General features: G+C 55.0%; 50 protein-coding genes, 5 tRNA genes and 1 riboswitch (1 of these 56 cut by a window edge). Of the genes, 40 read left to right on the top strand and 15 right to left on the bottom strand.

Annotated elements, in window-relative coordinates; translation table 11 throughout:
- Window positions 1-86: 86 nt before the first annotated feature.
- A tRNA-Arg gene (locus tag OYT1_RS08580) sits at window positions 87-161 on the bottom strand.
- 240 nt (window positions 162-401) lie between these two features.
- On the opposite strand from OYT1_RS08580, the gene OYT1_RS08575 reads away from it, so the two are divergent.
- The gene (locus OYT1_RS08575; protein WP_232013152.1) at window positions 402-929 is read left to right on the top strand and encodes a hypothetical protein; all 528 of its coding nucleotides are present in this window, start codon (window positions 402-404) and stop codon (window positions 927-929) included.
- 54 nt (window positions 930-983) lie between these two features.
- On the opposite strand, the gene OYT1_RS08570 is transcribed toward OYT1_RS08575, so the two are convergent.
- Window positions 984-3,476 carry a sensor domain-containing protein gene (locus tag OYT1_RS08570; RefSeq protein WP_172588528.1) on the bottom strand — a complete coding sequence of 831 codons (2,493 nt, stop codon included), beginning with the start codon at window positions 3,474-3,476 and terminating at the stop codon, window positions 984-986.
- A 336-nt stretch (window positions 3,477-3,812) separates the two neighbouring features.
- Here OYT1_RS08570 and OYT1_RS08565 point away from each other — a divergent pair, with 336 nt between their 5' ends.
- Window positions 3,813-5,723, top strand: a complete 1,911-nt coding sequence (locus OYT1_RS08565; protein WP_062626384.1) for an ATP-binding cassette domain-containing protein — start codon at window positions 3,813-3,815, stop codon at window positions 5,721-5,723.
- 73 nt (window positions 5,724-5,796) lie between these two features.
- On the opposite strand, the gene OYT1_RS08560 is transcribed toward OYT1_RS08565, so the two are convergent.
- The 3 genes from OYT1_RS08560 to OYT1_RS08550 all read right to left on the bottom strand — a co-directional run bounded on the left by OYT1_RS08560 (window position 5,797) and on the right by OYT1_RS08550 (window position 6,086).
- Window positions 5,797-5,872: transfer RNA gene (locus tag OYT1_RS08560), tRNA-His, on the bottom strand.
- A 25-nt stretch (window positions 5,873-5,897) separates the two neighbouring features.
- Window positions 5,898-5,974, bottom strand: a tRNA-Arg gene (locus OYT1_RS08555).
- Window positions 5,975-6,009: 35 nt separating this feature from the next.
- A tRNA-Pro gene (locus OYT1_RS08550) sits at window positions 6,010-6,086 on the bottom strand.
- A 186-nt stretch (window positions 6,087-6,272) separates the two neighbouring features.
- Between OYT1_RS08550 and leuC the strand changes: the two genes are divergently transcribed.
- The 8 genes from leuC (at window position 6,273) to truA (ending at window position 14,749) form a co-directional block, all read left to right on the top strand.
- Window positions 6,273-7,676: a 3-isopropylmalate dehydratase large subunit gene (gene leuC / locus OYT1_RS08545; protein ID WP_062625962.1), complete on the top strand. Its 1,404-nt coding sequence runs from the start codon at window positions 6,273-6,275 to the stop codon at window positions 7,674-7,676.
- An 11-nt stretch (window positions 7,677-7,687) separates the two neighbouring features.
- Window positions 7,688-7,807 (top strand): entericidin A/B family lipoprotein, encoded by a 120-nt coding sequence (locus OYT1_RS08540; protein ID WP_062625961.1) that lies wholly within the window; start codon window positions 7,688-7,690, stop codon window positions 7,805-7,807.
- A gap of 3 nt (window positions 7,808-7,810) precedes the next feature.
- The gene (gene leuD / locus OYT1_RS08535) at window positions 7,811-8,449 is read left to right on the top strand and encodes a 3-isopropylmalate dehydratase small subunit (RefSeq protein WP_062625960.1); all 639 of its coding nucleotides are present in this window, start codon (window positions 7,811-7,813) and stop codon (window positions 8,447-8,449) included.
- A gap of 21 nt (window positions 8,450-8,470) precedes the next feature.
- A complete protein-coding gene (leuB, locus tag OYT1_RS08530; RefSeq protein WP_062625959.1) occupies window positions 8,471-9,526 on the top strand; it encodes a 3-isopropylmalate dehydrogenase in 1,056 nt (351 codons plus the stop codon).
- A gap of 121 nt (window positions 9,527-9,647) precedes the next feature.
- Window positions 9,648-10,754, top strand: a complete 1,107-nt coding sequence (gene asd / locus OYT1_RS08525; protein WP_062625958.1) for an aspartate-semialdehyde dehydrogenase — start codon at window positions 9,648-9,650, stop codon at window positions 10,752-10,754.
- Window positions 10,755-10,844: 90 nt separating this feature from the next.
- Window positions 10,845-13,313, top strand: coding sequence for a FimV/HubP family polar landmark protein (locus OYT1_RS08520; RefSeq protein WP_062625957.1), 2,469 nt, complete (start codon window positions 10,845-10,847; stop codon window positions 13,311-13,313).
- A gap of 66 nt (window positions 13,314-13,379) precedes the next feature.
- Window positions 13,380-13,991 carry a CbiQ family ECF transporter T component gene (locus OYT1_RS08515; RefSeq protein ID WP_062625956.1) on the top strand — a complete coding sequence of 204 codons (612 nt, stop codon included), beginning with the start codon at window positions 13,380-13,382 and terminating at the stop codon, window positions 13,989-13,991.
- Complete coding sequence (truA, locus tag OYT1_RS08510; protein ID WP_062625955.1) at window positions 13,988-14,749, top strand: tRNA pseudouridine(38-40) synthase TruA; 762 nt, start codon at window positions 13,988-13,990, stop codon at window positions 14,747-14,749. The genes OYT1_RS08515 and truA overlap by 4 nt, the downstream gene beginning before the upstream one ends.
- 6 nt (window positions 14,750-14,755) lie before the next feature.
- On the opposite strand, the gene OYT1_RS08505 is transcribed toward truA, so the two are convergent.
- Window positions 14,756-15,169, bottom strand: a complete 414-nt coding sequence (locus tag OYT1_RS08505; RefSeq protein ID WP_062625954.1) for a hypothetical protein — start codon at window positions 15,167-15,169, stop codon at window positions 14,756-14,758.
- A 367-nt stretch (window positions 15,170-15,536) separates the two neighbouring features.
- Between OYT1_RS08505 and rplU the strand changes: the two genes are divergently transcribed.
- The 5 genes from rplU (at window position 15,537) to OYT1_RS08480 (ending at window position 18,639) form a co-directional block, all read left to right on the top strand.
- A complete protein-coding gene (rplU, locus tag OYT1_RS08500) occupies window positions 15,537-15,848 on the top strand; it encodes a 50S ribosomal protein L21 (RefSeq protein WP_062625953.1) in 312 nt (103 codons plus the stop codon).
- A gap of 19 nt (window positions 15,849-15,867) precedes the next feature.
- Window positions 15,868-16,125 carry a 50S ribosomal protein L27 gene (gene rpmA, locus OYT1_RS08495; protein ID WP_062625952.1) on the top strand — a complete coding sequence of 86 codons (258 nt, stop codon included), beginning with the start codon at window positions 15,868-15,870 and terminating at the stop codon, window positions 16,123-16,125.
- A gap of 117 nt (window positions 16,126-16,242) precedes the next feature.
- Window positions 16,243-17,307, top strand: coding sequence for a GTPase ObgE (gene obgE / locus OYT1_RS08490; protein ID WP_062625951.1), 1,065 nt, complete (start codon window positions 16,243-16,245; stop codon window positions 17,305-17,307).
- Entirely contained in the window at window positions 17,304-18,422 is a 1,119-nt protein-coding gene (proB, locus tag OYT1_RS08485; RefSeq protein WP_062625950.1) for a glutamate 5-kinase, read from the top strand. The genes obgE and proB overlap by 4 nt, the downstream gene beginning before the upstream one ends.
- Window positions 18,423-18,562: 140 nt before the next feature.
- Window positions 18,563-18,639 (top strand) — tRNA-Arg (locus OYT1_RS08480).
- A 34-nt stretch (window positions 18,640-18,673) separates the two neighbouring features.
- On the opposite strand, the gene OYT1_RS08475 is transcribed toward OYT1_RS08480, so the two are convergent.
- The 7 genes from OYT1_RS08475 to OYT1_RS08445 form a co-directional block, all read right to left on the bottom strand.
- Window positions 18,674-19,675, bottom strand: a complete 1,002-nt coding sequence (locus OYT1_RS08475; protein ID WP_408608787.1) for a tyrosine-type recombinase/integrase — start codon at window positions 19,673-19,675, stop codon at window positions 18,674-18,676.
- Window positions 19,594-19,923 (bottom strand): helix-turn-helix domain-containing protein, encoded by a 330-nt coding sequence (locus OYT1_RS14095; protein ID WP_408608767.1) that lies wholly within the window; start codon window positions 19,921-19,923, stop codon window positions 19,594-19,596. The genes OYT1_RS08475 and OYT1_RS14095 overlap by 82 nt, the downstream gene beginning before the upstream one ends.
- A 4-nt stretch (window positions 19,924-19,927) precedes the next feature.
- Window positions 19,928-20,842 (bottom strand): rolling circle replication-associated protein, encoded by a 915-nt coding sequence (locus tag OYT1_RS08465; protein WP_062625948.1) that lies wholly within the window; start codon window positions 20,840-20,842, stop codon window positions 19,928-19,930.
- Window positions 20,843-20,983: 141 nt separating this feature from the next.
- On the bottom strand, window positions 20,984-21,676 hold the full coding sequence (locus OYT1_RS08460) for a hypothetical protein (protein WP_119283525.1): 693 nt from the start codon (window positions 21,674-21,676) through the stop codon (window positions 20,984-20,986).
- Window positions 21,677-21,738: 62 nt separating this feature from the next.
- Entirely contained in the window at window positions 21,739-22,794 is a 1,056-nt protein-coding gene (locus tag OYT1_RS08455) for a hypothetical protein (protein ID WP_197714076.1), read from the bottom strand.
- A 345-nt stretch (window positions 22,795-23,139) separates the two neighbouring features.
- Window positions 23,140-23,883: a hypothetical protein gene (locus OYT1_RS08450; RefSeq protein WP_062625945.1), complete on the bottom strand. Its 744-nt coding sequence runs from the start codon at window positions 23,881-23,883 to the stop codon at window positions 23,140-23,142.
- A gap of 452 nt (window positions 23,884-24,335) precedes the next feature.
- Window positions 24,336-25,946, bottom strand: coding sequence for a recombinase family protein (locus OYT1_RS08445; RefSeq protein WP_062625944.1), 1,611 nt, complete (start codon window positions 25,944-25,946; stop codon window positions 24,336-24,338).
- Window positions 25,947-26,864: 918 nt separating this feature from the next.
- Here OYT1_RS08445 and OYT1_RS08440 point away from each other — a divergent pair.
- From OYT1_RS08440 to OYT1_RS08375, 15 genes are all read left to right on the top strand, one after another.
- Window positions 26,865-27,509 carry a hypothetical protein gene (locus OYT1_RS08440; protein WP_145983694.1) on the top strand — a complete coding sequence of 215 codons (645 nt, stop codon included), beginning with the start codon at window positions 26,865-26,867 and terminating at the stop codon, window positions 27,507-27,509.
- A 4-nt stretch (window positions 27,510-27,513) separates the two neighbouring features.
- Window positions 27,514-27,918 (top strand): hypothetical protein, encoded by a 405-nt coding sequence (locus OYT1_RS08435; protein ID WP_062625941.1) that lies wholly within the window; start codon window positions 27,514-27,516, stop codon window positions 27,916-27,918.
- A gap of 525 nt (window positions 27,919-28,443) precedes the next feature.
- A complete protein-coding gene (locus OYT1_RS13675) occupies window positions 28,444-28,656 on the top strand; it encodes a hypothetical protein (RefSeq protein ID WP_084611927.1) in 213 nt (70 codons plus the stop codon).
- 74 nt (window positions 28,657-28,730) lie between these two features.
- Window positions 28,731-29,081, top strand: a complete 351-nt coding sequence (locus OYT1_RS13670) for a hypothetical protein (protein WP_408608786.1) — start codon at window positions 28,731-28,733, stop codon at window positions 29,079-29,081.
- Window positions 29,026-34,038 (top strand): beta strand repeat-containing protein, encoded by a 5,013-nt coding sequence (locus tag OYT1_RS08425; protein WP_119283523.1) that lies wholly within the window; start codon window positions 29,026-29,028, stop codon window positions 34,036-34,038. Before OYT1_RS13670 ends, OYT1_RS08425 begins: the two co-directional genes overlap by 56 nt.
- A 29-nt stretch (window positions 34,039-34,067) precedes the next feature.
- Window positions 34,068-34,856: a peptidylprolyl isomerase gene (locus OYT1_RS08420; protein WP_062625937.1), complete on the top strand. Its 789-nt coding sequence runs from the start codon at window positions 34,068-34,070 to the stop codon at window positions 34,854-34,856.
- A gap of 75 nt (window positions 34,857-34,931) precedes the next feature.
- The gene (locus OYT1_RS08415) at window positions 34,932-35,681 is read left to right on the top strand and encodes a SapC family protein (RefSeq protein WP_062625936.1); all 750 of its coding nucleotides are present in this window, start codon (window positions 34,932-34,934) and stop codon (window positions 35,679-35,681) included.
- Window positions 35,682-35,704: 23 nt separating this feature from the next.
- On the top strand, window positions 35,705-37,357 hold the full coding sequence (locus tag OYT1_RS08410; protein WP_062625935.1) for a ShlB/FhaC/HecB family hemolysin secretion/activation protein: 1,653 nt from the start codon (window positions 35,705-35,707) through the stop codon (window positions 37,355-37,357).
- A 143-nt stretch (window positions 37,358-37,500) separates the two neighbouring features.
- The gene (locus OYT1_RS08405; protein ID WP_062625934.1) at window positions 37,501-37,758 is read left to right on the top strand and encodes a prevent-host-death protein; all 258 of its coding nucleotides are present in this window, start codon (window positions 37,501-37,503) and stop codon (window positions 37,756-37,758) included.
- Window positions 37,755-38,030 carry a type II toxin-antitoxin system RelE/ParE family toxin gene (locus tag OYT1_RS08400; protein WP_062625933.1) on the top strand — a complete coding sequence of 92 codons (276 nt, stop codon included), beginning with the start codon at window positions 37,755-37,757 and terminating at the stop codon, window positions 38,028-38,030. The genes OYT1_RS08405 and OYT1_RS08400 overlap by 4 nt, the downstream gene beginning before the upstream one ends.
- A 518-nt stretch (window positions 38,031-38,548) precedes the next feature.
- Window positions 38,549-38,968: a hypothetical protein gene (locus OYT1_RS08395; protein ID WP_062625932.1), complete on the top strand. Its 420-nt coding sequence runs from the start codon at window positions 38,549-38,551 to the stop codon at window positions 38,966-38,968.
- Between the two features lie 363 nt (window positions 38,969-39,331).
- Entirely contained in the window at window positions 39,332-39,631 is a 300-nt protein-coding gene (locus OYT1_RS08390; RefSeq protein ID WP_062625931.1) for a DnaJ domain-containing protein, read from the top strand.
- A gap of 17 nt (window positions 39,632-39,648) precedes the next feature.
- A complete protein-coding gene (locus tag OYT1_RS08385) occupies window positions 39,649-40,170 on the top strand; it encodes a hypothetical protein (RefSeq protein WP_062625930.1) in 522 nt (173 codons plus the stop codon).
- The gene (locus OYT1_RS08380; protein ID WP_062625929.1) at window positions 40,163-40,972 is read left to right on the top strand and encodes a hypothetical protein; all 810 of its coding nucleotides are present in this window, start codon (window positions 40,163-40,165) and stop codon (window positions 40,970-40,972) included. The genes OYT1_RS08385 and OYT1_RS08380 overlap by 8 nt, the downstream gene beginning before the upstream one ends.
- 19 nt (window positions 40,973-40,991) lie before the next feature.
- Entirely contained in the window at window positions 40,992-41,864 is an 873-nt protein-coding gene (locus OYT1_RS08375; RefSeq protein WP_062625928.1) for a hypothetical protein, read from the top strand.
- Window positions 41,865-41,915: 51 nt separating this feature from the next.
- On the opposite strand, the gene OYT1_RS08370 is transcribed toward OYT1_RS08375, so the two are convergent.
- Both OYT1_RS08370 and OYT1_RS08365 read right to left on the bottom strand, forming a co-directional pair.
- A complete protein-coding gene (locus tag OYT1_RS08370) occupies window positions 41,916-42,518 on the bottom strand; it encodes a lipocalin family protein (RefSeq protein WP_197714075.1) in 603 nt (200 codons plus the stop codon).
- A 277-nt stretch (window positions 42,519-42,795) separates the two neighbouring features.
- Window positions 42,796-45,399, bottom strand: coding sequence for an Rne/Rng family ribonuclease (locus OYT1_RS08365; RefSeq protein WP_062625927.1), 2,604 nt, complete (start codon window positions 45,397-45,399; stop codon window positions 42,796-42,798).
- Window positions 45,400-45,826: 427 nt separating this feature from the next.
- On the opposite strand from OYT1_RS08365, the gene OYT1_RS08360 reads away from it, so the two are divergent.
- The 10 genes from OYT1_RS08360 to OYT1_RS08320 all read left to right on the top strand — a co-directional run.
- Window positions 45,827-46,765 (top strand): RluA family pseudouridine synthase, encoded by a 939-nt coding sequence (locus OYT1_RS08360; RefSeq protein WP_062625926.1) that lies wholly within the window; start codon window positions 45,827-45,829, stop codon window positions 46,763-46,765.
- Between the two features lie 190 nt (window positions 46,766-46,955).
- Window positions 46,956-47,067: riboswitch (guanidine-I (ykkC/yxkD leader) on the top strand.
- 54 nt (window positions 47,068-47,121) lie between these two features.
- Window positions 47,122-47,343 (top strand): hypothetical protein, encoded by a 222-nt coding sequence (locus tag OYT1_RS13885; RefSeq protein WP_232013150.1) that lies wholly within the window; start codon window positions 47,122-47,124, stop codon window positions 47,341-47,343.
- A complete protein-coding gene (locus OYT1_RS08355; RefSeq protein WP_232013149.1) occupies window positions 47,343-47,936 on the top strand; it encodes an ABC transporter permease in 594 nt (197 codons plus the stop codon). Before OYT1_RS13885 ends, OYT1_RS08355 begins: the two co-directional genes overlap by 1 nt.
- A gap of 11 nt (window positions 47,937-47,947) precedes the next feature.
- Entirely contained in the window at window positions 47,948-48,790 is an 843-nt protein-coding gene (locus OYT1_RS08350; RefSeq protein ID WP_084611923.1) for an ABC transporter ATP-binding protein, read from the top strand.
- 11 nt (window positions 48,791-48,801) lie between these two features.
- On the top strand, window positions 48,802-49,530 hold the full coding sequence (locus OYT1_RS08345) for an urea amidolyase associated protein UAAP1 (RefSeq protein WP_062625924.1): 729 nt from the start codon (window positions 48,802-48,804) through the stop codon (window positions 49,528-49,530).
- A 14-nt stretch (window positions 49,531-49,544) separates the two neighbouring features.
- Complete coding sequence (locus tag OYT1_RS08340) at window positions 49,545-50,195, top strand: urea amidolyase associated protein UAAP2 (protein WP_062625923.1); 651 nt, start codon at window positions 49,545-49,547, stop codon at window positions 50,193-50,195.
- A gap of 68 nt (window positions 50,196-50,263) precedes the next feature.
- On the top strand, window positions 50,264-53,884 hold the full coding sequence (gene uca, locus OYT1_RS08335; RefSeq protein ID WP_062625922.1) for an urea carboxylase: 3,621 nt from the start codon (window positions 50,264-50,266) through the stop codon (window positions 53,882-53,884).
- A 4-nt stretch (window positions 53,885-53,888) separates the two neighbouring features.
- Entirely contained in the window at window positions 53,889-55,652 is a 1,764-nt protein-coding gene (gene atzF, locus OYT1_RS08330; RefSeq protein WP_062625921.1) for an allophanate hydrolase, read from the top strand.
- A gap of 2 nt (window positions 55,653-55,654) precedes the next feature.
- Window positions 55,655-56,515, top strand: a complete 861-nt coding sequence (locus OYT1_RS08325) for a sugar phosphate isomerase/epimerase family protein (RefSeq protein WP_062625920.1) — start codon at window positions 55,655-55,657, stop codon at window positions 56,513-56,515.
- 190 nt (window positions 56,516-56,705) lie between these two features.
- Window positions 56,706-57,671: the 5' portion of an ABC transporter substrate-binding protein gene (locus OYT1_RS08320; protein WP_062625919.1), read on the top strand. The gene runs 12 nt beyond the window's last position; only the first 966 of its 978 coding nucleotides appear in the window; the start codon lies at window positions 56,706-56,708; its stop codon lies off the right edge, out of view.

The raw sequence follows: 57,671 nt of genomic DNA, 5'->3' as shown, positions 1-57,671 counted from the left end.
GCTCTGATAATATCCAACTCTCGCGTCGTTTTGACGAGCTGCATGACAAAACGAGTTCCGGTCTAATTCACTTACTTTTCTATTGCTGGCGTCCTCGAGTGGAATCGAACCACTAATTGACCCTTAGGAGGGGCCGGTTATATCCATTTAACTACGAGGACGGCGGGGCGCATTTTAGCGGAAAACGTCTTGCCATATGGCTAAAGCCACGCAGAATATGGAAAATAGATAATTAGCGGATACCCCCGAGCCACGGCAGACCGCGTTCCTTTGCATCAGTCTTGAGGAGGCGCGCTGCCTTTGAGCTCTATGTGGGCGCACGCGCATGAGCGTGGCACGGCGTTCCACTGGTATCATCGCTCAGACGCCTGAGTGCTATTTTCGCGGTTGTTTGCGTGCGTATGGATGCGTTCCTTAGGCGAAGCGAACAAAAGATCGCATCGGTTGATGCGATTAAATTGAACAAATTAAGGGGTGGTATGCGTTTTTCCAATATAAATGTGTTTGTGGCGTGGTTCCTGATCCCTGAAACTTTGATTATGGGATGGCTAGCTGCGATTGGGCGCGTGGTATTGGAGTTGTGCGGTTTGGCGACGACGGAGGAGGGCGTTCCTGGTCGTCTTGTGGGGGCGATCCTCTTGTTTGCAGCGATCTTTTTCGTAAATAAAGTGCGTGGCTCTTTGCCGCCTGAAGGCAATCCTCAAGTCAGCAGTTACAAGTTTGGTCATAAGCTGGTCTTGCTAGGTAATCTGTTAGCCATCGGTTTGTTTTTGTTCCCATTTACCTATCAACTGGTCGAAAGCAAATTACAGTTGATGCTCATCTCCAAGTTCACCATCGCATTTGGCTATTTGGCCGTCGGATGTTGGGCAATCGGATTCTCAATCCTGTACCAGTCGTCGCAACCGGCGCGCACCACAGCTGACTAGCTATGAGTGATAGTCGGAGTCAGTGGTTGAGAGAGACGCTGACTCGACGCAACTTCAGCTAACTAGATTGAGTCCGCGCAGCTTCCAGTCATCCAGCCAAGTCTGCATGGGAACAGGCAGGCCGTATAGATAACCTTGATGGATCACGTCGCCTCGTGCATTCAGAAAGTCTGCTTGTTCGTGTGTCTCGCCCCCTTCGGCGACTACCTTAAGGTGCAGATGGCTGGCCACAGCCAGTATGGTTTCCACCAGAGCGGCATCGTTCGGGTCGGACGGTGCATCTTGCACAAAAGTCTTGTCTATCTTCAACTCGTGCAGCGGCAGGCGCTTCAGATACGCTAAAGACGAATAGCCCGTACCAAAGTCGTCCATTGAAAAATGGATGCCGAGTGCGGTCAGCTCGGTCATTTTGGTGACGACCTCGCTTAGATTGTCGATCACCATACCTTCGGTGATTTCCAGTGTGAGGCGCGCGGGATCTACGCCTATGTTGCATAACACCTGTTTGATCCATTCAACAAAGTTGGGCTGGCGGAAATGGCGCGGGCTGATGTTGACCGAGATGCGTATCGGGCAACAGGCGATTTCCGAGCGAGCCAGCATCTGGCAGATTTTAGTGAGCACCCATTCGCCGATCTCTACGATCAGATCTGACTCTTCCGCGATGGGGATGAAGGTTCCCGGCGGCAGCAGTCCGCGCGAAGGATGTTGCCAGCGTATCAGCGCTTCGGCTCCGACCGTGAGGCCATTGGCATGCACCTGTGGTTGCAGGTAGATACGTAGTTCGTCTGCCTTGATGGCGCGACGCAACTCCTGCTCGATATCGAAGCGCTGCCGAGCGATCGCTTCCAGACTTTCGTCGAAGAATGTGATTTGAGCCGTCCCTTTGGTCTTGGCGGAATGCAGGGCGGTATCGCAGCGGCGTAAGATGTCCGGTGCAGTATCCCCAGCATTTGCCGGGAACAGTGCGACACCAAGGCAGGCGGTGAGTACGAAAGCTTGCTCGTTCAACTGGAAAGGCTCACGTAACTTTGCCTGTATCTTCTCCGATATGAGCAGCGCCTGATGAGCCGCATCGCTCGCTTGCGGCGATAAGTTAGCCAGCAGAATGGCAAACTCGTCGCCAGAAAGGCGGGCCACCATATCTCCCTTACGCAAGATGCGGGAGAGGCGATCACCCGTTGCTTCGAGTATTTCATCGCCTAAGACTGGCCCGCTAGCATCGTTCAGATTCTTGAATCGGTCGAGGTTGAAAAGCAACAGTCCGCTCAAATGATGTTCGCGCTGGCTGGATGTCAGTGTTTGGGTCAAGCGTTCCATCAGCAACGTCCGATTAGGCAGATGGGTGAGCGAGTCGTAGAAAGCGAGCCGATAGATTTCTGCTTCGGCGCGTTTCTTCTCGGTGATGTCCTGTTGCACTGAAACGTAGTGAGTGATGCGTCCGTCGGCTTGGCGGATCGGGCTGATGATGGCGTGGTCGATGTACTCGTTGCCATTCCGCCGCTGATTAAATAGCTCACCTTCCCAAGTATGGCCGGCGGTGAGCGCACGCCAGAGTGCGATGAAGGTGTCTGGTGGGGTCCTGCCAGAATGCAGCAGTCGTGGATTTTTGCCGATGACGTCTTCTAGGCGGTAGCCGGTATTGTTGGTGAATGCTTGATTAACGTATTCAATATTGGCATCGAGATCGGTGATGATGATGCTTTCTGGGCTTTGCTCGACCGCTAGTGAGAGTTTGACTAATTGGTCTTCGGCTTTCTTTCGCTCGGTGATGTTCTCGGTCACGATGACCACTTCGCCGCGTGCAGGCGAATAGATCATGAAGGAGAACCAGCGGTCGAGCTCGGCCAGATAATGCTCCCAGCGCTCGGGGATGCCCGTGCTAGCCACGCGCCCGAAGGTTTCGAGCGACTCTGGGTTTTGTTCGCAGTAGCCGGGGATGACCTCGCTGATACGACGTCCGACTACCGGCTCGGTGATGCCGGTGACGGCGACAAACGCCGGATTGGTCGAGAGGTATTCTATGTCGATGGGGCGTTCGCCGACGAAGATGATGCGGGCGTGGACGATGCTGTTGAGCATGTTGTCGAACAACGAGCGGTAGGCCGCTTCGCTCTCGCGTAGGGCATTTTCGATTTGCTTACGCTCGGTAATGTCACGGGCGATGCCGAATACGCCGCAGGTTTTTCCGTCGGCATCCTGCAACGGGCCTTGGGTGGTGAGAAAAACGCGCGTTCCATGCGCCGTGCTCAACGTGTGTTCGTAGGTATAGGCCTTGTTTTCAATCATGATGCGCCGATCATCGGCCATCACCAGTGCGGCATTCTCCGGCGGGAAGATCGCGGAGTCAGTCTTATCTAATACTTCTAGTGCCGGTTTTCCTACAACGAGTTCTGCGGCTTTGTTGAACAGTACATATCGCCCGTGAATATCTTTGGCGAAAATGGCATCGGTCGAGCTATTTGCGATGGTGTCGAGCAGATGCAGTGCGCGTAGTTTTTCTTGTTGCAGATTCTGCTCCCGTTCGGCGGCCTGTTTGAACTGCATGCTTGCGCGATGCAATAGTGCATACAGTAACATCGAGGTGATCAAGACAAAGAGTAAGCCTTTGAGGATACTGAACTGGCTTAGCTGTTCCGAGGGGATGTCCAGCCAAGCAAGCAAAACATCGGACGTGATTATTCACAGCGAGGAAAATCCGGCATAGATCCAAACTAGGTGCTGGAACTGGGGCGTTACCGGCAGTTTGTCATGGGCATCGTTCATCGCGCTATCGTGTATCCATTCAGACAGGAATCAGCAGGAAAATGGCTGCGGCTGGTATTATGCGCGCCTTCCAAATTTCGTGGTGAGCGCTATGCGCCGCTCACCGGTACACTCGATATGCCATTCATTACTCTAGACAAAGCCTCACTCGCCTTCGGTCACGTCGATCTGCTGGCCAAGACTGATTTTCAGCTCGACGAGGGCGAGCGCGTCGGCCTGATCGGGCGTAACGGCGGCGGTAAATCTAGCCTGCTCAAGGTGCTGGCGGGCGAGGCGCATCTGGATGACGGCACGCTGTGGCGCGCGCCGACGGCGCGCATCTGTTATGTCAGTCAGGAGCCGCCGCTCAATGCCGATGCCAGTGTGTACGACGAAGTGGCGCGGGGCTTGGGGCAGTTGCAGCAGTTGCTGATCGACTACCATCATATCTCGCACCAGCTGGCCGAGCCGGATGCCGACTACGACACTTTGCTCGAAGCCATGCAGCCCTTGCAGACCGCGCTCGAAGCGCAGAACGGCTGGGCGGTGCAGGCGCGCATCGAGACTGCCATCCAGCGGCTGGAGCTGAACCCGGACGCGCGCGTCGGCGACCTGTCCGGCGGCGTGCGCAAGCGCGTGGCGCTGGCGCAGGCGCTCGTGGCCGAACCGGACGTGCTGATCCTAGACGAGCCGACCAACCATCTGGATTTCGCTTCCATCGAGTGGCTGGAAGGTCTACTGAAGAGCTTTCAGGGCGCGGTGCTGTTGGTGACCCATGATCGGCGCTTCCTCGACAACGTCGCCACCCGCATTGTCGAACTGGATCGCGGCAAGCTGTCCTCGTTCCCCGGCAATTTCGATGCCTATCAGAAGATCAAGGAGCGGATGTTGGCCGATGAAGCGGTGGTCAACGCAAAGTTCGATAAAGTCCTGGCGCAGGAAGAGATATGGATCCGTCAGGGCGTGAAGGCGCGCCGCACCCGCAACGAAGGCCGCGTGCTGCGGCTGGAGCAATTGCGCCGCGACCGCGCCGAGCGCCGCGAGAAGGTCGGCAAGGTGGAGATGAATCTGGAGGCAGGCGAACGCTCCGGTAAGCTGGTGGCCGAATTGGAAGGGGTCAGCAAGACCTTCGCCGGACGCAAGGTTATCGCCGATTTCTCCTGCCGCATCCAGCGCGGCGACAAGATCGGCCTGCTCGGCCCCAACGGCGCGGGCAAGAGCACGCTGCTCAAGATCATTTTGGGCGAGATGGCGCCAGACAGCGGTACGGTCAAGCTCGGCACCAAGATCAGTGTGGCCTATTTCGACCAGTTGCGCGCCCAGCTCAACGACGAAGCCAGCCTGATCGACACCATCAGCCAAGGCTCTGATTTCATCGAGATCGGCGGGGTGCGCAAGCACGTCATCAGCTATCTGGGTGATTTCCTGTTTGCGCCTGAGCGCGCACGTTCGCCGGTGAAATCTTTGAGCGGCGGCGAGCGCAACCGGCTGCTGCTGGCGCGTTTGTTCACCCGTCCCGCCAACGTGCTGGTGCTGGATGAGCCCACCAATGACTTGGACATCGAGACGCTGGAACTGCTGGAAGAGCTGCTGGCGCAATACGATGGCACACTGTTCCTAGTCAGCCACGACCGCGCCTTCCTCGACAACGTGGTGACGCAGGTGATCGCCCTCGAGGGCGACGGCAAGCTGAAGGAGTATGTGGGGGGATTTGAGGACTGGGTTCGAGTGAAGAAGTATGAGGCAGCACAGCTCATGCCAGCTAAGGCAGTACCTGCTGCCAAGCCTGTCACACCACCATCTGTAAAGGCTGCACCCTCTGGTAAGCTTGGATTCAAAGAACAGCGTGAACTTGAAGAGCTGCCAGCGAAAATCGAGGCTATGGAAAAGGAGCAAGAGGAGCTGGCGGTGACTCTGGGTAACGGCGCTTTGTTTCGTGATAACCCAGCACATGCCCGCCAGTTGCAAGAGCGCGTCACAAAGATCGAAGAGGAGCTGTTGGTCTTGATGGGGCGATGGGAGCAGCTGGAGGCTAAGACCTCTGCCTGATGAGTGGGGGCGATTGAAAATCTAATGATGGAAGCAAAAAGCCCGCAACCTAATCGGTTGCGGGCTTATTTACTGGGGTGGCTGATCGGGCTCGAACCGACGACAACTGGAATCACAATCCAGGGCTCTACCAACTGAGCTACAGCCACCATGGGACTTTATTTGTTGTGTGTCTGGCGTGCCCGACAGGAATCGAACCTGTAACCCCCAGCTTAGAAGGCTGGTGCTCTATCCGGTTGAGCTACGGGCACAATTTCTACGGGTTCCAACACATCAACGGGTTACCTGGTCGGGGTGGAGAGATTCGAACTCCCGACATCCTGCTCCCAAAGCAGGCGCGCTACCAGGCTACGCTACACCCCGAAGGACGCGCACTATACATAGACTCGCCGAATAAATCAAACATTTCTGAAAATGGGCTGATTGGGTACGCATGCAATGCGCGCACGCGTAACTCTGATGCAGCGTTTGTGGGTTGTCGTTGTCGCGCTGCGGCTATTCGTAGTCGTGCTATGGCATAATTGCGCGCTCGAAAGGTGGCAATAGTTCATGAGCGCAAAAACTTTATACGACAAACTCTGGGATTCTCACGTGGTGCGGCAGGATGCTGATGGTACCGCGCTGATTTATATCGACCGTCAACTGGTGCATGAAGTGACCAGCCCGCAGGCATTTGAAGGCCTCAAGCTGGCGCAGCGTAAGCCGTGGCGTATCGCTTCTATGCTGGCCGTGCCTGATCACAACGTGCCGACCACCAACCGCAGCGGCGGCATCGCTGACCCTATCGCACGCCTGCAAGTCGAGACGCTTGATGAGAACTGTGCGGAATTTGGCATCACAGAATTCAAGATGAACGATATCCGTCAGGGTGTGGTTCATGTGATGGGGCCGGAGCAGGGCGCGACCCTGCCGGGCATGACGGTGGTGTGTGGTGATTCGCACACCAGTACGCACGGTGCGTTTGCGGCTTTGGCACATGGCATCGGCACATCCGAAGTCGAGCATGTGATGGCGACACAGTGTCTGGTGGCGAAGAAATCGAAAGCCATGCAGGTCAAGGTGGAAGGTGCGCTGGGCAAGTGCGTCACCGCTAAGGATATCGCGCTTGCGGTGATCGGCAAGATCGGCACGGCGGGCGGTACTGGCTACGCCATCGAATTCGCTGGTTCGGCCATTCGCGGTTTGAGTATGGAAGGTCGCATGACCCTGTGCAATATGGCTATCGAAGCAGGCGCGCGCGCTGGCATGGTGGCGGCGGACGATACTACTATCGACTACGTGAAAGGTCGCCCCTACTCGCCGAAGGCGGAGCAATGGGATGCGGCCGTGGCTTATTGGCGCACCTTGCATTCGGACGAAGGGGCGAAATTCGACGCCGTGGTCGAACTGGATGCTGCCGCTATCCGTCCTCAAGTGACTTGGGGAACGTCGCCCGAAATGGTGACCGATATCAATGGTTGCGTCCCCGACCCAGCTTCCGCACCAGATGCAGTGAAGCGTGGCGATTGGGAGCGCGCGCTGACTTACATGGGCTTGACTGCGAATACGCCGATCACCGAGATCAAGATCGACAAGGTGTTCATCGGTTCTTGCACCAATGCCCGCATCGAAGACATGCGTGCAGCGGCGGCGGTGGCCAAGGGCAAAAAGGTCGCGGCCAACGTGAAGCTGGCGATGGTGGTGCCGGGTTCTGGCTTGGTCAAGGCGCAAGCCGAAGCCGAGGGGCTGGACAAAATCCTGATCGACGCGGGCTTCGAGTGGCGCGAGCCGGGCTGTTCGATGTGTCTGGCGATGAACGAGGACCGGCTGGAGTCGGGCGAGCGTTGTGCTTCCACCTCAAATCGCAACTTTGAGGGCAGGCAAGGTCAAGGCGGGCGTACCCATTTGGTGAGTCCCGAGATGGCGGCTGCGGCAGCTATTGCCGGGCATTTCGTTGATGTGAGTCAGTGGTGAAAGGAGCTGTTATGAGCAAGTTTTTTGCTGTTTTTGTGGCGCTGGGCATGTTGGCTGGTTGCAATACCGTGGAAGGTATCGGCAAGGACCTGAAGCGCGGCGGTGAGCACATCGAGAAGGCGGCTCACTAAACGATGCGTAAATTTACCTTATTGGATGGTTTGGTTGTGCCCTTGGATCGTGCCAACGTGGACACGGATGCCATCATTCCCAAGCAGTTTCTGAAGTCGATCAAGCGCTCCGGCTTTGGCCCGAACGCATTCGACGAATGGCGTTACCTCGATCATGGCGAGCCGGGCATGGACAACAGTCAGCGTCCGCTCAACCCTGATTTCGTGCTGAACCAGCCGCGCTTTCAGGGTGCGTCGGTGCTGTTGGCGCGGGAGAACTTCGGCTGCGGCAGCTCGCGCGAACACGCCCCTTGGGCGCTGGAAGATTACGGCTTTCGCGTCATCATCGCGCCCAGCTATGCCGACATCTTCTTCAACAACAGCTTCAAGAATGGTCTGCTGCCGATCAAGCTAGATGCGGCCATCGTCGATGAACTGTTTAAGGAGGTCGCAAAGAACGAAGGTTACACGCTGCGTGTCGATTTGGAGCGCCAAGTGATCGTTACACCTGATGCTAAGGAGATCGCCTTCGAGGTGGATGCTTTCCGCAAGCATTGTCTGTTGAATGGTCTGGACGATATCGGCCTGACCTTGCAACAAGTGGACGACATCAAGGCGTTCGAAGTGAAGCATCGCGCGGCGCAGCCGTGGTTGTACGCATAAAATTATTGATTGGAAATGAGTATGAAGATCGCAGTATTGCCGGGTGACGGCATTGGCCCCGAGATCGTAGCGCAAGCCGTAAAGGTGTTGAACGCGCTGAACATCGGTTTGGAAATGGAACACGCGCCCATCGGCGGCGCGGGTTACGAGGCGGCAGGCGATCCATTGCCGGACGCAACGCTGGCGTTGGCCAAAGCATCCGATGCGGTGCTGCTGGGCGCGGTGGGCGACTGGAAGTACGACAAGCTGGAGCGTCATCTGCGTCCTGAGCGCGGCCTGCTGCGCATCCGCAAAGAATTGAATCTGTTCGCCAATCTGCGTCCGGCGCTGCTGTATCCCGAGCTGGCTTCCGCTTCCACGTTGAAGCCAGAAGTGGTGTCTGGTCTGGATATCATGATCGTGCGTGAACTCACCGGCGACATCTATTTCGGCCAGCCGCGCGGTATCTCCATGCTGGAAAACGGAGAGCGCGAGGGCATCAACACTATGCGCTATTCCGAATCGGAAATCCGCCGTATTGGCCGCGTCGCTTTTGACATCGCCATGAAGCGCAACAAGAAAGTGTGCTCCGTGGACAAGGCAAACGTGCTGGAGACCACCGAGTTGTGGCGTCAAGTGATGATCGAACTGGCAAAGGAATATCCAGAGGTCGAACTCTCCCACATGTACGTGGACAATGCCGCGATGCAGCTCATCCGCGCGCCCAAGCAGTTCGACGTGATGGTCACCGGCAACATCTTCGGCGACATCTTGTCCGACGAGGCTTCGATGCTGACCGGCTCCATCGGTATGTTGCCGTCCGCCTCGCTGGACGCCAACAACAAGGGCATGTATGAACCCAGCCACGGCTCTGCTCCAGACATCGCGGGCAAGGACGTGGCCAATCCGCTGGCGACGATTTTGTCCGCCGCGATGATGCTGCGTTACACCTTTAACGACGAAGCGCACGCAGTGCGTATCGAAGACGCGGTGAAAAAGGCGCTGGCACAAGGCTTCCGCACCGCCGACATCTGGACGGAAGGCACGAACAAAGTCGGTTGTGCGGCAATGGGCGACGCGGTGGTGGCGGCGCTGTAAAATATTGGGAAGGGAGACGAGGGAAGGGCGAAGGGTGGCGCAATGTTGCGCACAGTGCGGTTTCACACGTCCCCCTTGAGCGCCAAAGGCGCGTTCCCTTCCCTAATTTGAAGAGGAAGCAATGATGAAAGTAGGCTTGATCGGTTGGCGCGGCATGGTCGGTTCCGTGCTGATGCAGCGGATGCGCGAAGAGCGCGATTTTGATTTGATCGAGGCGGTGTTCTTCACCACCTCCAACGTCGGCGGCGCAGCGCCCTCCGAGGGTCGCGGCGTGCCGTTGAAGGACGCTTTTGATCTGAGCGCGTTGATGGCGATGGAGACCATCATCTCTTGTCAGGGCGGCGACTATACCACCGAGATATTTCCTAAGCTGCGCGCGGCGGGTTGGAGCGGTTACTGGATCGACGCCGCTTCCACCCTGCGCATGGAAGACGATGCAGTGATCGTGCTCGATCCGGTCAACCTCGACCTCATTAAGGCCAACATCGCCAACGGTGGCAAGAACTTCATCGGAGGTAACTGCACCAACTCCATACTCTTGATGGGCTTGGGCGGGCTATTCCGCGCTGGAGTGGTGGAGTGGGTATCTTCGATGACCTATCAAGCCGCTTCCGGTGCTGGTGCACAGAACATGCGCGAACTGCTGAATCAGATGGGCGCAGCACACGCTTCGGTGGCTGATCTGCTGGCTGATAGCAAGTCCGCCATTCTGGAGATCGACCGCAAACTGGCCGAGACTATGCGCTCGGCTGAGTTTCCTACCGAGCATTTCGGCGCGCCGCTGGCGGGCAGCCTGATCCCGTGGATCGACAAGGCGCTGGACAACGGTCAGTCCAAGGAAGAGTGGAAGGGGCAGGCCGAGGTGAACAAGATTCTCGGCACCTCGGCGACCATTCCGGTGGACGGGCTGTGCGTGCGCATCGGCGCGATGCGCTGTCATAGCCTAGCGCTGACGCTCAAGCTCAAGCGCGACCTGCCGCTATCTGAGATCGAGGCGCTCATCAAGAGCGGCAACCCTTGGGTCAAGTTCGTTGCCAATGATCGAGCACTTTCGGTCAAGGAATTGACCCCGACTGCCGTGACCGGCAAGTTGGATATTGCTGTTGGTCGAGTGCGTAAGCTGAATATGGGGCCGGAATACATGAGCGCCTTTGTCTGCGGCGACCAATTGCTGTGGGGTGCGGCCGAGCCGTTGCGTCGTACCTTGCGGATTTTGCTGGGTAAATAGTATGGTAGTGCGGCGTGCAGGCTGGTAGAGTTTGCGCCTGCCGTTTTCAAGTGCTGTGAGTGCTGGCTCGACCAGACTAGGGAGTGAGATATGGGCAATGAAAGTAAGCTGAACACCCGCCTGAAATTGCTGGCTGTCGCCGTTGGTTTGGCTTGCAGCAGCATGGCAGGAGCTGCTGCGCTAGGCAATATTTCCGTACAGTCTGGGCGCGGTCAGCCGCTGCAAGCAGAGATTGAGCTGGCCTTGGCGAATCCTGCCGAGGTGGATGGACTGGTGGTCAAGGTCTATTCCCCCGAAGAGTATTGGAATCCCAGTAGTACGCCTCCTGAAACCAGCTTGCGTAATATTTCTGCGCGTACCGAGCGACGCCCTAATGGTAGCTATGTGGTCAAGGTCGCGTCGCCTTCCTTGGTCGATGTTCAGCAAGTTGCGCTGTTAGCTGAAGTGAGCTCATCTGAAGGCCGAAGTGTGCGCGAATATATCGTGCCATTGCCTAAGATTCATTCCCTAGTGGCCACTGACGTTAAAGATCAGGAGCCTAAATCGGCTGATGTGTCAGTGCAGGTAAAGTCCGGTGATACCCTGAACAAGATCGCACGCGACAACAAGCCTGCCGAAGTAAGCATGGAACGTATGCTGGTTGCGCTGTATCGCGCAAATCCTCAGGCATTCAGCGGCAAGAATATGAATCGTCTCAAGGCGGGTAAGGTGCTGCGGATGCCGACGGAGGAGGAGCTGGCAATGGTCACTCAGCCCTCCGCACGAAAGACGATCCACGTTCAAGTCGCTGATTGGAATGCGTATCGTCAGAGACTATCAGCCGGTGTGGCTGCTCCAGCCAACGAAGAGTCTGCTCAAGAGTCATCTGGCAAGGTCGGTAGTGCAGTGTCCGCTCAGGATGCTGCTGATAAAGCCCCTCATCAGGAAGTGTTGAAGCTTTCTAAGGGCGATGCGCCCGGTGGGGAGAAAGCAGCGGCTGAGGTCAAGTCGCTTAAAGAAAAACTCCACGCGATGGAGGAAGACCTGACTGCTCGCGAACAGGCCTTGCAGGAGAGCAAGGATCGCATCGCGATGCTGGAAAAGAACAATCGCGAGATGCAGCGCCTGCTAGAGTTGAAGTCTGCGGCAGTTGCTCCCGCCGAGCCCGCTAAGCTCGAAGAGCTGGCTCAGTCTGCGCCAGAGGCGGTTTCGGCGGTCGAGCCTTCCGCTCCAGCGGCTGTTGAGCCTGTTTCAGCAGCTCCGGCTGTCCCCGAGTCCAGTGTGGTAGAAGCGGAACCTGCGGCGGCAAAAGCGGGCTCCAATGTTCCCAAGATTTTGTGGGGCGGTGCTGCGGCGCTGCTTATTGGGTTAGGTGCGTTCCTGTTCATGCGTCGCAACCGCAAGGACAAGTCTGCGGCCAAGAAGCCTGTGCAACCTGCCGCTATGACATCAGCACCGACGCTCCCAGATTCGTCTGAATTGTTGGTTAGTTCCGCCGTTGCGGAAGAGGGGGCGGAGGCGTTGGTCGATCTGACTGGCGAGCCGTTGGCTGAAGCTGAGGCAGAGCCAGTCGAGTCGGTGGAACCATTGGTTTCGCCGGAGCCACAGGTCGAGGCAGCACTGAAGGAAGAGGTTTCGGAACAGTTTTCGGCGGCGGTATTCGCAGTGTCAGAAGCTGATGAACAAGCGGCAAAGGCGGCTGCTGATTTGGAATCTGGCTTCTCTGCGCTGGATGATTTCCCCGGATTTGTAGAGCCAGCACCTGCGTCTGTAGCTCAGCCGGTTGATGTGCCTGTATTTGAAGCGCCAGCGGATGTGGAGGCTGAAGTTGCCGTCGAACAGCCAGCTCCCGCGGTCAGTATGGACTTCGATATTCCCTCTTTTGTCTCGAGCAAAACGCCAGATATTGAGCAGGATAGTCGGGCGGATGAGCCTGAGATACTTCTGGATGAAGAGGCTGAGTCGGTCATGACGGAGCCTGTTGCAGCGACGATGCAGCCCGTGCAAGAGGCTGTTGAATCGCAGGTTCTGGCTGACGATTCAGAGCAAGTTGCGGCGTCAGTGCAACCCTCAGTCGTGCCTTCGGTGATGGAGGTGGCGCAAGCCGTGTCGCCTGTTGTGGAAGATACACATGCGCCGATTCCGGTTGAGCCAGTTGTTGAGTCGGTATCCGAGCGTTCTGCGGTGGCTGAATCCGTTCTGGCCACTCCTGCGGCGGTACCGCCACCTGCTGTATCCGCTGCTGCAGCGGTGAAGCCCATTGAAGAGGTTCCGCTAGAGCTGGATATCCCCACCATCGCAGACTTCAATCCGCCTGAAACCTCCTCGCTGCCGCCGATGCCGGGTATGGAAGGCGTTGATCTGAATATGATCGATGACACCAACCTGACCGAGGAGGAGTTGCAAGCCAAGGGCGAACACTGGCTGCAAGTCACGACCAAGCTGGATCTGGCACGTGCCTATCAGGAGATGGGTGATGATGCTGGCGCGCGCGAGATTCTCGAAGAAGTGCTTACCGAAGGGGATGCCGAACAGAAAGCGACGGCGGAGCAGTTGTTGCAATTGCTGCCGCCGGCCTGAGTCGGTGTTGTGTCTTGATACGGCGGCCAGCACTGTTGGCTGCCGTTTTTATTTGAGGGATCGTTGATGCTGCATCCGGCGGCGCAAATCTTGCTCTGGATTTTCCTGACGTTGGCTTTGCAATTGGCTCAGCCCCTATTGCTGGCAGGACTAGGTGTGGGGTTGTTCTTTGCTGCGCTACTGATGGCGGCAGACAAGCTGCGTCAGTTGTTGCGCCGCACTCGTTGGATCATGCTTTCGTTGCTCGTCATTTATGCTTGGACGACGCCGGGTATCCTCTTGATCGAAAGTCTTCCTGCCTTAAGTCCAACTACTGACGGAATTCAGGATGGAGCATTGCAGCTCGGGCGCCTGTTCTGTGCGTTGGCAGCATTGGCGATTTTGTTGACTCGGCTTGATACGGCTCAACTCATTAGCGGTCTGTATGGCTTGTGTCGGCCATTGGGTTTCTTTGGGCTGGCGCGTGATCGGCTGGCTGTGCGTTTGGCGTTGACGCTACATTATGCGGAGTCAGCTATGCTAAATCGTGATTCGGGTTGGCGCGCGAGCCTAGAGCGGATGCTTGAGCCAGTCGAGGTAGCTCCGGGAGTGATCGAGTTGCCGCATTTTGATGTGGGTGCGCGCGATGCTATAGCGCTGAGTGTGGGGTTGACGTTGTTGGTTTGGGTGTCGCTATGAGAATAGCGTTGGGTGTGGAGTACGATGGTAGTTCGTATTACGGTTGGCAGTCGCAGCCGCACGGCAATACTGTACAGGATGTATTGGAGGCGGCGCTTTCGGAGATCGCCTGCGTACCCAGCTCGGTGATCGCTGCGGGTCGCACCGATACCGGCGTCCACGCGCTGGAGCAGGTTGTCCATTTCGATACCGAAGTTGTGCGGCCACTGTCCGCTTGGGTGCGCGGAGTTAACGCGAAGTTGCCAAAGAACGTGTCTGCGCTATGGGCGCATGCAGTGCCAGAGGAGTTTCATGCGCGCTTCTCAGCCCGTGGTCGCCGCTACCGCTATCTATTGCTGGATCGTTCGGTGCGGCCCGCCATTCAGCACGGAAAAGTGGGTTGGTTCCATTTGCCGTTGGATATTGATGCGATGCGCCTTGCGGCCCAATATCTGCTGGGGGAGCACGATTTCAGCGCGTTCCGCGCAGCAGAGTGTCAAGCTAAATCGCCGCTCAAGCATTTGCGGCAACTCGACATCCGGCGCGAAGGTGATCTGATCATATTCGAGTTCGCCGCCAACGCTTTTTTGCATCACATGGTGCGTAACCTAATCGGCACGTTGGTCTATGTCGGCAAGGGAAAGCACCCGCCGGAGTGGGTGGGGTCGGTATTGGACAGTCGGTCACGCGCTTTGGCGGCACCAACATTTGCCCCCGATGGCTTGTATTTCTGTAGCGCGGAATACGAAAGCAAGTGGGGGCTGCCTAGCTCGCGTTGAGTTGAGCTATTTTTCTTCTGGGTAACAGCAGATCGGCCCATTGAAGTCTTGACTCAAGCTCGCTGCGATCGCATTGACCAGTTCGGCGACCTCTTCTGCTGAAAAATGCGCTAATAAGCGGTTGGCTAATTCAGGGGTCAGCGCGACGGTGCGCTCGCGGCCATCGGGTAGATGTACTTGTACACCAGCTAGTCGCTTATCCACCCAGCCTTCTCGCTGGAGCGCCAGCTCCGATTGCTCATCTAGCAGCGTGTCGTAGCAGGCCTCGATTTCATCCATGGTCTCATCTGCCAAGTCATCCGAAATGCTTACGATGGTGCCGCCCATCAAATCTTCACGAGCATCCCAGCCTACTGAGCGCTGCTCCAGCAGAGTGACGAAACGCGACTGCAATACCTCATCGAAAAATACGTATTCCATGGTGATGGTCAACTAAGTGAGTGGGGCGCGCATTCTACACCGATGCTGTTAGGTGGAGGCTGTACGGCTGCGGCACAATGACGACAAGCCAATGCGGTGATCCACACCTATATTGATACATCAGGATATTGCCCCGATTTATTACGTTTTATTGGCTTAATTGGGCCAACAAAGAGCAGGGGGATATCCCGATGATGACGAGGTGGCTGCTGCAATAGGATAAGTATTTCGAGGTGCACGCTAGTGCTACTCCTAGGTTGTGCGGTTGCTGAAATGCTTGGTGAAAATATCGTGAAAATGGTTTTGACGGGGAGCGTGGTTTGTGTATAATTCGCGCCTTTGCAAAACCCCATTCATCGAGGTTGTCATGTACGCAGTAATTAAAACTGGTGGTAAGCAGCATCGTGTTTCGCTGGGCGAAACACTGAAAATTGAAACCGTCGAGGGCGATGTTGGCGCAGCTATCGTTCTGGACAAGGTCTTGTTGGTTGCCGATGGCGACAAACTAAGCATGGGTAAGCCGCTGGTTGCTGGCGCTACCGTGCAAGCCACGATCGTGTCGCACGGTCGTCACGACAAGGTGCGTATCTTCAAGATGCGTCGTCGTAAGCACTATCAAAAGCGCCAAGGACATCGTCAAAACTACACTGAAATCCGCATCGACGGTATTTCTGCTTAAGCACTGAAGGAGCAATAAGATGGCATCGAAAAAAGGTGGTGGTAGTACCAGTAACGGCCGCGACTCGCACTCGAAACGACTTGGAGTGAAGAGCTACGGCGGCGAACTGATCAGCGCAGGCAGCATCATCATTCGTCAACGTGGTACGCAAGTGCACGCTGGCGACAATGTTGGCATGGGCAAGGATCATACCCTGTTCGCCAAGATCACCGGCAAGGTGGTTTTTAGCATCAAGGGCGCCCTGAAGCGCAAGACTGTAAGCATCGTCGCAGCTTAAGCGCGGCCTGCTCAGGTTACAATGAGCCCTATCGCAAGGTAGGGCTTTTTGCTTTGTGTAAGTTTCGCATTAAGTCGTGCCGCACGGTACTCAATGTAATCTGGACTCAATGACCAAATGAAATTCATAGACGAATCAAAGATCGAGGTTATCGCCGGTAACGGCGGCAATGGCGTTGCTAGTTTTCGCCGCGAAAAATATATCGCTAAAGGCGGCCCTGATGGTGGTGATGGTGGGCGGGGTGGCAGTGTGTTCGCAGTCGCTGATCGCAATATCAATACGCTGGTGGATTACCGTTTTGCGCGTATCCATCGGGCCAAAAGTGGCGAGTCGGGGCGAGGTGCGGATTGCTATGGCAAGGGCGCGGACGACATTATTTTGCGGATGCCTGTTGGCACAGTGATTACCGACATCAATTCCGGCGAGGTCATTGCTGACTTAGAGCGCGATGGTCAACAAGCGCTGGTGGCACAAGGAGGTAAGGGGGGATTGGGCAATCTGCACTTTAAGTCCAGTACCAATCGCACGCCGCGCCAATGCACGCCGGGTGAGGAGGGCGAGCGCCGCGATCTACAGCTGGAATTGAAGGTGCTGGCCGATGTTGGTCTGCTGGGAATGCCTAATGCTGGCAAATCGACCTTTATCCGCTCCGTATCCTCGGCGCGCCCCAAAGTTGCTGACTATCCGTTTACCACGCTGCATCCGAATCTCGGTGTCGTTCGAGTCTCTGCCGAACGAAGCTTTGTTATTGCCGATATTCCTGGTCTGATCGAAGGGGCGGCGGAAGGTGCAGGGCTGGGTCACCAGTTCCTACGCCACTTGTCACGTACTCGTTTGTTGCTGCATCTGGTGGATATCGCGCCACTCAATCCAGAGACTGACCCGGTGCATGAGGCGCGAGCTATTCTCAACGAGTTGAGAAAGTACGATGACGAACTGTACGATAAGCCGCGCTGGTTAGTATTGAATAAGCTAGATTTGGTTGAAGATCGTGACGAGCGCGTGGCGGCCTTCCTCTCAGAATTCAAGGAATTTGACCGTCAATTTGCAATTTCTGCGATCAACGGTGAAGGCACGAAAGAATTGACCTACGCCATCATGGAGCATTTGCAGCAAGCGGCGCGAGCCGAAGATGAGATCGCTGCGGAAAGTGCTCAGGAAACCGATACGCCCGTACTATGAAAACCTTGCTTGCCCATTGTCAGCGCCTCGTCGTCAAAGTCGGTAGTAGTTTAGTCACTAATCAAGGCGCAGGTTTGGATCATCAGGCCTTGTCGAATTGGGCGCGTCAAATTGCTGCATTGCGTGAGAGCGGGCATCAAGTAGTGCTGGTTTCGTCTGGTGCCATTGCCGAAGGCATGCAGCGCTTGGGGTGGAAGGCTCGTCCAAGTGCCGTGCATGAGCTACAAGCCGCCGCTGCTGTGGGGCAGATGGGTTTAATCCAGGCGTACGAAAGCTGCTTCAGCCAACTTGGCTTACGTGCAGCACAAGTGCTGCTTACCCATGCTGATCTGGCCGACCGCGAACGCTATCTCAATGCCCGTTCCACGCTGCTTACTTTGCTAGAGTTGGGTGTGGTGCCTATCATCAACGAGAATGACACCGTGGTCACTGACGAGATCAAATTCGGTGACAACGACACGCTGGGTGCATTGGTCACCAATCTGATCGAAGCCGATGCTTTGGTGATTCTCACCGATCAGCCCGGTCTGTACACCGCAGACCCACGCAAAGACCCATCTGCTACCCTCGTAGAGCATGCTCAGGCGGGGGAGCCTACTCTAGAGCTGATGGCCGGTGGGGCTGGCAGCAGCATAGGTCGAGGTGGCATGATCACCAAAATATTGGCAGCCAAGCGTGCCGCTCGCAGCGGTGCTCATACCGTCATCGCCTCGGGACATGAGCGTGATGTGCTGGTGCGCCTAACTCAAGGTGAAAGTATCGGTACCTTGCTGGAAGCGCCGCAGCTGATCTTGGCCGCACGAAAACAGTGGTTGGCCGACCACCTACAAGTGGGCGGGCAACTCCAGCTCGACGCCGGAGCAGCACGAGTTTTGCGTGACGAAGGCAAGAGCCTGTTGCCGATTGGTGTGACCGAGGTGATAGGTGAGTTTGAGCGCGGAGCCGTGGTTGCATTGCTGGATGAACAAGGGCGAGACATCGCTCGTGGACTAGTCAACTACAGTGCAACCGAATCCCGTCGCATTGCCCGCCATCCAAGTAGCGCCATCGAGTCGATATTAGGTTACGTTGACCAGATGGAATTGATTCATCGAGACAATCTGGTATTACTGTAAGCGTTCCGATGCTTGGATAAGCCACTGAAATAAACTGGGTTGAACGTCGATCATCTCCTTTCCTTCAAATTTATCGAAAAAGGCGTGAAAAAAATTTTTTGTTTGCTATAATGCGCGCCTTCGCAAATCAACGCGACGATGCGCCGGTAGCTCAGCTGGATAGAGTACTTGGCTACGAACCAAGGGGTCAGGAGTTCGAATCTCTTCCGGCGCACCATATATTCAAGGGGTTACAGAAATGTAGCCCCTTTTTATTTGTTGGCGCGTAGCTGAATCGTAGCCAAATCCCCCGAATCGTTACCCACTAGCTTTAAGCTGGACAGGCGATCCACATACTCGGTGAGGTGTTCGCTCGATAGGTGAGCATACTTTCTCACCATTTCCACGCACTCCCAACCGCCCAACTCTTGCAGAACGTGCAGCGGTGTTCCTGCTTGCACATGCCAGCTTGCCCACGTATGGCGCAGGTCGTGCCACCGGAAGTTCTCGATGCCCGCTGCAACCAATGCTTTCCGCCATGCCTTCGTGTTGACCTGCACAATCGGATTGCCGTGGTAGCTGAATACATGCGTTGCGTGATTGCCGATCTGTTCACGGATTACGATGACAGCGGCAGCACTCAACGGCACTGCAATAGCCTTTCTCGCCTTGGCCTGATCCGGGTGTATCCATGCCGTGCGTCGGGTAAGATCAATCTGTGACCATTGCAAGCCTGTGACGTTTGCACGCCGCAAGCCGGTTTCCAGAGAGAACTTCACCATCGGCACAAGATGTTTTGGCAAAACAGTTAGCAGCCTGTCAGCTTCATCGTGGGTAATCCAGCGCACCCGCCGCTTTGGCTCAGGTAGCATCCGAATGCGAGGGACACGATCCAGCCACTCCCATTCGTTACTTGCCTTGCGTAACACCGCCCGAATCACTTCATTGACGCGATTGACTGAACTGTTCTTCACATTCTCAGCCATGCGCGCAGCCATGATGCTATCCAGTAACTCGCGGTTGATTTCATCCAGCATCCGACCATTCAGAAAGCGATCCAGCCAGCGCAAATGGGTCTTGTCGCTACACTGTGACGCTTTGTGCGTAGTTTCCGCCAGATAACGGACAACCGCTTCATTCCAAGTATGGCGAGGCTTTACGCCCAACCGTGCTTGATCCCACATCGACGCTTTCAGCTTGTCGTGGTACTCCTCGGCTTTTGCTTTGTCGGCAGTGCCAGTGCTTTGCTGTATGCGTCGTCCATCGTGGGCGATGATTTTGATCCACCAATAGGGTGAATCTTTGCGTTGAAAGAGTGACATAGTTGAACCTCCGTATGTTCACCCTGCAACACCCGCCGCGCATATTGTGAGCGGATATGCTCCAACAGGTCAACCTCAACAAACACCCAGCACTTGCCAATCTTGGCACCGGGTATTTCACCCGCCCGTGCTTTAGTTTGCAACGTGACCGGATGGATTTTGAGTAGCACTGCGGCTTGTGGCACGGTGAGTGTGCTCATGGCATCACTTCCAAGAACACGCCCAGCCGCACAAGCTGTCATTTTTCCAGACGAAGCCGACCGATCCTGCGGCCTCTCGAAGCTGGTCTAGGGAAATGTCCTCTAAATTCATACCGGGTTGCGGAACAATGGAGACTGATTCCGCACACACGGGAATAGAGCGGGAGGCGCGGAAGCGGTGAGCATTCAGACTGCGTTGACCGGTGGCAAACGCTTTGACCAGATACTTGCCAAGGTAACGCACCAGAAAGAGCCGCTGATCCTTGCGCGAACCTTTAGGGGCGCTCACGTCGATATTGCCGTCCCCCACTACCTCACGCCAATGAGCGCGCAACAAATCGACATCCTGCCGCCCACGAACTGCCAAATGCCAATGCCATGCGCCACGCGCTTGCTGTTCTGCCACGGCGATATAAATCCAGTCAGGCAGGCTGACCTTTACCTTGCGCACGAAGCGGTTCAGATCATCGGCAGCGCGTTTGAAATCGGTGACATTCTCCCGATAGGTAAGGGTAAGCAGATGGTTAGCATTGGCAGACAGGATCAAATGCCGGAGGCGCGATTTTGCGCGACGAACGGCGCGGTCTTCATTTTTGGAACGCTCCGATGATTCACCACGAGCCGCTTTATTGGCAGGAACTTCACCCACGAACGACCAGCCGATCTCCGCCATGTTTTTGCCATAGTTGCGTAAGGTGATGCGGTAGCGTGCGTTGGAATATGTCCTCTTTTCAAGTCTAGGGGCGGCTGCGCCGCCCCCCCCGCCTGATTCACCGGCCTGCGCAGCTTGAACGGGCGCAGTTGCCACCTCGCTACCCTCACGACCGCCGCCCCGGCGCGCGCCAAGGCGCGCATCCCGGTCGTCGTTCGTAAGGGCAGCTCCGGCGGCTGGATTAAAACCTAGGGGATGCTGATTCATTTCGTACTCCTGTGTGGTTGAGGGAGTACGAATTAAATTGCAGGTATGTGGCCGGAAAAATGGCTCACGGACAGTTTAATTCTGGCTTGGCGCAAACCGGAATTAAACTATCTATATTTCAGCGTGTTGCAATCGTCCAAATTATGTGGGAGGGGAATTGTTTTTGCGCCTTCGTCCTCTCTTCTGCGATGGATCGCGTGGATCGACTTCACCTAGCCATGCGCAAACCGTCTCAAAGTCATAGCTTGATCCACCACCGAGATTTTGCACTTCCGGAGTATTTGCAACATCCTTGATCGTGCTCTTGGGGGCATCGCGCCATAAGGCTAGGGAAATTTGCTGACAAGCGTACTTACAGCGGTAGTAATCAAGATTCTTAGGCGGATGGGGCGGCTCAGGCTCGAATGTGTCGGATGACGTAGCGGCGGAGGTGGGAGCAAAGTTTTCTTGCCACTCGTACTCAATACCCCAGCCGGATGGGAACCAAAATTCAGGGAGCGGTACCTTATGGCGCTCGCACCACTCCTGCATAGCTTGGCGCTCAATGACTGCCCATTTGAGAAGCTTTCGATCAAACCGTTTGCCCCAATAGCAATCTGTTATCTCACGCAACCAGTAGTAAATATGAAGCTTTGCTTCTTCTGGATCGTCCCCATGATATTTCGAGTATTCAAGACTTACGCAGTCTAAGCGACCATGATGAATTTCCTCGGCTAGCAGGCGTAAATTGTCACGCACCGCCATTGGGATATTGAACCAATACCGATCTGGATCATAGCCAGCCCAGCGAAAGGCAATTTCCCAAGAGGTAAGAGCTTCAGAAAGTATGGGCATGGGCTTGTTAACGTGAAGATCAGGGGCGCGGCTTTATCGCGCAGCGTCCCCTAGAACGTAGGTTAGGATTGACCATGGGCGTGAGGCCGGTCATAGACTAGATACTTGTAATAAAATAGCGACTTGATTACATGATGCAGATTATGCATTTCGCGGAATGAGACGAGCAGCAAACGCATGAAATCAAGAAACGCAAGGTCCTTCCCCTGAGCTTTATCGAGACGGCCGCCATCTGGAAAATAAGTGATGATTTGTGTTGCCTGATCATACAGAACATTATTGTGAGCGACGGCGTTGCGCAGTCCAAGATTAAAAACATCTTGGGAGAGATTGTACCAACAATCGTCGAGGTACTTGAACTTGTCGGAAAGAGTCTTTTCGGATAACTTTTGCAAACTACTCAACGAGCCTCCATCAACAATCCTAAATGAGTTTGCGTCTCCTCTATGCAAGAGATTATTTATCCCGGCGAGCAGTACGAGTTGTCTGCCAATAATCTCCAGAATGTCTTTGTAGAGATCCTTAAAGCTAAAGAAATCGCTTGAAGAGACGCGGCCGGCGACAATTTCCGACTCATTTCCTTTGATGAGATCGAGAAATAGTGCGGGCCGCAATGGCAACTCAGCATCAAATATCTTTGGGTAGACTCTCAGGCAATCTCTCTGAAGGGTGTCCATGAATCCGGAACCGAATATCTCTTCAATAAACGAATTTAAGGACTCTCTGTTGAACCCGGACAATATCCTCGGCAATCCTTCCGAAATCTCCCTCCCGTGTTCATGCACAACAAATGGGAAGAAGGCCTTCGCTATGACCCGGTAAAGAGTAGCGTTCAGGTCTTGCGGAAGAAGAGATTGTTCTTGATCTTCCTCCAAGTATTCCGCCGCCCTTCGTTGGAAGAGTTGCTTATTCTTCCCATGGTATAGATTGATTATCCGCTTCAGATATTCAGCCTTTGGATAGAGTTGGTTCAGAGCATGCAACTTGGCAGCATGAAACTGTGATATCTCAAAAGCTTTCCTTCGGTCCCCGCCTGTCGCTTTCTCCACTTGTGCAAGCGAAGCAAACCATGGAGTTTCGCCCATCACATACTCGCCGTATTTGACTGGAAAATCCAAGTGAAGATCGACAAACGGATTGGCTCTGGTGAATGGGCCATGCGCTTGCTGCTTAGATGGTTTGCACCCCCCATAACTAAAATTGGAACGAGGGGCCTCAGAGATGTCTAATACGATTTCCAGTTGCGTATGACAATGTGGGCATGAAAATTGGATCGGTTGAATGAGCCGATTCGAATATCCGATCCTGCAGTCAGTATCTAGTTCACACGTATTACAGGTAATTGTCATGCACGTATTCATAAATACTCTACCTATTTGATGCGAAATCCTAACCGTTGGAGGTAAGGGGCGCGGAGCCGGCTTACCGGCGGAGCGTCCATCTTGACCGAAGGGTTAGGTGGTTTACCTTCGTGAGACATAGCGTACGAGCCTCTGAAACCAAGAGTCTTTTCCATTTTGTTGAGAAGTGCTTAGTGAAGTAGGACGTACAGCCTTCCCGTCTTCTTCGAGCTTCTTCCCAATTTGTCTAGTAAAACCTTGGAGATGCCAGTAAGCCTTTTTTGCTGCATTTAGATCATATGTAACGCCGCGCCTCAATTCCGCATGTAGATGAATTGCATTTCGCATACTGTAGACATCACATACAACGTCCTTGATCTCCTGGTTAATTAAGCCAATTTTCCTAGCGGTCTCAGCCTTGTCTTCAAACACGATTTTTCGTTCGTCAATCTGGCGCGTTTCGTTCTCGAATACTTGGATAGTGCCTTGGGGGGTGTATTGGCTTTGAATTTTGGCACGTAGGTTTGACGATATATTTATTGGCTTCTTATGTTCGTAATTTGTCAGGCTGATAACTTCAGGGGACGTGGCGTAGTCGTTCAATAGAATGTGATGAAGAACAGCCTCGTAAATTGAGGCATATAGCAGTATCTGAACTTTGCACTGGGCAACAAGCATGCCGTTGTTAACTTGCAGCCCCTCAAGCAACTTGTATATGTACCTAGCCGCTCTAAACTCGTCTTCTAAACGACTTTTCAGTGCTACATCTGAAATAAACCAGAAGTAACTTTTGTAGAAAGAATCATGAGGGAGATGTCTATCAACGTAGTCAGCGATTGTTTGTCGAGTTCTTTTTTTGAAAGCCATACGAATACAGGTTAAACCTAACGTTAAGGGACACCCGAAAGAATGCCGTGAAAGGTACCTTAGAGGTGTATATTATGGCATCGTCTGTGCAATGCCTTGATTTGTTGTCAGAAAAATTATGGCAACATCCTAATTTGTTCGATAAAAGCACCACAATCAAATGTGCATGGAGTATTGAGTGGATATGGTAGTAATAGTTTGTATGAAGTGCATTAGGCATGAATTAAATCACACACTAGATTTTGGCGGAATATGCCAAGTTATCTATGCAATTAGATATAGGGGATGAACAGGCCGCCCAATACTACTAGCACGTAGCTACATCGTAGCTGCTGCTGATAATTTTGGCGCTTTCTAGCGCTTTGCGTAGCTGGTTATGAAGTTGGCGGGTGTTGCAGGTGATTGATTAGTAATGATACTGTTCTGATGGGGTGTCCCTACGAACCAAGGGGTCAGGAGTTCGAATCTCTTCCGGCGCACCAATCATGCATGAATGTGGGCACTTGATTACTAGTGCCCATTTTCATTTGATGCAGTCCGTGGGCGAGGGCGGTGTAGCTTCCCTTGATGACAGCCTCGTCATCATTCACCAAGACCTCGTCCACTAGTAAGCTGATGTACGCCTTGGCAATCCCAGAATTCTTCGATAGCAACTGGTTCCGCAAGGCACGTCCGAACTGCTCGACCTGACTTGGTTTCAGGTATTCGATCTCTCGGGGTAATTCGCCAGAACATTTCTCCTCGGCGATCTGGATGGTCAGTGCTTCACGCGCCGTCTTGATGTTCTGCATCCGCTGATGAGTCAACTCGTCCAGTTCCACGATCCCTGACTCGATTGCTTCCAGCAGACGATGCTGCCGCTCGTCCTGAGCTTTAAGTTGACGTTCCAAATCAGAAACACGCGTGTGTCGAACATCCTTTCTGGCTTGGATACGCTGCCGCAGAGTCTCCATCATGCTCTGGATCCGATCTGGAGCGAGTATCCGATTTGCCAACTGCTCGATGACGATTTGATCGACCTTCTCCATTGGCAGGTTGCGGCTGTCGCACGCATGACCACCTTCGTTACGCTTGCGCGTGCATTTGTAATAGCGATACGTCCCGCTCTTGCCAGTAGCCAAGGTCATGGCGCGACCGCAACGACACTTGATTACACCCGCCAGCAAAAGTGGTGAGGCTAACGTTTTAGGTGGAATGGTCGCATTCTCCGGTGAGCGAGACTCACGCAACTTACGCACCTGCTCATATTGATTTGCATCCACGATGGCCGGAATCAGGGTTTTCACCCACTCCTCGGGTGGACGGTTGCAGTTGCTTCTCGAATCTCGGACATTGAAGTAATACTCCCCCATATATAAGGTATCCGACAGAATGGTGCTCACCTTCTGCACATTCCAAGGTCTACCCCGCATCAGGAGGCCGGATTTCGTCAGGTGGATTGCGATTTCCTTAAACCCCATCCCGAGGCTACTCAGATACAGACGATAGATCTGCCGCGCCACATTTGCCTCATCCGCATGGATTGCGAGCTTCTTCTTTTTGCGCCCGCGTGCGCCGGAGACATCTGTAGACACCGCCACATAACCAAACGGCGCGCGACTGCCGTTGAAATATCCCTGACGGGCATTCTCTTTCATCGCTCGGGAAGTGTGTTTTGATGTTTCCTGCGACTGGTAGCCATCAAACATGCGGATGATATTGCGCACCAACTCACCGTTGGAATCCTCGGTCGTCGGTTGCGTGATCGAGAACAGTTTTACGCCGTTGCGCTTGAGCATACGCTCGCGCACACCGGCCTCAATGCCGTCACGGAAGAACCGCGAGTGCGAATGCACGATGATGGCTTCAAACATCGGTGGTTTTGCCAAGGCATCAGACATCATTTTCTGAAAGATGGGGCGCTTGTCGTCCGTCGCGCTCGCTCCAGGCTCAACATATTTGGCAACGACTATATGGCCATTCTGCTTAGCCCAATCTTGCATCTGTCTGAGCTGGTCAGGAATCGACAAATCGTTCTCGGCTTGCCGGACAGTTGAGACTCGGGCATAAAGTGCTATCAGCATAAGACCTCCTTCTGACTCATTTGACTCATGGCTGCCGCGATACGGCTATCGGGCATGATGTGATCCATCTCAGCCGTCAATTCGCTGAATATAGATAACAGGAACTCGATCTCAGCGTCAGCTGGCAAGCTTGCGACTGAATTGAATCGAATCGTAATAGGGCACTCAGTTGTCCCGGGTGCTGGCGGGATGCTGCATGTCGGTGTTGGCATAGGCCACGTCTCCCCGAACACCTGATTGACTGAACAATCAGGTGATAAGAAGAGAGTGGTCGGCTGTAGCTTTCGGACTTTGTCGTCGCGAGCCTTTCGCACTTCCCCTGCGAGGGGCGATACTTGACCCGTTTCCAAGTAACCCGCCCTCTCAGAAAGCCAGTCACTACCGTTAAGCTGCCCAATAAACGGGCGCACAAGGCATGTCTACAAATGCAGACATCCGACGGTTGACCAGTGCGAATCCGTCGGAGCCTTTAGTTCGCACGTTGATAATTTAATGTTGTCCATATTTTATAGCAAGCAATTTGTGAGGTATCTAACTGTATTAATTGATTTCTGAGTTGGATCGCGAAACTACTCCCCCGTGAGTGCGTCAGACATATCAAAGCAGGACAGGGGGTGGGGCTGCAACCCTCCCTCTGCCTTGCACTTAAAATGCCAATCCAAAAAATTGCTTGCTAGAAAACTCTAAGTCATTACGATATAGGTACAAAGACGCCCCGGTTCGCCGCCGTGGGAGGCCACTTTTTGTGGCCATTAGTATAATCTGCATGCCGATAGAGACAGGAATGCAGTTGTAAATGGCTCTCCTTAGTTAAGCCAACCCCACCCGTAAAACCGGTGGAACACGTCCAAAGGAGAGTACCGAATGTATTATCACTTATCGCCATACGCAAAACGTCTTCGGATAGAAGAGCTGATTTTGAGCCACTGTCTGAGTGTGGGCTTCACGACCGAGAAGATCGCCTCGATGCTGATTCCATCCAGCCGAGCCGATTATTGTTCCCGGCTAGCCAAACGCGGGCTATTGCGACTCACTAAGGAGTATGAAGATCGCCCCGCTTTCTACCTGCTGACACGCGACGGGTATGAGCTGGCCCAGAACTGGGCCAAGCGCCCGCTGAGGCACATATCTGAGGCTCGCAAGATTACCCGAGCCCACTTTGCGCATGAACATTTCATCGCTGAGATTGCGGCGTATCAGATTTCGCAGGGTGAGATCGATGACGTCATTATTCCCCGCATGGTCGAGCCGTTTATCACCGAGAGCTACTGCAAGTACAAGAGGTTTGATGCGATATTACTCGTACATCAAACTCCATTGACCGAGGGCAAGGTCATCGGCGTTGAATACGAGAATGGCGACTGGAAAACGGGCCAAGACCTGATCAATTTTGTCGACAAGCTCAAGTTGAGTCTGCTAAACCAAGCAGTTACCCACGTTGAGGTGTACACCAACGGAGTTGCCAAGCGGAATTACTACATGCGAGAGATCGAGAGGCGTTTCCATCCGAGCGCGCTTGAGCGGACGGTAGTGCTGGCCAAAGAACAACTGACGCTGGAGTAATCGCATGACTCATCAGATAGGCAAGTGTGTTGAGAAGATTTCGGCCCGACTTAGTCCAGAGGATGGAGCTAAGTTCAATGCAATCATGACGTTTCACGGCTGTAACCAAAGGGAGGTGGTTCAGCTATTGCTGAATCGCTACGGGTTGGATGAGACACCCGAGGAACCGATGCCTACGAGCCCGTCGCCATTCGACGAGATCGCCAAGCTGATTGAAAGCCGCGACCGAAAAATTCTCGATGAGATTCGGAAGATACGAGAGGCCGTCGCCGCAACTCAGACCAGCGTCGATAGTCAAGATTCGTATTTGGCGATTTTCGCTCAGTTATCCAGCGTAATCACAGGCATTATCGTGGTTTACCTGTACAGCGGCCCCATGATTAAGTGGATTTTTGGTCTGGTCCGGTAGTAGACAGGTTGTCGACAGCGTGTCGACAACCTGTCTACTTTGAAAAGCATTTGAAACGGGGCATCAGAAGCCGCCCCAGCAAACTTTCATTGGGAAGTCACCCATTTTGCAGCTGGACGCTTGCAAAATCATGGGCTTGCGGGCTGGACGCCCACACTTCACAACTCCAGCTTGCGCCGCCCCCGCTGCGCGGGTAAATCACTTTACCACCGTGTCGGCCTCGCTTCCGCGATTCCTCCACTCTCCGCTGGACGCTCCGTGTCAAACTGATTTACCCGCGTACCGGGGCGGGGGCTTTGCCCCCACGTCCTGACGTTCGCTTGGGCTCACTGCCTCACTGTCGTTCGCCCACGGACGCGGCTCCCCCAGCATCATCCAGCGCACCGTGGGCGGTGCTCGTCTGATGGGCTTCGACCTGAACGGTCCGCGCCCCGAGCAGCATCCTTGAGGATGCGTCGGCTCCCCAAGGCTGATGGAATCAGAACCTCACTCATTGCTCACGAAATATCTCAGCACCAAAATTGAATGCTAAGTGCTCATTATGAGTTCGGGAGCAGCTATAGCGTGTTCGGATTCCCGCAACTTTGGAAGTTTTCTGTAGAAAGCTGGGTTGGCTACACCGTACACCCTGCCAACCCCAGCATCAGCTTGACTATGTTCCGCCAGTTTGCCCTGTCCTTGAACGGCAGCAAACCATCCACCCAAGCGCCAGTCAGGCTATCCGCTGGTGCGGCCTAGAAAAATGTCACGCCAACATCCCCAGCTTCATTCATATCTCGGACGGCAAGCTGCACGAGGTGAATGTGCTCGACATGCTGATTCCAGAGCCGGGGGCATTTTATGTGATGGATCGCGGGTTTCTGGATTTTGAGTGGCTGTACGCCGTGCACCAGGCAGGCAGCTTCTTCGTGATTCGCGCCCAGTCGAACATGAAGTTCGAGCGACGCTACTCTCGTCCTGCCGGCAGAGCGGCGGGCATCATCTGCGATCAGATTGGCAGGTTGACCGGAACCCTTTCCTCGCAACATTACCCCCATACTCTGCGGCGCATCCGAATCAAGGTCTATATCCTTTGGTATATATTCCTTGCATTATATTTTGCATATAATGCGGCGAAAAAATTTCATTATGATTCATTTAGGGTATCACATGCGCCAGCGTAAAACCGAATTTCGTCGCAATGTTCTCGCAGTCACCTTAGCTGCCTCCTTTGCCACCCTCACTCCGCTGGCGCATGCGCTCCCTCAAGGGGGCGTGGTTGCAGCTGGGCAAGCAACGATGGGCACGGCGGGCACGGCGTTGACCGTTACCCAGACAACGGCCTCGGCAACCTACAACTGGCAGAGCTTCAATATCGGAAAAGCGGAGTCGGTGCATTTCCAGCAGCCGTCGGCGACTTCGGTGGCTTTGAACTATGTGCTTGGCAACACCAATTCCATCATCGATGGCAGATTGAGCTCAAACGGGCAATTGTTCCTGTCCAATCCCAACGGCATTCTGTTCGGTTCAACGGCGCAGGTGAATGTGGCTGGACTGACGCTCAATGCGGGTACGAGCCAGATCAGCAATGCAGGAACGATCAATGTAAACGGCGGCACACTGATCGCCAATGCAGGCATCATCAATAACACAGGCATTATTGAAGCTTCGAGTGTTACCAAAATAGGAGGCAAGGTTGTACTAACTGCCAATACTGCAGTGATCAACACTGGCGGCGTCCGCGCTAATGGTGTGACTGGTGGTAGTGTGCTTTTGAGTGCGGGTACCAGTGTGCTGCAAATGGGCAACATCCTAGCAAGCGGAAATATTGGTTCGGGCGGTGGGATTACCTTGAGTTCCGTTAATCGAATTATTCAGACAAGTAATGCACTTTCCCAAGCAAATGGAGTAACGAGTGGCGGAGCTATTAGCTATCGCAGCAATACTGCAACGGCGGAAGGTGGGTTATTGCTTTCCGGCACCATGAGTGCCAACGGCAATACGTCGGGTGGGAGTGTGGTTCTGACGGGAGCGAACGTGGAACTTTTAGCTGCCAAACTTACTGCCACAGGGATCGCTGCAGGTGGGACTATCAGCATCGGGGGGGGATTCCAAGGAAAAAATATTGCTATTGCCAATGCTCAGAAATCGAGTGTGAACGCAGCGACAACAATAAATGCCAGCGGCACCCAAGGTAATGGAGGCAATGTCGTTATCTGGTCGAATCAGCAGACCACTTTCTCAGGAAATATCAATGCTACTGGAGGTATTCAGGCTACTCGTGGAGGTCAAGTTGAGGTTTCTGGAAAGCAATTAGGGTTTAACGGCAGAATCAATACAGTGACTGCTAATGGTATCAGTGGCAGTCTGCTACTCGATCCGGTAAATATCACAATTCAAAGTATCACTGGTCCAAAAGTGCCGTTGGTCGTAATAAATAAGGCAGGAAGTTTGACTCAACTTCCTAATGGAAATTTGGTTATAAGCAATCCTGGTGATATGACTGTGGCACCTAGTGCTGGAGCTGTATGGCTATTAAATGGGAAAAATGGAGCACTAATTTCAACGCTTACTGGCACAAGGGCAAATGATTTGGTAGGCAGTGATGGAGTTACTGTACTGCCCAGCGGAAATTTTCTTGTTAACTCTACAAATTGGAGTAACGGTGCTCAGCTTGCGGCTGGGGCAGTTACTTGGGCTAGTGGGGTGTCTGGTCTAAATGGTGTGGTGTCTTCTGCCAATAGTTTGGTTGGAAGTCGAAGTTTAGATCGAGTCGGTTTCGCTGGCATTACTGTACTAAGTAATGGTGGGTACGTTGTAAATACATATAGTTGGAATAATAATGCCGGCGCTGTTACATGGGGGAGTGGAGTAACTGGGGTGCGCGGTATTGTATCTGCGGCGAATAGCTTAATTGGCGGTACATCCGACAATATATTGACAAATACCGTCGGCGATCAGGTCGGGGCTTCAGGTGTGGTTCAACTCCTAAATGGGAACTATTTGATAAGGTCTTACCTTTGGGGGGGGGGGCGTGGAGCGGTAACTTGGGCTAACGCAGCTCTGGGGGTGAAGGGGGTGGTGTCTGGAATTAATAGCCTAGTTGGTGCGGTTGCTGGGGATTGGGTTGGTGGTGATACGAATGTCGGAGTGCAGGATGTTCTGGAGGTTGGGACGGATCATTATCTGATTGTGTCGCCTAGGTGGGGAGGCAATAAAGGGGCTGTTACATGGGGGAGCTGTCTTTCTGGGGTTGTTGGGGTGGTAGGTGTTGCAAATAGCTTGACGGGTAGTGTGGCTGGGGTTTGGGGGAGAGGAGATGCCATCGGTTCTGGCGGAGTAACTTTGCTGGCTAATCATGGGAACTATCTGATTTCGTCGCCTTGGTGGGGAGGTGGCAAGGGCGCTGTGACTTGGGGAAATGGATTAACGGGTACGGTCGGCGCAGTATCTGCCTTGAATAGTCTTGTTGGTAGTGTGGTAACTGATGGGGTCGGTGCTAAATCAGTTTCAGTTTTAGCTAATGGAAATTACGTAATTGCAACTCCGAACTGGGGAACTGGCAAGGGTGCTGTGACTTGGGGGAATGGTGCGGCCGGTGTGAGTGGAGCTATTTCCTCTATTAATAGTTTAGTTGGCGCAGGTGTTGGTTTGCCAACTGTATCGCCAGTTACTGGGTTAATGACAAATACGGGGGGGGATCTTATTGGAAGTGGCGGAATCACTGCCCTGACAAATGGTAATTTTGTTGTGAGCTCACCCAATTGGTCGAGTGGGAAAGGCGCATCAACATTTGGTAACGGATTAACAGGGGTGGTTGGTTTTGTTTCAGCCACTAACAGCCTCGTGGGAACGAAGGCTGGTGATGGGGTTGGATCGACGTTTGCCCTGACAAATGGAAACTATGTCACCGCCACCCCCCTTTGGGATAACGGCGCGATTGTTGATGCCGGTTCTGTAACATGGGGAAACGGACTGACGGGTACCGTCGGGCAGGTGACATCGGTAAATAGTTATGTTGGTGGAACGGTTGGAGACCAAGTTGGTGGGCTTGGTATAACGCCGCTAGCAAATGGAAGTTATGTGGTTCGTTCAGCCTTTGGCGCTAAAGGTGCAATTACTTGGGGTAGTGGGGGCGGAGGATCTTCCGGGTTGGTTTCATCTCAAAATAGTTTAGTCGGGTCAGTTGTAGGAGACGCGCTAGGAAATGATAAGGTCGGAACTGGCGTACAAGCTCTAACTAATGGAAATTATGTAGTAGCGTCTGCGTATTGGGGGGGGGGTAAAGGTGCTGTTACTTGGGGTAATGGACTTGGAGGAACGGTTGGAACAGTTACGCCATTGAATAGCCTTATTGGTAGTTTGGTAACCGATAATGTCGGAGGGCAGTTTGGTAGTCTGATGACTAGCGGGGGGGTAACGGCTCTTCCCAATGGGAATTATCTTGTTGTCTCTTATGACTGGGCGGGCAGGAAGGGGGCGGTTACATGGGGAAATGGCAGTGTGGGTACAAAAGGAGTGATTTCCTCTCTCAATAGCCTAGTAGGGAGTGTGGCTGGTGATCTTGTCGGTGGGTATGGAACTTGGGTGCTAAAAAATGGCGACTATCTTATTGTGTCGTCGTCTTGGAATAATTGGGCTGGAGCTGCGACAAGGGGAAGTGCTTTGTCAGGTGTGCGTGGAGTAATTTCGGGCACAAATAGTTTGATAGGGAATATCGGGGGATTTGGGATAGGCGATAACGTCGGATTCGGAGGCGGTATTGTAGAGCAGTCCAATGGGAGCATCATTGTGCCCACTACGCGAGGAAGCGTGTGGAGTCAGGGCGCATCCGGACTAACTGGGACAGTGTCGAACTTCTCTCCAGTTGCAGGAACCCTGACCCAGCTTTCGGGCAATCGAATCGCATTTGTGGATATTGGAACGAAGACAACCAAAATTTTTGATACGACCATTATCTCCCCATTGCAGGCATTGCCAACCAGTTCGGTGGGGTTTGCTGCGACATTAGGCCAGGCAGGATTGATTACCCCTCAGTCAATAGTTGCGATAACAAATGCTGGTACGGCGGTGACATTGCAAGCGAGCAATGACATCGTTGTAAATAGCCCAATTGTGACCGTGCCAAATGTCGGAATAATGAAAGGAGGGGCGATTACTCTCCAAGCGGGTCGCAATGTGCTCATCAATGCCAGCATTACAACAGCAAATGGTGCGCTTACGTTAATTGCTAATGACACTGTGGCTAGTGGTGTTGTTTCGGCAAGCAGATTGGTAGGTGGTGCAGTGATAAGGCAGGCGACCACTTCGACGATAAATGTTGGTACGGGTATTCTTACTTTTGATCTTCGAAATGGCGGTGCTGGAGCTTGGGTTACATTGGGTAATATAGTGGCGGGAGGTTTGAATGTTACCTCTAGGGCTGGAGCGATCACCCAAGCTGTTGCTACTAAAGTTGCTGTGGCTGGTGCCACGACTCTGACGGCCAACAGCGGAGCGGTAGCCCCAGCGGTTCCAGTCCGCTATGCCATCACGCTGGCGAATGCGGGTAACAATTTCGTCGGAGCGGTCACGACCAACGGCTTGGGCGTGAGCCTGCTGGACAGCGTAGGCGGCATCATCCTTGGCAATACCAACGCCACTGGCGCACTCGCAGTCACGTCTCGTGGTGGCGCGATCACCCAAGCAGCGGCCACAAAGGCTGTGGTGACTGGTGCGACTACCCTGACCGCTAACAACGGAACGGTAGCCCCTGCGGTACCTGTGCGCTATGGCATCACCCTAGCCAACGCAACCAATAATTTTGGTGGTCTTGTCACTGCCAACGGCTTGACGGTGACGCTGGCTGACCTGAATGCCCTCAACGCGAGCGTCAATGCGACGGGAGCTACCTCGCTGAGTGCGGCTGGGGCCTTGAATGTTGCAGGGAGGATGAACACCACCCTAGCCACCAAGACGACTGGCGCACTTTCCACCACCACCTTCGGAGCAACCACGGTCGGTACGAGCCTTGCAGTTACCAGCACCGGTGCAGTCAAGAAGCTCACGCCTGCTACCGCAATGACTGTTGCCGCTGTAGCCACCACCGTCGCCAACCCCAAGGTCACCGTGAACGGTGTGGTCGGTGCTTTAATTCCTTAACAAGACGCGATGTATAGAACGTGAATGCTATGCAACATCCACCTCTCAAACTAGCCACGCTGACTTTGCTTGCCGCCCTGTTCACGACACCCGCCCTAGCGGGCGAAGCTGTTGTAGCAACGGTCAACAAGGAGACGCTGACTCACGCACAACTGAACCTGCTGGTTAAGTCTTTTGAGGCCCAAGGCGCTAAAGACAGTGATGAACTGCGTAAGCAACTGACCGTTGAACTCGTCGCTCGTGAAGCCGTGGCGCAAGAAGCCGTCAAACTCGGCTTGGACCAGTCTGCCGATGTCGTGGCCGCACTCGCCAATAGTCGCCGTGACTTGTTGGTCAACGCTTTCCAAGCTGACTACATTGCCAAGCATCCCGTCGCTGATGCCGACATTCAAGCCCTCTATGAACAGCAAAAAATCGAAGCCGGTGACAAGGAGTATCGTGTCCGTCACATTCTGGTCAAGACTGAAGACGAAGCCAAGGCTGCCTTGGCAACACTCAAGAAGAGCGGCAAGTTTGAAGCCCTCGCGCGCGAGAAATCCATCGACTCTGCCAGCCGTGCGGCCGGAGGGGATATTGGTTGGCAAGTTCCTATGGTATTAGTGCCCAGCGTTCGAGACGTGATCAAAGCCCTGCCCAAAGGGCAACTCTCCGAACCCGTCCAGTCGCCGTTCGGCTGGCATATCCTCAAAGTCGAGGAAGTCCGCGCCTTTGAATTTCCTGCCATGGACAAGGTCAAGGACACCTTACAGAAGCAACTGCAAACCCAAGCCGTGCTACGCGCTATCGAAGTGATACGCAGCAAAGCCGAGGTTAAGTAAACTCACGTCGTGCGCCTCCGTGCGCACGACGTTTCTTCATAGATAAATCTGCCTACGCACCTACCGGAGTGACTTGTGAGTAACACCCTACAGTTCTACCAAACCATCGTTCCCATCGACCGAAATCTGCACAAATCTTGGACGCTGCGCGCCACGGCCGATGCCGGCTTCACCCGCAACGCCCATGCCGTACTTTTGCTGGGCTCCGAGTTCGTCGAAGCTTCCCGAGAGTATCCCATTGTGTTCGTGCGTAACGGTGATCAAGTGATGCCTGTCGCCATGCTCGGCTTGCGCGAAGGCGAGAACCTGTTCGTGAACGAACATGGGCAGTGGCAAGCCCGCTATGTTCCGGCCTATGTCCGCCGCTATCCCTTCACCTTTGCCGAAGTTCCAGGTGGTCAACTACTGCTCTCACTCGACACAAGTTATGCGGGTCTGGATCAGGAAGGTAAGGCCGGGCAAGCCCTGTTTGATCAGGAGGGCAAAGAGACCGACTTCCTCAAGAATATGCTGGCCTTTGCCCAAGGCTTCCAAGATGACTATCAGCGTACACGCCTAGTGTGTGCCGAGATCGATAAACTTGGCCTGTTCAAGGATATGAACATGCAGGCCACCTTGGCGAATGGCGGCAGTTTCAACATGGGTGGCTTCCTAGTCGTGGATGAGCAGAAACTACTGCAACTGGATGACGCCACGATCACCAATCTGTTCAAGAGTGGCTTGTTAGGCACCTTGTATGCCCACCTCATCTCATTGGGCAATGCCAACCAACTCGTGGCGCGCTTGGCAGAGCGTGACGTGGTGGCACCTGCAACTACGCATTAAGCTCCGTGCGGCGGTATTGGCTATTGGCAGCGTGGGCTGTCACCCAGACGGCTTGGGCCGCGCCTGCGATTGATGCGGGCTCATTGCTCCAGCAGATCGAGCGCGACCAACGTGCACCGGTGTTGCCAGCGGAAGACTCCGGCATCGCTCCTCAGCAAGCGCCAGACAGTCGCAGCGAGCAGGATCAAGCGATCCGATTCACCGTCCACCGGATCACCTTGCTTAATGTCAGCGTATTTAGCGAGGACATCCTGCTCAAGATGCTGTCGGACATCTTGGAGCAATCCATTAGCTTGGCTGAACTCAAAGCGCGCACCCAACGCATTACCGACTACTATCATGCTCACGGCTATCCTGCTGCCTACGCCTTCTTGCCTGAACAAACCATCGGCGAGGATGGCAACGTCGAGATCCGCGTGTTGGAAGGCTACTTAGGAGAGCTCCACCTAAACAACACCTCCCGCCTTAAGGAGGTTGCCGCGAAGAAAAGATTGCCTAAGATGACAGCGGGCGACGTGTTGGAGCAGACGCCACTGGAGCGCAGTACCTTACTGCTCAATGACATTCCCGGCGTGATGGCACAAACTGCCTTCAATCCCGGGAAAGACCCCGGCTTCACCGATGTGGACATCACCCTGACTGATCGTCCCATCCTGTCCGCGCAACTCAGCGCCGACAACCAAGGCAATCGCTATACCGGTTACGGCAACCGATTCATGCTCCATCCCGAGATCAACAACCTCACCGGCTATGGAGAAAAGCTCTCGGCTAACCTGCTGTACGGTGGATTCGGCATGCGTTACAACCAAGCCCAGTTCCAACTTCCCACGTACTGGACCGGACAGGGCAGGGTAGGCATCGAGCACAGCGAAATCGAATACCGCCTCGGGCGGGAGTTTGCAGCCTCCGGCTCACAAGGTGCCACACGCACCAATGCCCTGTATGCCAACTATCCGGTGATCCGCAGTGATGCCAAGAACCTCACCTTGGAATATCGTTATCAGGAGAAGATGGTTCGTGACGAGGTGGTGAGCACCGGTGACACCAATCAACGCGGCAGCTTCAGTCACAGCTATACCGCTAACGGTGACTGGCGTGACCGAGCGGTTAATCTGTGGAGCCTAAGCTACACCCAAGGACGACTCGACTTTAACAGTCCGCAACATCGTGCGATGGACGCCGCAAGTGCAAAGACACTGGGGTATTTCAGCAAGATCAACTGGAACTACACACGCCTACAAGGTATTCCAGGCTCGGAACGTACCAGCCTCTTGCTCACGCTCAACGGCCAACTCGACCCAGGTCGTAACCTCGACCCCTCTGAGAAGATGGTCCTCGGCGGTGCGCACGGAGTGCGGGCGTATCCCTCCAGTGAAGCCATGTCCGACAAAGCCCTCCTGGCCACCATCGAACTCAAGCATCAACTCACCCCTAGCACCCAAGCTAGTGTGTTCTATGACTACGGCAATGGCACTCAGAACACCTCACCGTGGCCTGCCGTAAAGAGCACTAACCAGACCGTCATCGGTGGTGCGGGTATTGGACTCCGCTTCCGGTTGGGGGATAGCGGTTACCTCTTCCTGCAAAGTGCATGGCGGACACTACAAACTAAACCGACCTCGGCTAACGATAAGCCCGGTGGGCGCTATTGGGTGGAGGTGGGCTGGGGGTTCTAAGTCAATCCGGTTTAGGCAAGAAAGCAAATGTATTCGGTGGCGCTCCCAGCGACTTGCGCAAGCTTATTGTGAATTGGCTGCTTTACAGTGCGATATAGAGTGTGGTTGAATGCTTTCTCAATCGTATTACCTAGGAGTTGAACATGTCACATATCAGTGCCAATGAATTGAAGACAAAAGGGGTGGCCGCAATCGAAGCCATGCTTGCCTTGCACTCAGAGGCGGTTGTATCAGTACGTGGGAAGGATCGATTTGTGGTGATGGATATCGCCCAATATAATTACCTGCGTGAGTGCGAGTTGGATGCTGCATTGGCGGAAACGCGTGCCGACATCAAAGCTGGGCGTGTTGTAGAAGAGTCGGCTGACGCTCACTTATCAAGGCTGGATAAGTTGGTATGAGTTATGCGTTGGTATTCACCGATGCCTACACCAGACGTGCGGTGCATTGGTTGAAGAAGCACCCTGACTTACGCCAGCAATACCTTAAAACCTTACAACTCCTCGAAGCGAATCCGTTCCACCCGTCACTGCGATTGCATGGATTGAATGGAAAGCTGCAAGGTGTTTATTCTGTTTCTATCAATTTATCGTATCGGATTACGCTGGAATTACTGATTCAGGAGGAGAAAATTATCCCCATCAATGTCGGTGACCACGATGTGGTTTATTAATGGCGAAGGCCTAGGATTCGAATAAATATATTGAATCTTTAGGCCGTGTCGGTTCGCGTCTCAAGTTATTTATGGAAGTGGGATTGCTGCTTCCCAGTGCCCAGATTCATCAGTTCCGGCGCACCAATAAAACAATGGGTTAGATCAGAAATGGTCTAGCCCATTTTCCTTTTGAAGGCGATTGGAAGGAACTCGGCTTTTTCTCGGAACAACATTTCGAGATTGGTATTCGATATCTTGCTCTCATTCGCAATCAAATTCAGCGCATCCATGTAGTGCCTGTCATTGAGCCGCGTGAATGCCACAGAATTCCGCAATGGTTTCCTCACTTACCTCAGACTCTCCTCCGCTTGCTCGCTAAATAGGGGATGTTGCCGTAGGGAATTGTGAGTAAACTTGCGTTCAAGCTTTCAGATGCTTTTAAGAAAGCCTGATGCAGTCCTGACATTTTTCATTAGGCTGCGTCTTAACAGCTGTGAGCGACTTGCTCATCTTAATTATCCCGAAGGAGAATACAAATGAACAAAGTATTGGCAGGTGTCGGTGTGGCAGGCGTACTGTTGGTGGGTGGCATCAATCTGGCTTTGGCCGAGGATGCAAAAAAGGATGCTGCGCCTTCTCCGGCGGTGATTGAGCAGATGGATCTGGCGAATAAACTGATCGCATTGGGTGATGCCCGTAAGGATCCATTGTTGCTGATTGTCGCAGCCAAGTTGCAAAAGAACCTCGGGGCTGAAGCAGCCAGCACTCCTGCACAAAGCGGAGCAACTGATGACGTGCTTGATCGCGCCAAGAAACTGTCAGCCGGTCGCAAGGACTTGGTAGGTATTGCCGATGACGTGGCCGCAGCGAAGAGCAAGTCCGGCGAATACAGAGGCTACACCTCATCTGAGATCAGCCGAGGGTACGGAAGCGGTACCTATTATGTTGGTCATTAACTCGAGTAGGTGCGTTCAACTTTCACTCTAGGCGCTGATTTGCGATATAGGATGGCGTACTGAGCCCTATTCATGCAGTAGGTCGCAGAAGCCACCTCATTGTTGGTTGAGTCGCTTGAGTTGCGAGGTGCTAGTCAGTTTTTGGCTAGCACCTCGCTGTTCTTAGGGGCTAATATTTTCCATTCTCTAGACCTTGAATCGCTGTCGCATGGAGGGTAACTCTCCATGCTTCGAGCCCCTGCAATTTGAGATTTTGTTGCGCGTTGTGCTTCCCAATGGTTACGTGGTGGGATGGGAGCGTTAATACTATCTACACCAGCCGGTGCTAAGTAGGTAAAATGCCGCGCTCGCAGGAGGAACTCATTGGAAAATCCCTACACTATTCTTGGCGTGTCGCCGACAGCCTCCACCGACGACATCAAAAAAGCTTACCGTGCGTTGGCCATGCGCCACCACCCAGACAGGAATCCTAACCCCAACGCTGAAGTCCGTTTCAACGCTATTAAGCGAGCGTATGAGCTACTGTCCGACCCGAAGAAGCGAGCTGAATATAACAGCAGCCTCAATAATCGTATTGTCATTGATCCAGAGAGTGAAGCGCAGAACTTGTGGAAATCACTATTCACGCGCTGTGGAATTCAATTGCAGAATCAAGACCGATAATCAGCCAGAAGAGAGTTATGAAAAGAATCCACCCCGAATTCGCTTATCAATCACGTGAGCTGGGCATCCAGATCGAAGATACGTTGGGCGAGCCGCCTGACCGTAAGAACTATCAGCGCGTTATCAACTCATTGCTCAGTGAATTCGCTAATGGCAGCGAGATTGACGATGTGAATCTGTTGAGCTTTGCTTTGGTTGACCATTTGCAGTTTGATGATGCCGCTGGTTTGTTGCAAGGTGGTCAGCAATACGACGAAGGCGACGCGGCTAAGATCGCGAAGATGGTCTCATGCGCTGACAAGACTGCTGCTGATGCCTTGGCGGCGGTGATTACCTCGAATCCTGAGTTGGCCCGCAAGGCGATCATCACCGCGTTCTTGTTCAAGAATGGTAAGCGCTGGTCAGACGAGGATCACTCTCTTGATGCGTTGAAAGCTGAGGAAGATAAGAACGAGGCCAACGATGAGGATGAAGATCAAATGGCGGCAGGTGAAAATATAGAGCATCTGTTCGATGCGCGCGGAGACGAGAATGCCTGATACGAAGAACCTGCCAGCTATACAACTTCAGATCACCGAACTGGTATTGGCAGGCTCGGCAGACCATGCTGAAGCGGCCATCAACGAGACGGCTGAGAAATTCGGAGACCTTGCTGTCGTCGAGGTGCTCAACACAATGGAGCCGCAAGTAGCCTCACTACACCTTTCCTCCTATGATGGCGGGAAGCTGTCTTTAGCGACGCTGCTCATTCCGGCCAAGGCATGGGCGGAGAGTTTGGCTTATTTTGCTGCCTCTTGGGATGACGATAAGATCGAGGATGAGCCGGAGGCATTGGCTGAATCGCTGTTCGCACACATTCACGGCGTCATATTTTCTAGCGATGACGTAGAGCGACGTGCTGAACTCATCCATGAAGCATTATCGACTGACTGGGGTACAACGGCGTTTGCCGTGTTGTTCTCGACAGCGACCGAGGAATTCATCGAGATTGCCAATGATATCCATAATCTTGGCGTGAGCCGCATCGGCCATACGACTTCGGATCACGACGTTACACCACTTGCGCTAGAGATTGCTCATGCTGATGAGGAGGCATGGGGGCGTGTAGTGTTCGAGCTATTTCCCGACTGGGTACCTAGCGAGACTCAATTAAAGGCTTGGCGTGAGCCGAGTGAGGGTGATGAGGAGGATGAAGACGACGAAGATCGTGGACATGAGTTTGCCATTAGCCGCTCGACCAAACAGTTATTGCAACGTCTGCGCAAACAGGTGCCGAGCAAGTCGCTGAGCACTGCAAAAAAAGGACGCCGCCCAAGTTTGGGTGACGACATATTCTCCTAGTCTGTTGCTGACCAAAATTATGCAAATCGCCCAGTTCGAAAGTCGCCCGCCTCAGTTGGTGCAAGCATTAGAGGTGCTTGCACAACGTGCGGGAAATAGTGATGTGGCTGAGACATTGTTTGATGCGCTTTGCGGCATCACTGTGCTGGTCGCTAAGAAGTTTACCAATGATAGAACCGCCGACGGCCTCCAAGATGCACTCCAACTATCAGTCGGTTGCATCTCGCTTGGGCTTAGCTTAGCCGGCATTTCAGATGGCAAGGATGCAAAGCTTTCATTTCTGCTGCAACACGGCGCGGAGTATGTCTTTCAGATGGGGTTCCGCCACATCAAGGAATTATCCGGCTTGCCTTACGTAGCCTTCATTTCTGATTTCGACAACGACCCGTTCATTCAGCAGCGCAACCTTAAAGATATATTCAAGGAAGTATGCAGCGCCGACCCAGCCTCCAATTGGAACGGTGATACGGTCTTTATGAATGCGATGTTGGAAAGAAAACGCAATAAGCAGCTCATCGACTGTGCGCAATGGCTGCGCAAGCATAACTCGGCTGGGCCGATCATTGACTCTGAACTGGATGCGAATGCAGCTATTGCCATCGCCATCATCTTTGCAATATCCGGTGAAGGGATAATCGTTGCGCGTACTTCACAGCGTGCAATAGAGAGCTTGATCGAAAAGACTCGCGAAGTACGTCCCGATGTAGAGGTGAGCTGGGAAAAGCTTCTTAACAGGGTCCCACCGGAATTTCAGCTTATTCTGCGCGAACGCATGAATGAGCTGAAAGGCACCATAATCAAAAAAATATATTCGAAGATCAAAATCAAGACCGTGCTCACCGAACTGCAAGACTTTTATGCGGGGAATGAGCAGGATATTGAGTACCCATAAGAGCAGATTTAGCACTCTGCAATTCAGCGCTGCTGGTGTCGATACTATTGCTCACTTCGCGCGTACGGCTTCGCAAAGTGGCTGTTTGGCGGATGCGCCACCCGTTTGTATCGTGGTCAAGATGCCACATGTGTCGTAATTCTTTTGTTGTAAGCGACTTTCGATGCCGGCCAAATCAGTTGTTGAAAGTTGCGGTTTGGCAGCAAGTATCCACGCGTATTTTAGAGTGGGATGGCCAACCACCGCATAACGATAGTCCTCTGCCAAATCAATCACCCAATAATCGCCGCCTAACAAATATAGCCATCCAAATAATTTGACGAAAGTTACCTCAAGCTTGGCTTGGCTGACTTTATCCACCACACGCGCCTGACCTCGGGCTATCTTGGTTTCGCCATTAGCGGTAATGCACCGATTGATGACGGAGATATTGCCACCTGCTGCGGCATATTCAGCAGAAACATCTCGTACGCATTGACGTTGGAAATACTGAGGGATGCTGGCAATCTCGTACCACTTGCCCAAATAGCGATTGAGATCGACGTGTGGGACGGTATCGAGTGGTTGTGCCATTACTAGGGGGGGAAGCAGCAAGATGGAAAAAGCGCATTGCTTCAGCACGCGCAGACACTGAGCTGATTTGAATGGAAGCATGAAGTCACCACTGTTTAATGGATGCTGCAAAGCAGCAACGTCGTTTAAGAAAATTGGTGCACTCTACGGCGAATGAAGAGGCTAGAAAATGTAGAGGCTGAGAGCACTCACTGGTTCCTACCTGACCCATTGAATCACAAAGCCCTCATCAAGTGGGGGCTTTGTTAGCAGTCAAAAGAGAGAAGCCCATCGATACTTGATGGGCTTCTCTTAGGCTTTCTAAGCGCTGGCTTGATTAGAGCATTTGCTTAGTTGAGGCCGACGTGATGGCTGCTAGTTACTTAGGCGAGCGGGTTTCCACGAGTTGTAATGGACCGGTTTCCTCGAACACTTCGCGTGGGCGGGAACGACGGCGATTCGCAGCGCGGGGAACGTCCACTGGAGCCGGTTCAACCACGGTAGTACGCTTGATCGGATCGGTTTCGATCTGAATCAGTTCGCTAGCGGGTTGCGCTGGTTTGATAGCCTTTTTCGGAGCAGAAGGTTTCTCAGCAACGGTTTCGGTCTCGACAACGACGGGTGCCTCTACAGCGATGGTAGCTGTTTCGACGACGACCGCTGGCATTGCTTCAGCCGTGCTGGCAACAGCAGTAGTAGGCTGTGCTGAGACTTCGGTAGCCTCAACTATGACGGCACTAACTTCAGCTTTTTGCTCAGTAACTTCTGGTTGAGTCGATACGACTTCCGCCGTTTCAGCAACTGCGACGGCTTCGCTTATGACCGTGCTCTCACCGTTCTCGCCTGTTTGTTGCTCACGACGTTCGCGTTCACGGCGACCACCGCGACGGCCACGACGACGAGCAGCTTCACGGCCGCCGTTCTCGGTGGCTTGCTCGGTACTTGCTTCGGGGCCGGCGGCCACAACGACTTCCTCGGTTACGGCGACAGCTTGTTCTGGCACCGGGCGAGGTTGACGCGGCTCACGTGGCGGACGTGGCTCACGCGGTGGGCGTGGCTCGCGGGCTGGACGTTCGCTGGGGGTTTCAGCAGGCTTGGAAGCTTCCTGACGTGCCGGTTTTTCGGCAGGCTTTTCAGTGCGCTCACCACGAGGTGCATCATCACGGTCACGACGATTGCGGTTGTTGCGACCACGGCCACCGTCGCGATTACCTTCACGCTCGCGGCGTGGCTGGGCGTTGCGCGGTTTCTCTTCGGCTGGTTTTTCTTCTACCGTAGCTTCAGCCTTATCGCCGGTCAGCCAGCCAAACAGCTTGCCAAAGATGGACGATTGCTTGGTCGCGGCAGCCACCGGCGCTACTGGCTCGATATGTACTGGCGCGGGTTGTGCGGGAGTGATGCCTTGCACGGCAGCCTGCGCACGCACGGCCTTGGCCTCCTGCGCGGATTTTACCGAAGACTCTTCTTCCGGTTTTTCCACCAGTTTATAGCTTGCTTGCAGCACATCACCAGTCAGATCGTCCTGGCGCAGACGGGTGACGCTGTAGTGCGGCGTTTCCATGTGCGGGTTGGGAATGAGCGTGACGTTGACGCGCAGGCGCGACTCGATGCGATGGATATCGGCGCGCTTTTCGTTGAGCAAGAACGTGGCGACATCGACCGGAACTTGTACGTGAATGGCGGCGCTGCCGTCCTTCATCGCCTCTTCCTGAATGATGCGCAGGATGTGCAACGCGGATGACTCGGTGCCACGGATGTGGCCGATGCCGTTACAGCGCGGGCAGGGCGTGTAGGATAGCTCGCTCAGGCTGGGTTGCAAGCGCTGACGCGACAGTTCCAACAGGCCGAAACGTGAGATCTTGCCGGTCTGGACGCGGGCACGGTCGTAACGCAGCGCATCGCGCAAACGGTTCTCGACTTCGCGCTGGTTCTTGCTCGATTCCATGTCGATGAAATCGATCACGATCAGGCCGCCCAAGTCGCGCAGACGCAATTGACGTGCGATCTCGTCAGCCGCTTCCAGATTGGTATTGGTCGCGGTGGTCTCGATATCGCTGCCACGTGTAGCACGCGCCGAGTTGATGTCGATGGCCGTCAACGCTTCGGTGTGGTCGATCACGATGGCGCCGCCGGACGGCAGGTTGACCTGACGGGCGTGTGCGGACTCGATCTGGTGTTCGATCTGGAAACGTGAGAACAGTGGCACGTCATCGTGATAGCGCTTGATGCGGTTCACGTTGGCTGGCATCACTGTGCCCATGAAAGCTTGTGCTTGCTGGAAGATGTCGTCGGTATCGATCAGAATCTCACCGATCTCGGGGTGGAAGTAATCGCGGATGGCGCGAACTACCAAGCTGCTTTCTAGATAGATCAGTGAGGGTGCTTTCTCACTGTTGGCGGCGCCTTCGATGGCATCCCACAGCTGCTTGAGGTAGTTCAAGTCCCACTGGAGTTCCTCTTCGTTGCGACCGATACCTGCGGTGCGAGCGATGATACTCATGCCTTGCGGCACTTCGAGGTGGCTCAAAACTTCGCGCAGCTCGTTGCGGTCTTCGCCTTCGACTCGGCGTGAAACGCCGCCGCCGCTGGGGTTGTTCGGCATCAACACGATATATCGGCCGGCTAGGCTGATGTAGGTGGTTAGTGCCGCACCCTTGTTGCCGCGCTCGTCCTTTTCTACTTGAACCAGTAACTCCTGGCCTTCTTTCAGTGCTTCTTTGATGGAAGGTCGCCCAGTGACACCAGGTTGATAGAATTGAGGAGCGACTTCCTTGAAGGGGAGAAAGCCGTGGCGGGTGCCGCCGTATTCGACGAAACAGGCTTCTAGGCTAGGCTCGATGCGAGTGATCGTGGCTTTGTAGATATTGCTTTTGCGTTGCTCTTTACCGGCAGTTTCAATGTCGAGATCGATCAGCTTCTGACCGTCAACAATGGCGACACGGAGTTCTTCCGGCTGTGTCGCATTGAACAGCATACGTTTCATTTTTATTCTCTCCCGCGCTCTGACACGGGCAGGACACTGCTACACGCGGTTAACCGCGCGCCAGAAAATCTTTATTGCTATCAGCAAGTTGTAATGTGGGCCGAAGGCGGTTCAAATCTGGAGCTCTGAGTAGTTATGTCAAAACTGATGTCGCGATTATGTGTGCGACATCACTAAAATTCCGCAGTGCTTTGAGCGCGTAAATCAATTACCATCACTGCTTTTACGGGAAGCTGCCGACTTGCTCCACTGCGGAGCACGCCAAGAGATGGTTCCATCGGGGCGTTTCATCGGGGGCTTACCATCCGGTGAGAGACATTAACCGGGGGCGCGGGAGCGAAGGCAACGTGTTGCCGGGTCATCGGGACGGAGGTTGCGCCTCTCGTCTCGTGCCGCTACCGTAACGCGAGCCGCGAGTATATTCAATATGAACCAGTTAAGCAAAGAATCTGTCACCTTCGTTGAAGTCGATGAAGGCGGGGCGGGGCAACGTATCGACAACTTCCTGATCCGCCATCTCAAGGGCGTGCCGAAGAGTCATATCTATCGCATTCTGCGAGGCGAAGTTCGCGTCAATAAGAAGCGTATAGATCAGACTTATCGGCTGCAACTCGGCGACTTGCTGCGCATTCCGCCGGTGCGCGTGGCTGCGCGTGCGGAGGTCGAGGCCTTCGTGCCATCCAATGAATTTCCCATCGTGTTCGAGGATGACGCGCTGCTGGTCATCGACAAGCCTGCCGGTACTGCGGTGCATGGTGGCAGTGGAGTCAGCTTCGGTGTCATCGAGCAACTGCGTCGTGCTAGGCCGGAAGCAAAATTTCTGGAGTTGGTACACCGATTGGATCGAGAGACCTCTGGCGTGTTGCTCATCGCCAAGAAGCGTTCCGCGCTGACCGCGATGCACGAGATCATGCGAGAGGGCAATAGCGACAAGCGCTATTTGACTCTGGTCGTGGGCGACTGGAAGAACGCACGCCAGCACGTCAAACTGCCGCTGTACAAATTTGATACGCCACAAGGCGAGAAGCGCGTGATGGTGCGCGAGGATGGCCAGCAGGCGCATACCGTGTTCAACCTCAAGCAATCATTCGGCGATTACACCTTACTTGAAGCTGAGCTCAAGACTGGTCGTACTCATCAGATTCGTGTCCACCTTTCTCATCTAGGTTACCCCATCGCAGGAGATGACAAATACGGTGACTTTGCTCTGAACAAGACACTGATGAAGCAAGGCTTGAAACGCATGTTCCTACACGCCCACTCGATCAGTTTTAACCACCCTCTGAGCGGCGAGCCGCTGACCATCGTCGCTCCGTTGGCAAAAGAGTTAGTGAGTTTTGTGGAAAAGTTGAGCCGAACAGTTTGAGTGGGTGGGTTCAGCCGTAGATTTGATGCGAGCGCTTCGCCCTAGTGCATCCAAGTGTTTTGATGCACTAGTTGAGGGCGATCAATGGGCTTCATTGATGTAGATTTCTATAAGTTGGCAAGCTTTTAGGGCTTGGCACACTTGATGCTTTGAATTGTAGCGAGGGAGCTCAATCGTGAAGGTTGGCTACTTGCAGAAGAACTAGGGTTCCGATCATTGGATGCGCTCCAATGGTGTCTGGTCCGAGAGTTCTCGGTCTTGTCGGAGACAAGGCTCCACGGAGGGATAAAAGCCCGGGAGGATGTGACCACGTTTGTTGGCACCCTCTCGGGCTTTGTTATTTTCAGGAGTTTGTCATGTCGTCATGTCACAGAATCATTGCTGGGTGGTGCGGTCTCTGGGTGATACGCGGCCAGTTGAGTCGTCGTGCGTATTTGTTGTTTGCTCTACTTGGAATGTTGTTGCCGCTGGCTGCGTGGTGGTGGGTGTCCGCCAGTGGTTGGATGGACAAGGTGTTCATGCCGGGGCCGGCTGAGGTCCTGTCTCGGCCTATACTTGGTTCAAAGATGACGATCTGATGCGCGACATTTGGATCAGTACTTATCGAGTCATTACTGGCTTTGCGCTATCCGCTGTGTTCGCTCTCCCGCTGGGACTGATGATAGGTACCTACCGCCCCGTGCAAGCCATGCTGGAGCCGTTAACGGATTTCATTCGCTATATGCCTGCCGTCGCGTTCATCCCCTTGGTCATGTTATGGGTGGGCATCGACGAGAGCTCCAAGATTGCCATCATCTTCATCGGCACCTTCTTCCAGATGGTGTTGATGGTGGCGGAAGACGTGCGCCGAGTGCCCATCACCCAGATCGAAGCCGCGCAGACCATGGGGGCGAACCGCAGCGAGATCGTATCTCTGGTGATCGTGCAATCGGCCAAACCTGCCTTGCTTGATACCTTACGGGTGACGATGGGTTGGGCATGGACTTATCTCGTGGTGGCCGAACTAGTCGCTGCCAATTCCGGCCTCGGCTACTCCATCCTGCGTGCGCAGCGCTTTATGCAAACCGACAAGATCTTTGCCGGGATCATTTTGATCGGATTGATAGGCTTAGCGATCGATCAGTTGTTCCGCTGGCTACATCGTAAGAGCTTTCCTTGGATGTATAAATAATGGAGCCGACCATGGATACCAAAATCAGTATAGACGCGGCCAATAAGACTTTTGGCGACGGTGAGCGCCAGATCGTTGCATTGCAAGGTGTGGACTTGGATATTGGCAGTAATGAGTTTGTCACGTTCGTCGGTGCTTCGGGCTGTGGTAAGTCAACGCTATTGCGCTGCATCGGTGGGTTAGAGACGCTCACGTCCGGCAGTATCACGGTCGATGGTTCAGCCATCAGCGGCCCGAGTGTCGATCGTGCCATGGTGTTCCAACATTACAGCCTCTACCCGTGGCTTACGGTGATGGAGAACATTAAATTCAGTCGCTTATTGCAAGTGCATCGCACGGACATCACGTCGGCTGATGTCGAAGTTGCATCAGGGCGGGCGGATGCCTTGCTCGATCTGATGGGGCTGACCCATGTGCGCGATGCCTACCCCAATCAACTCTCCGGTGGCATGCAACAGCGCGTCGCCATCGCGCGCGCATTGTTGCCACGTCCGCAGATATTGCTGATGGATGAACCGTTCGGTGCGCTGGATGCGCAGACGCGCGAAGTGATGCACGACCTCATCCTGCATGTCTCGAAACTCGAAAAGACCACCATCGTATTTGTGACACACGATGTGGAAGAAGCCATCTACCTAGGACAGCGTGTGGTGGTGATGGCGCCGCGTCCTGGTCGTATCGACAGCATCTACCCAGTGGAATTGCCTGCTAAGCGCGATCAGGACATGAAGCTATCGACCGAGTTCATGCAGCAGAAGAAGGCGATTCTGCATCGTATCCGCGAGACCGCCGGCATGCGCACCGATTACGAGCTGCTGGAGCGCATGACCCGGCAAGCCGAACAACAGCAATAAGGAGCAGCTACATGACCGAACCGTTATCCCCAACCAACCTGCTGTGGGAAGAGACCCTCCCCGGCGGTGCGCACTGGTCCTTCGTGATGAAGCGCGGCACTGCCCTGCGCCTCACCGATGTGGAAGGCGGCGCCAACCTGAGCTCACTGTTCTACTACCAGGAAGAAAAGCTGGAACGCTACAACATGCCGGACACGCTGAAGGCTCAGCACACCGCGCATCTCACCACCGGCTTCGTGCTGTATTCCGACATGGGGCGCGTGCTGGCCTCGGTCATCGGCGACAGCGTGGGCTGGCACGACACCATCAGCGGTATGAGCAACGCGGCGCTGGTCGAGAAGAAATACGGCAAGGCAGACTATCAGCAGGCGCGCAACGCCATGCACCGCAACGCGCGCGACAGCATGCTGATCGAACTGGGTAAGTGGGGACTGGGCAAGCGCGACATCGTGCCCAACGTGAATCTGTTCAGCAAAGTCAGCGCCGATGAAACCGGTGCCCTGCACTACGCGGCCCAGCATTCCAAGGCGGGTGACTACGTCGAATTGCGTTTCGAGATGAATGTGCTGGTGGTGCTGTCGGCCACCCAGCATCCGCTGGACCCGAATCTCGAGTACGTCCCCAAGCCGCTACTGCTGCAGGCATGGCGCTGCGGCACACCGGACGAACAAGACCTTTGCCGCAACTTCCGACCCGAGAACGTGCGCGGCTTCTACAACACTGAGCTGCTATTCCGCTGAGCGCAGGAGAGAACATGACTATCGTTGAAAGCAATCTGAATCCGCAACACGCCAGCTACGACTGCGTGTTGCCCGCTGGTGAATCTTGGCTGCATGAAGTGAAGTGTGGACAAGTGTTCCGCATCCTCGATCTGGAAGGAAACCAGGCCGTGGATACCTTGTTCTACAACGCACGTGATCCGGAAGAACGTTACAGCGCGGTGGATACCATCCGCGAACAGGGCAACCTCTATCTGACCGCCGGCACGAAGTTGTTGTCCAGCGAGGGCAATGTGCTGATGACCATCGTCGCCGACACCTGCGGGCGTCACGACACGCTGGGGGGGGCCTGTGCTGCCGAGAGCAATTCCGTGCGTTATGCCATCGACAAGAAATACATGCACAGTTGCCGCGACAGTTTTTTGCACGCGCTGGGGCATTGCGACTGCGGTATGGACAAGCGCGACCTCACCGCCAATGTGAACTTCTTCATGAACGTACCGGTGACCCCGCAAGGCGAGCTGACCTTCGCCGACGGCATCTCCGCCCCCGGCAAATACGTGGAGATGCGTGCCGAGATGGATGTGTTCGTGCTGATCTCCAACTGCCCGCAACTGAACAACCCCTGCAACGCCTACAACCCGACGCCGGTGCAGTTGCTCATTTGGGATGCCGTCGCGCAATGACACCACGCATCCGGACGACCGGATGACTGACCAACACGCAGGACGACCTGCGACTCGGAAGAAGAGCCATGTTCGATAAAGTATTGATAGCCAACCGCGGCGCGATTGCCTGCCGCATCATCCGCACCCTGAAGAAGATGGGTGTCCGTTCCGTGGCGGTGTACTCGGAAGCCGACACCCGTTCGCTGCATGTGCAGATGGCGGACGAAGCCGTATGCATCGGTGCCGCCGCTGCGGCCGAGAGTTATCTGCGCGGCGACCACATCCTAGAAGTCGCACGTAAGTTGGGTGTGCAGGCTATCCATCCTGGATACGGGTTCCTTTCTGAGAACGCGGCTTTCGCCGAGCAATGCGCGGAAGCGGGCGTGGTATTCATCGGCCCCACACCGGATCAGATGCGTCGCTTTGGACTCAAGCACACCGCGCGCGAACTGGCCGAGCAGAACGGCGTGCCGCTGCTGCCCGGCAGTGGGCTGCTGGGCGATGTCGGCCATGCACATGCCGAAGCATCACGCATCGGTTATCCGGTGATGATCAAGAGCACGGCCGGCGGCGGCGGCATCGGCATGCGCTTGTGCTGGAGCGCGGACGAACTGAACGAGGCGTTCCTGTCGGTGGAACATCTGGCGCGCGCCAACTTCAAGGACGCGGGCATCTATCTGGAGAAGTACGTCGAGCATGCGCGCCACATCGAGGTGCAGTTGTTCGGTGACGGTAAGGGCAACGTGATCGCACTGGGCGAGCGCGACTGCTCGGTGCAGCGCCGCAACCAGAAAGTGATCGAAGAGACCCCCGCGCCCAACATCACTCCGGAAGTCAGACAGCATCTGCTGGATACTGCCGTGCGTTTGGGGAAAGCCGTCGGCTACCAGTCGGCAGGTACGGTGGAGTTCGTGTTCGATGCACTCAGCGGCGAGTTCTACTTCCTCGAAGTGAACACGCGATTGCAGGTCGAACACGGCGTCACCGAAGAAGTGACCGGCGTCGATCTGGTCGAGTGGATGGTGTTGCAGGCCGCCGGTGAATTGCCCGCGCTGGAGAGCATCGATATCAAGCCAAAGGGTGCCTCCATCCAGGTGCGCCTGTATGCGGAAGACCCCAACAAGAATTTCCAACCATCCAGCGGTGTGCTGAGCGGCGTCGAATTCTCTGTGCAGGCGCGCAACGAGACCTGGGTGGAGCGCGGCAGCGAAGTGCCGCCCTACTACGACCCGATGATCGCCAAGATCATCGTCAAGGCGATGAACCGCGAGTCCGCGCTGGAGAAGATGAGCGCGGCGCTGGCCGAGACGCGGGTGGACGGCATCGAGACCAACCTCGATTACCTGCGCCAGATCGTGGCCGACCATGTGTTCGCGGAAGGTCGGCAAACCACGCGCTACCTGAACGGTTTCCACTATCAGCCGCACACCCTCGACGTGCTGGAACCCGGCGTGCAGAGCAGCATCCAGGACTATCCCGGCCGACTCGGTTACTGGAACATCGGCGTGCCGCCTTCCGGCCCGATGGATGCGCTGGCGTTCCGTCTGGGCAACCAGTTGGTGGGCAACGCCGCCGAGGCTGCCGGACTGGAACTGACCGTGTCCGGCCCAACGCTGAAGTTCAACAGCGACACGGTCATCGCGCTGACCGGCGCGGCGATGAAAGCCGAACTGGATGGCGAGCCGCTGGCGTTCTGGTGCAGCCATGCGGTGAAGGCAGGCAGCGTGCTGGGCCTCGGCGCGGTGCAGGGCGGCGGTTGCCGCAGCTATCTCGCGGTGGCGGGCGGATTCGATGTGCCCGACTATCTGGGCAGCAGGTCCACCTTCACACTGGGTCAGTTCGGCGGCCACGGCGGGCGCACCTTGCGTGTCGGCGACGTGCTGCATCTGGGCGCCCTGTCTGAATCGTATGTCGCGCGTGCGCTGCCGTCCGACCTGCTGCCGAGCTACAGCAAGCAATGGGAGATCGGTGTGTTGTACGGCCCGCACGGCGCGCCGGATTTCTTCACCCCGGCCGATATAGAGACCTTCTTCGCCACCGACTGGGAAGTGCACTACAACTCCAGCCGCACCGGCGTGCGTCTGATCGGTCCCAAGCCGGAGTGGGCGCGGCAGGACGGCGGCGAGGCCGGGCTGCACCCATCCAACATCCACGACAACGCCTATGCCATCGGTGCGGTGGATTTCACCGGCGACATGCCGGTGATCCTCGGCCCGGACGGCCCTAGCCTCGGCGGCTTTGTGTGCCCGGTCACCATCGTTCACGCCGAGCTGTGGAAGATGGGCCAGTTGCGTCCGGGCGATACGGTGCGCTTCCGTTTCATGTCGCTGGAGCAGGCCAACCATCTGGAGCAATTGCAGGACGCGACCATCGCTCAACTGAAATTACCGCAGAAGCAGGACGCTTACCCGGCTGCACAAAAGATGGGCAGCCCCATCGTGCATACCATCCCGGCCAAGGGCGAACAGGTGCAGGTGGTGTATCGCCAATCCGGCGACCGCAATCTGCTGATCGAATACGGCCCGCTGGTGCTCGACCTCAACCTGCGCTTCCGTGTGCATGCGCTGATGGAATGGGTGCAGGGTGCAGTGGCCGACGGCAGCTTGCCCGGCATCCTCGACCTGACACCGGGCATCCGCTCGCTGCAGATCCATTTCGACAGCCGTGTGCTGGCGCGCGAGGCACTGGTGAAAATGCTGGTCAAGGCGGAGAAGAAGTTGCCGCCGATAGACGACATGCGCGTGCCGACGCGCATCGTGCATCTGCCGCTGTCGTGGGACGATCCTTCCACCAAGCTGGCCATCGAGAAATACATGCAGTCGGTGCGCAAGGATGCGCCCTGGTGCCCGAGCAACATCGAGTTCATCCGCCGCATCAACGGCATCGCCGACATCGAGCAGGTGAAGCGCATCGTGTTCGAGGCGAGCTATCTGGTGATGGGGCTGGGCGACGTGTACCTCGGTGCGCCGGTCGCTACGCCGCTCGATCCGCGCCATCGTCTGGTCACCACCAAATACAACCCGGCACGCACCTGGACGCCGGAGAACGCGGTCGGCATCGGCGGTGCTTACATGTGCGTGTACGGCATGGAAGGCCCCGGCGGTTATCAGTTCGTCGGCCGCACCGTGCAGATGTGGAACCGTTACAAGCAGACGGCCGACTTCAAGGAAGGCAAGCCCTGGCTGCTGCGCTTCTTCGACCAGATCCGCTTCTATCCGGTGTCGGAACAGGAACTTCTGAAGATGCGCGAAGACTTCGTGGCCGGCCGCTTCCAGCTCAAGGTCGAAGAGAGCACCTTCAGCCTGAAGGACTACAACCAGTATCTGCAAGACAACGACCGCGAGATCAGCGCGTTCCGCGACACGCAACGCGCCGCGTTCGCGGCCGAGCGCGAGATGTGGAAAGCCAACGGTCAGGCCGAATACGCCAGCGACAGCAGCGTGGCGGAAGCGGGCACAGACAGTGAACTCGACCTGCCGCCGGGCAGCCGTGCCGTCGCCGCGCATGTGGCCGGCAACGTGTGGGCGATCCCGGCCGGAGTGGGCAGCAAGGTGAAGGCGGGCGACACGCTGGTGGTGATCGAGTCGATGAAGATGGAGATCGCCGTGGTTGCGCCGTGTGACGGTGAAGTGATCCAGATGAGCTGCCGCACCGGCGGTCAGGTCGCGTCGGGGCAGGACTTGCTGGTCATCCAGGGCGAGGTGTGACGATATGAAACTCGATCTGAATATTGAGGGCCTGCGCCGCCGATATCTGGCGGGCGAGATCCATCCGCGTCAGGTGATGCAGGACATCGTCGCACGCATCGGCGACGATCAGCACCATGTGTGGATACATCGCTTGCCGCTGGAAGAGATAGAAAAGTATGTGTCCGCACTGGCGGATAAGGACCCCGCAGCACTGCCGCTGTACGGCATCCCGTTCGCGATCAAGGACAACATCGATCTGGCCGGTGCGCCGACCACGGCCGGTTGCGCCGAGTATGCCTACCATCCGCAACGGCATGCCACGGTGGTGCGGCTGCTCATCGACGCGGGCGCGATCCCAATCGGCAAGACCAACCTCGACCAGTTCGCCACCGGCCTGAATGGCACGCGTTCGCCCTATGGCGCATGCCGCAATGCCTACGATTCCGATTACATCTCGGGCGGCTCCAGCGCCGGTTCGGCGGTGGCCGTCGCTTTGGGGTTGGCCAGCTTCAGTCTGGGCACCGACACCGCCGGCTCCGGTCGCGTGCCGGCAGCGTTCAACAATCTGGTCGGCGTGAAGCCCACGCGCGGCTGGCTCTCCACGCGCGGCGTGGTACCGGCCTGCCGCTCGCTGGATTGCGTGTCCATCTTCGCGCTGAACACGGCGGATGCCGCCACGGTGTTGTCGGTCGCCACCGCACTGGACGAGCAGGAAGCGTATTCACGGCAGGCGCTCGCGCATGGTTTCGATTTCGGTCGTGCCGAGCGTTTCCGCTTCGGCGTACCACGCGCGGACCAGTTGCAGTTCTTTGGCAATCAGGACGCGGCGGCGCTATTCCAGAAAAGCTGCGAGGAGCTGGAAGCCATCGGCGGGCAGAAGGTCGAGATCGACTTCCTGCCCTTCCTCAAATCGGCGCGGCTGTTGTACGAAGGCCCCTGGGTGGCGGAACGTTACGCCGCCATCCGCGAGTTCTTCGAGGCAAAGCAAGATGTCATCAATCCCGTGGTGCGCGAGATCATCGCGGGCGCAAAGAAATTTTCCGCCGCCGACGCCTTCGACGGCATGTACAAGCTTGAAGCCTTGCGCGCAGAAGCCGCATTGACATGGGGCAAGATCGACTGTCTGGTGACGCCGACCGCCGGCACCATCTACCGCATCGCCGAGATGGAAGCCGACCCGATCAAGCTGAATGCCAATCTGGGCTACTACACCAATTTCATGAATCTGCTGGACTGCGCGGCGCTCGCGATACCGGCCGGTTTCCAGCAGGACGGTCTGCCGTTCGGCATCACGCTGGTCGCGCCCGCGCATCAGGATGTGCCGCTGCTGCATCTAGCGGAACGTCTGAACCACAACGCAAATCCAGATCTGCCGATGCCACAGGCGCAAGGAGGCCGCGTGCGTGTCGCAGTCTGCGGTGCACACCTCGAAGGTCTGCCACTCAACCATCAGCTCACCAGTCGCGGCGCGCATCTGGTCGCGCGTACGCACAGCAGCCCGGATTACAAACTGTACGCCCTGCCCGGCGACCCGCCTTATCGGCCCGGCATGGTGCGCGTTGCACAGGGCGGCGATGCCATCGAAGTGGAAGTGTGGGAGATGGCAGCGCGTGAGTTCGGTCCTTTCGTTGCGGGCATCCCTGCGCCGCTGGGCATCGGCATGCTGACGCTGGCTAACGGCGAAACAGTGCAGGGCTTCGTGTGCGAGCAGTGCGCGGCCATCGATGCCGAAGACATCACGCGTTACGGCGGCTGGCGCGCGTATCTGGCACAGCGCGGAGCCTGAGCATGCAACTGCAACTGTTCAAGACCTTGTGGGGGCATACAAGCACGTTGGCAGACGCGGCGGATCAGGCTGTGGCAGCCGGCTTCATCGGGTTGGAAGGTAATGCCGATAGGTTACCGCACGAGGAGTTGCATTCGGCTTTGCAGTCGCGTGGTTTGCGCTATATCCAAGAGATCGTGACGGCGGGCAACTATGTGCCGCGTCGGCACGACACGGTGGAACAACACATCGCCGATGTGGAACGTCAGTTGCAACTGGGACAGTCGTTGCAGCCGCAACAGGTGACCATCATCGGCGGTTGTGATGCATGGTCACTGGAACAGAGTGTGCGTTTCTTCGGCGAGTCGCAAGAGATCGCCGCGCGCATGGATATCACCTGCAGTTTTGAGACGCACCGCAGTCGCTCGTTGTTCAATCCGTGGATCACGCTCGCGATCCTCGAACGCTTACCCGAGCTGCGACTCACGTGTGACTTGAGTCATTGGGTGGTGGTGCTGGAACGGCAACTGGATGACGATTGGAATGCGGTGCTCGAAGTGGCAAAACATGCGCACCACATCCATGCACGTGTCGGTTATGACCAAGGGCCACAAGTGCCGCACCCCGCCGCACCGGAATATGCCGGAGCCCTTGCCTCACATCAACACTATTGGGAAGCGATCTGGAGCGCACAACGCGCCGCAGGATATGCCATAACCACCATGACGCCGGAATTCGGCCCCGATGGTTATCTGCATACGCTCCCTTTCACGCGACAACCCGTCGCCGATCTGTGGGAGATCAATGGGTGGATGGGTCATATAGAGCAAATGCATTTCCTCTCGTGGAGCGAGGGAGTGGCGCATGAAAGGGCGTGCTGCTAGCCCAACATCGTGCATCGGGGAGGGGGCATGCCCGAATCGGGTGCTTCAAGGAGTGGTAGTAACGGTGAAACAAGCCAGAACGCCGCACAGCAAGGTTGGCATGCAACGTGCTGTGGAAGGTAGAGAGGTCGAAGAGGGCGAACATCACCCTCACTTAGCGGTTCGTTAATTTATTTAGGAGATTGCTCAAATGGATATCAAGAAACTCATCGCTGCTGTGGCGCTACTGACAGCTTCGTTCTCTGCCGGTGCTGTGACTCCAGTCAAGCTCGCGCTCACCACTTGGATCGGCTATTCGCCGTTCTACGTGGCGGAAGGCATGGATATGTACAAGAAGCATGGTCTGAAAGTGACCCTGCAAACCTTCGCCGATCCGGCGATGTTGCCTTCCGCAGTTGCCGGAAAAGCGGTTGACGGTGCGTTGATGACTTATGACCAAGTGATTGGCGCAGCGGCGCAAGGGCAAGTTTTCAAGGTGGTGATGCCCATCGACTACTCCAATGGCGGAGACGCTGTGCTGGCTGATATGTCGATCAAGACTATCGCCGACCTGAAGGGCAAAAAAGTGGCATATGCGCCGTTGTCGCCGTCTGATTTTTTGATCTCGTATGCGCTGAAAATCAACGGCATGAGTGACAAGAACATCAGCCCAGTCAATATGACACCGGAGGCGATTCCCTCGGCTCTGGCATCTAAGGCTGTACCGGCGGGAGTTACGTATGAACCGAACGTCTCACAAATCCTCTCTATGGATGGCGGCAAGAGGTTCCATGTGATCTACTCGTCGAAAGAGGCGCCTGGCCTGATCGCTGATGTGCTGGTATTCGATGAGGCTTACATCAAGAAGAACGGTAAAGAGGTCGCGGCTCTGATTCAAGCCTATCTGGATGGGCTGGCCTATCTAAAGTCTCATCCTAAGGAGTCTTCCGAGATCATCGGCAAGGCTATCGGAGTATCGGGCAAGGAAGTGCTGGAGCAGTTGCAAGGCGTGTACAACATCCCGCTAGTCGAGATGGCGCAGCCGTTCAAGCCGGGCAAGGACACCAAGTCCTACTTTGTCAGCGGTGAAGTGATCAATCAGATCCTGCTGAAAAGTGGTCAGATCAAGAAGCCGGTCGCGATTTCCTCGACGCTGGATGATCAGTTCGTGAAGGCA

Source organism: Ferriphaselus amnicola (assembly GCF_000974685.2).
Taxonomy (GTDB): Bacteria; Pseudomonadota; Gammaproteobacteria; order Burkholderiales; family Gallionellaceae; genus Ferriphaselus; species Ferriphaselus amnicola.
This window is presented reverse-complemented; position numbering and strand designations above follow the sequence as displayed.

Coding starts and splice junctions, on each gene's coding strand:
- OYT1_RS08540 (WP_062625961.1), top strand. CDS start 7,688: ATGAGCAAGTTTTTTGCTGTTTTTGTGGCGCTGGGCATGTTGGCTGGT.
- OYT1_RS08365 (WP_062625927.1), bottom strand. CDS start 45,399: ATGAAACGTATGCTGTTCAATGCGACACAGCCGGAAGAACTCCGTGTC.
- OYT1_RS14095 (WP_408608767.1), bottom strand. CDS start 19,923: ATGAGCACACTCACCGTGCCACAAGCCGCAGTGCTACTCAAAATCCAT.
- truA (WP_062625955.1), top strand. CDS start 13,988: ATGAGAATAGCGTTGGGTGTGGAGTACGATGGTAGTTCGTATTACGGT.
- atzF (WP_062625921.1), top strand. CDS start 53,889: ATGAAACTCGATCTGAATATTGAGGGCCTGCGCCGCCGATATCTGGCG.
- OYT1_RS08375 (WP_062625928.1), top strand. CDS start 40,992: ATGCAAATCGCCCAGTTCGAAAGTCGCCCGCCTCAGTTGGTGCAAGCA.
- OYT1_RS08505 (WP_062625954.1), bottom strand. CDS start 15,169: ATGGAATACGTATTTTTCGATGAGGTATTGCAGTCGCGTTTCGTCACT.
- leuC (WP_062625962.1), top strand. CDS start 6,273: ATGAGCGCAAAAACTTTATACGACAAACTCTGGGATTCTCACGTGGTG.
- asd (WP_062625958.1), top strand. CDS start 9,648: ATGATGAAAGTAGGCTTGATCGGTTGGCGCGGCATGGTCGGTTCCGTG.
- OYT1_RS08450 (WP_062625945.1), bottom strand. CDS start 23,883: ATGGCTTTCAAAAAAAGAACTCGACAAACAATCGCTGACTACGTTGAT.
- OYT1_RS08355 (WP_232013149.1), top strand. CDS start 47,343: ATGCGCGACATTTGGATCAGTACTTATCGAGTCATTACTGGCTTTGCG.
- obgE (WP_062625951.1), top strand. CDS start 16,243: ATGAAATTCATAGACGAATCAAAGATCGAGGTTATCGCCGGTAACGGC.
- proB (WP_062625950.1), top strand. CDS start 17,304: ATGAAAACCTTGCTTGCCCATTGTCAGCGCCTCGTCGTCAAAGTCGGT.
- OYT1_RS08435 (WP_062625941.1), top strand. CDS start 27,514: ATGACTCATCAGATAGGCAAGTGTGTTGAGAAGATTTCGGCCCGACTT.
- OYT1_RS13885 (WP_232013150.1), top strand. CDS start 47,122: ATGTCGTCATGTCACAGAATCATTGCTGGGTGGTGCGGTCTCTGGGTG.
- uca (WP_062625922.1), top strand. CDS start 50,264: ATGTTCGATAAAGTATTGATAGCCAACCGCGGCGCGATTGCCTGCCGC.
- OYT1_RS08325 (WP_062625920.1), top strand. CDS start 55,655: ATGCAACTGCAACTGTTCAAGACCTTGTGGGGGCATACAAGCACGTTG.
- OYT1_RS08425 (WP_119283523.1), top strand. CDS start 29,026: ATGCGGCGAAAAAATTTCATTATGATTCATTTAGGGTATCACATGCGC.
- OYT1_RS08370 (WP_197714075.1), bottom strand. CDS start 42,518: ATGCTTCCATTCAAATCAGCTCAGTGTCTGCGCGTGCTGAAGCAATGC.
- OYT1_RS08400 (WP_062625933.1), top strand. CDS start 37,755: ATGAGTTATGCGTTGGTATTCACCGATGCCTACACCAGACGTGCGGTG.
- OYT1_RS08340 (WP_062625923.1), top strand. CDS start 49,545: ATGACTATCGTTGAAAGCAATCTGAATCCGCAACACGCCAGCTACGAC.
- OYT1_RS08520 (WP_062625957.1), top strand. CDS start 10,845: ATGGGCAATGAAAGTAAGCTGAACACCCGCCTGAAATTGCTGGCTGTC.
- OYT1_RS08380 (WP_062625929.1), top strand. CDS start 40,163: ATGCCTGATACGAAGAACCTGCCAGCTATACAACTTCAGATCACCGAA.
- OYT1_RS08420 (WP_062625937.1), top strand. CDS start 34,068: ATGCAACATCCACCTCTCAAACTAGCCACGCTGACTTTGCTTGCCGCC.
- OYT1_RS08465 (WP_062625948.1), bottom strand. CDS start 20,842: ATGAATCAGCATCCCCTAGGTTTTAATCCAGCCGCCGGAGCTGCCCTT.
- rplU (WP_062625953.1), top strand. CDS start 15,537: ATGTACGCAGTAATTAAAACTGGTGGTAAGCAGCATCGTGTTTCGCTG.
- OYT1_RS08345 (WP_062625924.1), top strand. CDS start 48,802: ATGACCGAACCGTTATCCCCAACCAACCTGCTGTGGGAAGAGACCCTC.
- OYT1_RS08445 (WP_062625944.1), bottom strand. CDS start 25,946: ATGCTGATAGCACTTTATGCCCGAGTCTCAACTGTCCGGCAAGCCGAG.
- leuB (WP_062625959.1), top strand. CDS start 8,471: ATGAAGATCGCAGTATTGCCGGGTGACGGCATTGGCCCCGAGATCGTA.
- OYT1_RS08385 (WP_062625930.1), top strand. CDS start 39,649: ATGAAAAGAATCCACCCCGAATTCGCTTATCAATCACGTGAGCTGGGC.
- OYT1_RS13670 (WP_408608786.1), top strand. CDS start 28,731: ATGCTGATTCCAGAGCCGGGGGCATTTTATGTGATGGATCGCGGGTTT.
- OYT1_RS13675 (WP_084611927.1), top strand. CDS start 28,444: ATGCTAAGTGCTCATTATGAGTTCGGGAGCAGCTATAGCGTGTTCGGA.
- OYT1_RS08565 (WP_062626384.1), top strand. CDS start 3,813: ATGCCATTCATTACTCTAGACAAAGCCTCACTCGCCTTCGGTCACGTC.
- OYT1_RS08350 (WP_084611923.1), top strand. CDS start 47,948: ATGGATACCAAAATCAGTATAGACGCGGCCAATAAGACTTTTGGCGAC.
- rpmA (WP_062625952.1), top strand. CDS start 15,868: ATGGCATCGAAAAAAGGTGGTGGTAGTACCAGTAACGGCCGCGACTCG.
- OYT1_RS08515 (WP_062625956.1), top strand. CDS start 13,380: ATGCTGCATCCGGCGGCGCAAATCTTGCTCTGGATTTTCCTGACGTTG.
- OYT1_RS08570 (WP_172588528.1), bottom strand. CDS start 3,476: ATGCAGTTCAAACAGGCCGCCGAACGGGAGCAGAATCTGCAACAAGAA.
- OYT1_RS08575 (WP_232013152.1), top strand. CDS start 402: ATGGATGCGTTCCTTAGGCGAAGCGAACAAAAGATCGCATCGGTTGAT.
- OYT1_RS08360 (WP_062625926.1), top strand. CDS start 45,827: ATGAACCAGTTAAGCAAAGAATCTGTCACCTTCGTTGAAGTCGATGAA.
- OYT1_RS08395 (WP_062625932.1), top strand. CDS start 38,549: ATGAACAAAGTATTGGCAGGTGTCGGTGTGGCAGGCGTACTGTTGGTG.
- OYT1_RS08405 (WP_062625934.1), top strand. CDS start 37,501: ATGTCACATATCAGTGCCAATGAATTGAAGACAAAAGGGGTGGCCGCA.
- OYT1_RS08460 (WP_119283525.1), bottom strand. CDS start 21,676: ATGCCCATACTTTCTGAAGCTCTTACCTCTTGGGAAATTGCCTTTCGC.
- leuD (WP_062625960.1), top strand. CDS start 7,811: ATGCGTAAATTTACCTTATTGGATGGTTTGGTTGTGCCCTTGGATCGT.